We start from the raw sequence: 57,671 nt of genomic DNA, 5'->3' as shown, positions 1-57,671 counted from the left end.
AGCGGCAAACCATCACACGTAGCAAAGGAGAAACTTAATTTGAAAAACTATACACCGAGCTTTATGATCTTATCGAGCGCAGCCCTTGCCTTTGGACTTGGCTTCAAATCGATCGTGCCTTATGCAATGTTGATCGGCATCGGTCTGCATACGATTTTCCTTCTGTGCGCTGCCTACTCGTTAGGCAAATATCGGGCCCACGCCTCACAACTCGACTCATAACGCCATGACCCTTGCTGTCACGGCGTTTTTTCTTGTCATGCAAGTCCTTATGTTGGATGATGCTCTTTTAGAAGGGCGCTTGAATCAATCCGTTTAATCATTCCTCCATCTAGCGCACCGGAAATTCGTCTGCGATGTCCCGTAAGCCTTTTAGAAAGCGCTCAACGTTCAACACGGACGTCTCAAACTCGAACCTCAACTCTTCTGCGTCGTCCCCGAGCGGATGCTCCAGATGGCCTCGTACGTTCACTTCGTCACCATCCCCGTCCCTTCTCGTCAACGTCAAACTGACGAACGGTTCCGTCGGCTCGAACTCGACTTCCTGCACGTCACCCGCTACGAACGACTCAAATACTGGTATGTAGTGCGCGACGAGCAAACTATCAAGCATGATGTCATCGAACGTGATGCGGTGCTCCGGTGCGTGAAACCCGATCCAATTGCGGTGCCACGCCGCGTCATGGACGTTGTCGGCGTCAGGATAAGCGTACGCATAGCTCTCAATCGTCACATCAATCGTTTCGTCGCGCGACATCAGTTTTGTGATCGCCATTACTTTTCTTCCTTCCGCAACGAATAGCCGTCAATCTCTAAGAGGCGCATCCGCTTCTGGTCGATTGCCGCATGGACGATGACGATCACCCCAGGATTCAGTTCCATCATCTTTTTGATTTTCGTCAAGTCGTCCCCTTTGATCTCGACCGGTAAGACGAACTCGCCTTCCTTCAAATGAATGAATTTGATCTTGCCTTGGTCATCATAGCCTGTCACTTCGTATGTCGCATATTCGCGTTTCATCAACATCTCCCCCTCTTTTGAGTCGAGCTCGATCCCCATCTCGCGAATCGCTCGTTCCCGCTTGATGCGGTCATCGCGCCGAAACACGCCTTTGATTCCGAAGACGAGCAAAAAACAAGATAAGAAGACAACGGCAACGTCCCGATACACCACACCGTACAACATCCCAAAGATGAACCCGTTGAGCGTCCACATGAAAAGCGCTGTCGTCCAACGGTCTTCGGCGCGTTCTTCGTCTGTTCGATAGTCCAACGCCATCGTCGCTCCTCCTCCCTACTTCATACGTTCCCCCCTTGAATAAGTTCCACACAAAAACAGCCAATCCCCGTAGCGGCAGGGACTGGCTGTTTTGTTGGTTACGCTTCGACGCTGTCGGCGTGACCTGCTTTATGCTGTTCGATGACGCCGGCGTACCATTTCGCACTATCTTTCCAGACGCGCTCTTGCGTCTCGAAGTCGATGTAGAGAATGCCGAAGCGCTTCTCGTAACCGAAGCTCCATTCGAAGTTATCCATGAGCGACCAGAGATAGTATCCGGCGATGTTCATGCCTTCGTCGTTCAAGTCAGATACGGCTGTGAGGTGCTTTTTGACGTAGTCGATGCGTTTATCGTCATGGACTTCGCCGTTCTCAAGCACGTCGTCATACGCTGCGCCGTTCTCTGTGATGATGATTGGAAGATCTGTGTACTCGTTACGTAAGCGACGGATCAGGTCTTTGAATTCGTTCGGGGCGATATCCCAGCCCATGCCCGTCTTGTCGTAATCGGAGTAAGCGGCGACTGTCATGAAGTCGTTCGCTGCGCTGAACTCGACGAGTCCGCGACTGTAGAAGTTGATGCCAAAGAAATCGCACTCTGTCGAGATTGTCTCCATGTCACCTGGTTTGATGAAGTCGTACGAGTGAACGTATTTCGAGAACAAGTTCATCATGTCGACCGGATACTGGCCTTTGAAGACCGGATCGAGGAACCAACGATTCGAGTACCCGTCCGAGTTGTTCTGAGCGAGTTTGTCGTTCGCCGAGTCCGTCTTCGCGTACACCGGTGATAAGTTGAGCGTGATGCCGATCGGTGTCGTCGACTTCATGTCGTTCTTGAGCAATTCAACGGCTTTACCGTGTGACAGCAACATGTGGTGCACGGCGCGGACCGCTTCGTTCATGTCACGATGTCCCGGTGCGTGAACACCGACATGGTAGCCGAGGAAGCCGGCACACCATGGTTCGTTGTGCGTGATCCATGAGTCGACGATACCGTCGAGCTCATCGAAACACACTTTCGCGTACTCGAGGAACCAGTCGACCGAGTCGCGGTTCACCCAGCCGCCTGCTTCATGGGCCCACATCGGGAGGTCCCAATGGTAGAGCGTGACGGCTGGCTTGATGCCTTCTTCACGGAGACGCGTCGCGAGCGTCTTGTAGAATTCCATACCGGCCGGGTTGAACTCACCTTTGGCCGGGAAGATGCGTGGCCAGGCAATCGAGAAGCGATATGTGTCAACGCCGAGCTTTTTAATGTGCTGAATGTCTTCTTCATAACGGTGGTAATGGTCGCAAGCGACGTCACCGTTATGCTTTTCGAACACACGTCCGTCGATGTCACAGAACATGTCCCAGATCGACGGCGTACGCCCGCCTTCGTTGTGGGCGCCTTCGATTTGATAAGACGAAGTTGCCGTTCCGAAGACAAAGTCTTTGTTAAACTGCATAGTCAATTCCTCTTTTCTGTCTAGTTATTCTTTGACCGCACCAGCCGAGATACTGCTGACGATGTATTTCGACAAGAACAAGAAGGCGATCATGATCGGCACGACTGAAATCGCGATACCGAGGTAAAGGGCGCCGAGGTTTTCGGCGACTTGCGAACCTTTCAAGAAGCCCATGAGTACCGGCAACGTGTACTTCTCTGGTGAGAACAAGAGCACGAGCGGCATCAAGTAGTTGTTCCACGAGCCGATGAACGTGAAGATCGACATCGTCGCAACAGCTGGCATCATCATCGGAAGCGCGATCGTATGGAAGATGCGAAGCTCGCTCGCTCCATCGATCCGCGCTGCTTCGATCATACTGATGTGCAGCGTCGCTTGCGTGTACTGGCGGATGAAGAAGACGACGAACGGACTCGCGATCGACGGGATGATGAGCGGGATGAACGAATCGAGAATCCCGAGCGTCTTGCTGATCTCGTAGAAACCGATAAGTCCGAGTTGTCCCGGGACCATCATCATGACGAGCATGAAGATGAACATCACATTTTTTCCTTTGAATTCATAGAACGAAAATCCGAACGCAGTCATAGCCGAGAAGTAACCCGAGAGTAACGTCACGAGCACTGCAACAATCAAACTGTTTTTAAATCCGGTCCAAATGTTGATGTAGTCGCTCAAGATCGCATAGTTATCGAGTAGTGATGTCCCTGGGATGAGCGAGAAACCGGTCATGATTTCTCCGTTCGTCCGTGTCGCGTTGACGAGCATCATGAGGAACGGGATGAAACAGATAATCGTCAAGATGACCAAGCCTGTATAGATCAAGCCACGGCTAAACCGTTTCTTTTTGACCTTGTTTTTTGGCGGCTCCACGCGGAGAGGTTTCTCCTCGCGCGGCGGCTGTACTTCGCTGTCGGCGAGCATACGCCGTGATTCTGCATTTTGTTCCATTGGTTATGCTCCCTTCTGCGCAGCGCGCTCTTTACGGAACATGCCTTTGAAGACGACCGCCGAGAAGACGAGCGTGATCAAGAACAAGCCGTAAGCAACCGCTGATGCATAGCCGTAGTTGTTATACTTGAATGCTTGGTTGTACAAGTAAAGCACCATCGTGTTCAGTGATCCATCTGGCGCACCGACTCCGTCTGTCAAGAGAAGCGGAAGGTCGAACAATTGAAGGCCACCGATGAGCGATGTGATCATGATATACAAGAGAATCGGTTTAAGCAGTGGCACCGTGACGTTCGTGAACATCTGCCAACGGTTCGCGCCATCGATATGGGCAGCTTCGAAGAAGTCTTGCGAAATCCCCGACACACCGGCCATGACGATGATGAACGAGTGACCGAACCACATCCATGTCAAAATGAGTGAGACGGACAGTTGTGCCGTCACCGGTTGCGATAACCAATTGATTGGGTCTGAGATAATGCCGAGTTTCAAGAGCATCATGTTGAGTGATCCATGCTGCCAGTCGAGCAAGATTCCAAACAAGAGTGCGACCGAACTGATCGTGATCAAGTTAGGAAGATAGAAGAATGAACGGAAGAACGCGAGGCCCTTCAATTTCAAACGAAGATCTGAGAACAAGAGCGCGAGAGCCAGTGCGAGACCGATTTGCAAGACAAAGTTTATTCCCCAAATCTTAATCGTATTGACGAACGCCTCGATGAAGTATGTGTCTGTCAACAAACGCGCGTAGTTCGCGAAACCGACGACCTCTTCACCCGGACTGCCGGTATAGTTGGTGAAACTGTAGTACAGGGTCAAGAAGACCGGGTAGATACTGAATGTCAAAAAGACGACCCAAAATGGGGCAATAAACGCATAGCCGTAACGGTCAAGTTTTTTCACGTCGTGTTACTCCTTCCATAGCAACCCTTAAGGGGGGAAATCCCCCCACGGGTTAGCTTGCTTCAGTCAACTGTAATGTCTGGGTAAGCGTTCTTCGCTTGTTTTTTGAACTCTGCGATTGCTTCGTCTTTCGACTTCTTGCCTTCAACGTATTGGAGGACAGACGCGCCGTAGAGTGTGTCGAGCTGTTGGTCGTATTTCGTTACGATCCCTGGTGTGATTTCATCAGCTTGGTCGAGGAAGAACTCGTAGTTGTTCTGTCCGCCGAGGAACTCGTCGCTGAAATCGTCTTTGATCTTATCTGTGACCGGTTTGTAAGAAAGAACGTCACCAGTCTCTTCAGCCCAACCTGTCAAGAACTCTTCGTCTTGCGTCATGAGTTTAACGAAGTCGTATGCTGCTTCTTTGTTTTTTGATCCTTCGTAAACTCCGAGCCATGTGCCGCCCCAGAAGTACGGGCTTGGACCGTTCGTGACTGCCCAGTCACCAGCTGTATCTTTCGCGCTGTCTTTCAAGACGCTGTGGAGACCCCATGTTGGGAGGACGTATGAGAAGACTTGTGTTTCGACTTCTTTGCCGCCTTCTTTAACTTTGATCGGTTTAGACATACCTTCGAACCAAGATGGTGACCATTCTGGAGCGAGTGCCGTGTATTGTTTCTCACGAAGCTCTTTCGCGTAGTCCATGTAGTCGATCTTGTCTTGTGTCAAGACGAGTTCGTTCTTGTCGTTTACCCATGCTTCAGGGTTTGCGCCTTGTGAGAACCAACGGATTGCGCCTTCATCTGGGAACATACGATAGCCTTTTTGCTTCATCTTCTCAGCAACTTCGAAGACGCCGTCCATCGAGCTCATCATGTTTCCGATTTCAGTCGGATCATCCGTGCCGAGCACTTCTTTCGCTAGGCTACGTTTGTAGTAGACACCACCTGGAGTCGTTTGCCATGAAAGGGCGCGCACGTTGCCTTCTTTATCTTTCCCGAGGTCAAAGACGTATGGGATGTAGTCGTCCGCGATTTCATTGACGTTGTATGGCTCGTCTGAAAGGTTTTCCCAGTATCCTGCGTCAACCCATTGCTTAAGGAACGCGATTTCCCCAGTGAATACGTCTGGTGCCCCAACGCCGCTTTCAAGTGCTGGCTTGAGTTTTGTCGGATAGTCGGCGATTGGAACGATTGTCAATTCTACTTTGACGCCGTTGCGCTCTTCGTACGTTTTGATTGGTTCTTTGAGCTCATCTGTGAACGACCAAACTTTTAGAACGTCGTCTTTAGAAGCTGTTTCAGAACCTGAAGTTTCTTCGTCGTTTGAGCACGCGCCCAAGACGCCGACTGATAGTGCTCCGATTGAAAGTAAGCTGACTAATTTTTTACGCATGTGTGAACCCATCCTTTTAATGTTTTTTAGAAAGCGTTTGCAAGAAGAGGTAATAATTTGTCGAAAGCGCTTTCGAAAATGTCGAAATAAAATATCGAAAGCGATTTCGATTTTTTGGGAATGACTTTCGAAATCGCGCTCTTCCCTCTATCCGGTTAAAGGGGAGAGAGCGACTTCGAAATATCATCGGGACTACTTTACTTTTTGACCGGTGCGCATGACAAGCGTTCGATCAATTTGACCGGAATGACGCGACGTTCTGTGAGTCGTTCTTTAGCGGTCATCTGTTCAATCAACAACTCGGCCGCTGCTTCGCCGATCTCGTCTGTATCTTGACGAATCGTCGTCAGCTTCGGCGTGATGTACTTGATCATGTCGATGTCATCGTAACCGATGATCGAGATGTCTTCCGGTACCCGGAGACCGTGCTCATGGACGGCTTCAATCGCACCAATCGCCATCTGGTCACCCGCGACGAATACTGCGGTCGGAGGGGCTTCGAGCTGGAGAAGCTTCTCCATCGCTTGTTTACCTTCTTCGACTGAAAAGAATCCGGCGTTGATCAAATAACCTGGTTCAATTGGAAGATCGAGTGCCTGCATGGCGAGCTCGTACCCTTTGATTCGGGTCGCACCGGCGTCAATCGTTCTGTCACCGGCGATATGTGCGATCTTGCGATGACCGAGCTCGTACAAGTGGTTCACGGCTAGACGTGCACCCGCGATATTGTCCGAATAGACGACGCTACAATCCGCGCTGTCCATATCGACGACGACGATCGGGATGTCGCTTTGCATGAGTTCTTGAACTTGCTCATCCATCCGGTCCGAGCAGATGACGACGATGCCGTCAACGGCGCGGTGTTTGAAGTGTTCGAGATAACTCATGTCACGGTTGCGGAGGTTCCTTGAGGCAAACATCAAATCGTAGCCTTGTTCCTCTGTCGCGTGACGGAAACTCTCAATGATTCCGTTGAAGAACGGGTGTTTCATCCCGACTTCGTTCGCTTCCGAGAACATGACTCCGATCGCCCACGACTTCTTCGTCGATAACGACTGGGCGTGCGCGTTCGGCAGATAGTCCATCTCGGCGGCAGCTTTTAAAATTTTGGCTCTCGTCTTTTCGTTTACGTCCTTGTAGTTGTTCAACGCTTTAGAGACGGTCGTGATCGAAAAGCCGGTTTTCTTTGCTAAATCATAGATCGTACCCATGTCAGTCTCCTCTTCCCGAAAGCGCTTTCGGTAACTTGATTGTAGCGCATGAATTTGTAGGAATCAATTCTTTTTCGTGGAATATTTTGAGATTTATTTTTGTGACGTCTTTCTTCTATATAACAGCAACAAGAAAGTTTTTGTCGTCAATGTGTCCGTGTATACAACCAGACAAGGTTCGTAAATTTTTGTACCTCGGTCTCGCCGGTCACACCTTTGAACAAACGTTGGAACGGCTTGAGCAATTGCTCGATGACAATTTTCCGAAGCCGCTCTTGATGCAGTTCATACGTGATCGCCTCAAATAAATCCCCTTGTTCTTCCGTCATCAGCACATGCTTTTGGATCCGCTCTGCCATTTTGAGCAACTCTTCTTTCGTGACCAAGTTTTTATCCGTCGTCCCCCGCATTTGATCGACCGTGACCGGGTTCAAAATATGTTCGCCCGTCTCGACCATCCGTGCCGCCATCAGCTCGACGTACGCATACAGGTTGCGGACGAGCTGTTGGATCGAGTAGGCCGTGTTGGTGATGCGAAGTGTGAATAGCACGTGTTGCAACATCCCGTTGAATAGAATCGTCAATTCGATCGAATACGGACGAATCGCTTCGCCGATAATTTCTGTCAGGCGCATGGCGAGCCACTCGATCTCATAGACGCGGTGCTGCAAGACGAGTTTCTTCAGTTCGGGTTCGTTCGCCGACATGATCGACTCGAACAAGGCGTACAGATTACGTTCCTCATTCAACTGAATGAGAATCGAGATCTGCTCAATGAAGACGTCTTTATCGCGCTTGTCCCGCCCCATCTGCATCTCAATGCGACGCTGGCCGGCGTCATAGCGCAAGTTCTCAAGGATGTTGGCGACACAGTCCGTTTTCGAGGCGAAATAATTATAAAACGTCCCTTTCGAGATGTTGGCTCGCTCGATGATTTCTTGGACCGACGTCTGCTGTACCCCATTCTCGATGAACAACGTCATGGCGACGTCCGCGACTTTTCGTTTCTTATCTTTCATATACTGATTACTCCGTTCTGTTTGGTTTGTATCCTAAGTATAGCATTTTAAACTCGTGGTACAAAATTGTTGATTTATTTGTACAACGGGTATAAAATCATGTCATCGACACTTACTAGCATATAACTATTTAGAAAATAAAGGAGCAGTCCAGATGAAACCAGAATTCCAAAAGAAACCGCCGTATCTCATGCTCGCGGTCTTGTTCGTCGGGGCATTCATCGCCTTCTTGAACAACTCATTACTTAACGTCGCGCTCCCATCGATCATGGTCGATTTGGACATCGCCGACTACTCGACCGTCCAATGGCTTGCGACCGGCTTCATGCTCGTGACGGGTGTCCTCGTCCCGGCATCGGCCTACTTGATCACCCGCTTTTCGAACCGAGCGCTCTTCATCACCTCGATGGCGATTTTCGCCCTCGGGACGGCGATTGCCGCCTTTTCTCCGACGTTTGGCTGGTTACTCAGTGGCCGGATGATCCAAGCGGTCGGGGCTTCGACGATGGGACCACTGCTCATGAACGTCATGCTCGTCAGTTTCCCGCGTGAGAAACGCGGAACGGCGATGGGCATCTTCGGACTCGTCATGATCACGGCACCGGCGATCGGCCCGACACTGTCAGGCTATATCGTCGAGTACTACGACTGGCGCGTCTTGTTTGAGATGATTCTCCCGCTCGCCATCATCGGACTCGGACTCGCGATTTGGAAAGCCGAGAACGTCATGGTTCAAAACAAAGACCAATCGCTCGACTACTTGTCGCTCGTCTTATCGACGCTCGGCTTCGGCGGTATTTTATACGGCGTCAGTTCGGCCAGTTCGGACGGTTGGGACAACCCGATCGTCTTGACGACGATGATCGTCGGCCTCGTCACTTTGATTGCGTTCGTCGTCCGCCAGCTCAACATGGAAAAACCGCTCCTCGACTTGCGGGCGTATAAATATCCGATGTTCGCCCTCGCGTCGGTCATCGCGATGGTCAACGCGGTCGCCATGTTCTCAGGCATGATCTTGACGCCAGCCTACGTCCAAAGCGTCCGCGGCATCTCACCGCTCGACTCAGGACTGATGCTGTTGCCAGGTGCCATCATCATGGGGATCATGTCACCAATCACGGGGAAACTGTTCGATAAATTTGGGCCGAAGCTCCTCTCGATCACCGGTCTCACGATCACGGCGATCTCGACGTATATGCTCGCCAACGTCCAGCTCGACTCGACGTATACGTATATCGTGACGACGTACACGCTTCGTATGTTCGGGATGTCGATGGTGATGATGCCTATTTTAACAAACGGTCTCAACCAATTGCCGACGAGCCTTAACCCGCACGGTACGGCCATCAACAACACGGCTCAACAAGTATCCGGCGCGATCGGGACGGCTGTCTTGGTGACGATTATGAACTCGGTGACGCGGACTGAAGCCGAGTCACTTATGACCGGCGTCGACCCGTCGACACTGACCGAGAGCGCAATGGGTGTGATGACGCAGCAAGCGCTGCTGTCAGGGATTCAAGTGTCGTTTTATGTTGCGTTAGTCATGAACATTTTGGCGCTCATCTTGGCGTTCTTTGTGAAACGGGTTGATGTTCGAAACCTTGATTTCAAACAAGAAGATATAAACAAAGAATTGAAACGCGCAAACTAAACAAACATGAAATTAATTTACAGGCAAATGGACGAATCTCTGAGGAGGTTCGTCCATTTGCCTGTAAAGACGATGTAAGTCACTTAGAAATGTCAATGCTTATGATACTGATTATGCCTTTTCAATCCACGCACCTACACGAGGTGCGACCTTATCCTCGCGTTCTTCGTGAAACGGGTCGATGTATTTCAATCCACGCACTCACGTAGAGTGCGATCTCGGAATCAGGACGTGCCTTATAGACATAGCGATTTCAATCCACGCACTCACATGGAGTGCGATTTGCGCGAAGTGACCTTGACCCGCCCGGCAACAATTTCAATCCACGCACTCACATGGAGTGCGATACGACGAGGTGGGCGGTGCGTTCAACCTTGCGTGATTTCAATCCACGCACTCACATGGAGTGCGATATAAAGTGATTCGTCATTTCACCACAGGTTACGAAATTTCAATCCACGCACTCACATGGAGTGCGATAATGCCTTGCTCCTCACATTCAGCTTTCATTAGCTTATTTCAATCCACGCACTCACATGGAGTGCGATTCGTGTGCAAAGTTGTCAAACGTAATGTACTGCATTTCAATCCACGCACTCACATGGAGTGCGATCCGGTGTGTTTCACGCGCTGATACATCATCTGGGATTTCAATCCACGCACTCACATGGAGTGCGATCGCTCGCAGATGCCCGGAATGTGACGCTATTGGAGATTTCAATCCACGCACTCACATGGAGTGTGATAGTTTCTCATAAATGTTAATATCTGAGGTCCCTTATTTCAATCCACGCACTCACATGGAGTGCGATGAGGTTCGCGAGCAACGTTCCGAGTTTCGCTTCTATTTCAATCCACGCACTCACATGGAGTGCGATTAACGGTGTGCCGTCCAATCGTTCCCCTTTGTCGTATTTCAATCCACGCACTCACATGGAGTGCGATAAAAAGCCGTTACTTCGCCGAACAAACTCAACTATTTCAATCCACGCACTCACATGGAGTGCGATGATTTATCGACGATAGGCGAAGTATTTCAATCCACGCACTCACATGGAGTGCGATACTATGGCGAAATTATCGGTCAGAGAACGGTTATTATTTCAATCCACGCACTCACATGGAGTGCGATCCCACACATTCCCTATCACACTTATCGCCTTGGAATTTCAATCCACGCACTCACATGGAGTGCGATCTGGCGCCGAATACATTGTCGAACGGATTCGGTATTTCAATCCACGCACTCACATGGAGTGCGATCGGAAGCAAATCGAACACCGGGAATTCTTCGAACATTTCAATCCACGCACTCACATGGAGTGCGATACCGGGCGAGGAACAAACCCCGTGGCAGGCGTTATTTCAATCCACGCACTCACATGGAGTGCGATCGAGCTCACGGGCATCGAGGACACCTTCGCAACATTTCAATCCACGCACTCACATGGAGTGCGATATCGAACGCGAGGACAAGGTCGAGCACCTGTACGGATTTCAATCCACGCACTCACATGGAGTGCGATGACATAGATTATTTACCCCGTATATAAGGAAGGATTTCAATCCACGCACTCACATGGAGTGCGATATGTCCCCTTTGGAGAAGCATTGCCAACCAAGGCATTTCAATCCACGCACTCACATGGAGTGCGATGTGGGACCCAGGTCGCGATTCAAGGTACGGCGCAAATTTCAATCCACGCACTCACATGGAGTGCGATTACCTCTGTCGCGTCCTTTGCCACCATCGTTACCTATTTCAATCCACGCACTCACATGGAGTGCGATTGCCATTATGATTCACTCCTTTTAAGATAGAGGATTTCAATCCACGCACTCACATGGAGTGCGATGTGATATTAATATCGAAAACTCTTACTTCGAAGCATTTCAATCCACGCACTCACATGGAGTGCGATGGCAAAGCGATCCACGACTTTAATAAAGGGTTTATTTCAATCCACGCACTCACATGGAGTGCGATAGGCGAAATCAGATGAAGCAGTATGACGAGTACATTTCAATCCACGCACTCACATGGAGTGCGATGAAGACCCGCGAGGTTCGCGTTTTGCACGTCTTATTTCAATCCACGCACTCACATGGAGTGCGATGATATGCAAAAACCCGTCGCCGAGGTCGCCGGAAATTATTTCAATCCACGCACTCACATGGAGTGCGATCATCATGACCCGCGATGGCGAGTGGACATCCAAATTTCAATCCACGCACTCACATGGAGTGCGATTCGAGCACGATGTCGCCGGGATTCGACCACGAAAATTTCAATCCACGCACTCACATGGAGTGCGATTAAAGAGACATACAAGTGGTGGTCATTCAAGCCATTTCAATCCACGCACTCACATGGAGTGCGATGAAGTCGGCACTACCGGAAGCGACGATTGACCCATTTCAATCCACGCACTCACATGGAGTGCGATTGTTAGGGAATGATATCGTTGCCAGCGCAGATTTATTTCAATCCACGCACTCACATGGAGTGCGATTTGTATACGGAGGGATTCGACAATGAACTTTAAATTTCAATCCACGCACTCACATGGAGTGCGATGACGTGTACAGCCATGCGACGGCGACGATGCAGATTTCAATCCACGCACTCACATGGAGTGCGATGCGCGAGTTTCAAAACCTCGTCACCGTGCGTCAAATTTCAATCCACGCACTCACATGGAGTGCGATTCGGCACACGGTGGCAACATACGGGCGCGCGGAAATTTCAATCCACGCACTCACATGGAGTGCGATGCTCCGCTCCTACTACACGCTACCGATGACCATTATTTCAATCCACGCACTCACATGGAGTGCGATACAAATGATAAATTTTATAGGAGGTTATAGAAATATTTCAATCCACGCACTCACATGGAGTGCGATAACCGTAAACATAAATACTTATATTGCGGTAATATTTCAATCCACGCACTCACATGGAGTGCGATACTTTATTCGGACGACGATCCTTCCAATTGCGAAATTTCAATCCACGCACTCACATGGAGTGCGATCTGCACAGTTACGGCATGAAGGTGCGCGGGGCGAAATTTCAATCCACGCACTCACATGGAGTGCGATAGGTGGACGATTACGAGTCGCTGATGATCGAGACATTTCAATCCACGCACTCACATGGAGTGCGATAGCCGATTTAAGCTAAAAAAACCGACTAAAATAAATGTGATAAACAATATTACCTATTTCTGTATTCCGAAGACTAGATTCGTTGATCTTTCATTCAAAAACTTTATAAAAACCAGGTGCGAACCTCTCTAGAAAATGATGTGCACTTCAAGTTCGCACTCACTGAAAACACCTTCATCTTTAAAAAATGAGAGGGCCTTCCAAATCTAAAGATTCTTTCACTCCATAATGCTCTACTTTAGATGCATGTTGGTTCCCAAGTCTATAAAAACGAAGACTGTCACGGTCTACGTCTACAATCTCTTGTAACCGCAATTTCAAGGTCGTAAATTCTGTCTGATCAACGATACATTCAAACACACTATTCTGAACTCGCTGACCGTACTGCTGACAAACTTTTGCTACTTGTCTAAGCCGTTTCGTGCCTCCGGGTGAGATAGTATTCACATCATATGTCACTAAAACGAGCACATGCATCCCTCACTTATACAAGAAAGTTGGATATTCCTCTAAATCTCCACGCAAATGTCTAGCCAATAGTAAGGCTTGCGCGTAAGGTACGAGTCCCCACATCATTTTTTCTTTTAAATAAGGATGGTGAATCATCTCCTGTTTTCTCTTCTGCCATGCTGAGAGGAAGACTTTGCGCCCTTCTTCAGTCATGAGTACAGCACCATTTTCTTTTTGAACGAAATGTTTCGCTTGAATTACTTTCATATTTATTAGTGAAAGTACGAACCGATCCGCATAAATCCCTCTCAACTCTTCCATCAAGTCAAGAGCCAGCGAAATCCGTCCTGGACGTTCCCGGTGCAAAAATCCGACGTACGCATCGAGACCAACTGCTTCGAGTGCAGCGCCAGTATCGCGTGCCAACAAGCTATAGGCGAATGACAACATCGCATTCACGCGATCAAGTGGTGGTCTTCTCGAACGTCCTTTGAACACGAACTCTTCTTTCTGCTGAAGAATCATGTCATCAAAAAGTTGATTATAATGAACCGCCACTTTCCCTTCAAGACCTCGTAATCTTTCCAGATCTCCGCACTCACGAATTTCTATTAGCTTTTTCGAGAAGTATTGCGATGTTTCCTTGAAGCGTGTAACGTCAACCCGCATCGGATAGTCGCGAGTCGTCCGTTCAAGCATCCATTTTTGATTGTATACTTTTCCGAGAATAAAATTCCGAGCGAGTTTTACCGATTGAAGTTCACAGTCAGATTGTCGATACTGCGTTTTGCGTAATACGACATTACCTTTACTTTCTCCGATGACACGTGCTAAAAACCGACCGTTCTTTGTCATAAATGTCAGAGGCACATCGTTCTCGGCGCAATACCCCATCAATGCAGGACTAGCCCCGGTATATCCGAACGTAACGATTCCTTCAAGGTTATGGAGAGGCACTCGCCCTAAAACTTCGTCATCTTTCTTTACTACTACATTCCCGCCATCAAGAGCAAGGTATGCATCCGATTGGTTCACGAATAGCGTATTCAACATCTTTTTCAATCCCGAAGTCTCCTCTCCATATACTCACTGAAACTCTCTCGAACCATCAATTCTGGCAAGCAGATATTTTGGAGAGAACAACTTTTACAACGTGGTCCCATTTTTACTTTTGGAGTATGTCGCCGCCTATAGTAGTCGTTCATTTTCTCAACGATCTCCCTAACTTCATGTTTCAAACTTTCCGATAGCAGTACCTGATGACGATGCTTCGTTTCGTTATAGTAAAGATAACCTTCTGTGATTTGACATAAAAACATCTCTTCCAGACAGATGGCTTGTGCAGCCAACTGAAGCTCATCTTCTTTCCCGACTTTCGGTTTCCCACGCTTATACTCGACGGGGATCGGACGATACGTATCAGGGTTTCCATACAAAGAGACCCCTGCTGGATCTTGGACAAATTCAACGACATCACACTGGCCGCTAACGTTTAACACTTCTGACTTAATTGCCATCCCTCGCACAATTAGTTTGTCTTTCCGTTTTTCACGCGCGAACGGATCGTCCGCTTTTTTGTGCAGGTGTTGCCCTTCAACGGTTCGAGAATTCTCTTCCCACTGCTGTTCGATGTGGATGAGCGCCCACTGCCTCGGACAAAATTGAAAGTGTTGAATGCCCGACAACAGCAAATAGGAATCGTCTTGTTTATAATCCATCCAACACTTCAGGCTCTAAGCCATCAAGTGGAGCAACATGAATTTCATAATCCGAAAAGTCTTTTGGCTCTTCTGTCGTCGGTTTTACCGAGATGGAACGGTGCACTTTCGCAGATGAATATTGTCCTAATTTCGAACTATGTTCCCACCAATACACTTTATGAACCTCCATACTTCCTTCGGGACGCGCGGATGAAGCATCATTTTCAAACAGTGTAACAAGAACCTGTTTTAATTTTTCTGCATCTTCTTTCGTAAAATTCGTCTTTTCAGCAAGTTGAGTATTAATGCTTCCATTCAACACATATACTCCGTGATCGACGCGGTGTTTCATTCCCATTGTGTCAGAGCCACGTTCTTTTCCACTCTCAGAGTTCACACTTTTTGTAATCTGCATACTCGTAATATCGATTGGTGCAACGCTCGTTGCTGTATGGATAGAGACAGGTCCTCGCACACCGATAGACACTCCAGATTTTTCACCTTTGAATGCGAACACTTGTCCAAATGAACGCACGTCCATCCAAGTCGCACATGCTTCTTGAGCGAACTGGTCACCCATCCCTTTTCCTTTCATCAATTTCTTCAGCTCTTCATTTCCTTCTGCGCGATCGCGTAGACTCTCGTAACTATCCGAACGACGGTCATTCGATTGTACAAAAATTGTCTCTCCCATATCCTGTAGACGGTTTCGAATTTTACGTTTGATGGCAACATCTGAAATCTCGCCGTAGCCATCATAATTTTGACGTGGACGATTTCCATTGAGTGGGTCTCCGTTCGGATTCGCTTTCGAAACAGATAACACAACAGTAAAATCGATTTTGTGGTCTAGTACGTTCATGCTTCAACACTCTCCTCTTTGGATGTTTGCGTTTCTTCACGCTTCTGATACAAGTCATGTCGCTGACTGTAGAAACCTAATAAGTATTTACCTGATAACGGCTTATTCGTAAAATCACTCGGATCGATTTGTGCCCCAACCTCGTCAATTAAACGATTGATGTACGTTAATTTTGTTCCGAGCTTAGCCTGATACGGCTGAAGTGCACTTTGAATCGTCATCCACGTCCGAGCCGGATTTTGAGAAAATGCATTCATATAACGGATTGCATTTGTGGCACGTTTTTCATTCCCTAGCGCCCGACGTTCCAAATAATCAGCAAGTGCCAATAGCCGTCCAAACAAATAATCTCGATCTGTCATGTCTTGATTTAATGCCATGTTCATCCCTTCTTTCTTGTTAATCATCCCGCAGGCAATTTGTAGCGTTTTCTCCCATTCCCAGTTTTCCATACCAATCGGATTCGATGCTCGCTGAGTCAAACTACGTCGAATATCGTCCGGTACGCCACGTCCATCTACCACACAAGGAATCAACCGCTCGACAGTTGCTTTGATTAATTTTTCATTAGCACGCGGTCCATAGGCCATTGTTGCAATATCGTTCAAAGCAGGTGCACCAATGAATACTCGTCGTTTCTTCTCGCTATCAAAGTAGGTGTACTCCCATGGATGTTCCGTATGCCATGCTTCAAGTCGACTAAAGTAGTGCTCTTGGTCAAATGAACGGTAATAAAGGATCGCCAAACGACCTGTCGTTGCCGCATCTAGTATTAAAATATTCACGGTTTGTCGAGGTAACTTTCTTTTATAACCGATTAGTGCGTCAGAAAATGCTCGTGCACCGCCCTGGTTCGTATCGAATACTTCTTTCTCCTCCACATCGTCAAACAATGCAGCAAGTGAGAAAGTCGAATCAACTGCACTTGGCATCTCGGTCGCTTGACTCCCCCAAACCAGAAAGACACGTTGATCAATCATTCTTCCTTGTCTTTGAATGAGCCATTTCAAAGCGTTATGCGCTTTTTGTGATACCTCGTAACTAATCGAGGCAGCTTCAGAAGATTTATCGAATCGACCTCGAAAAGTGAATCCGCTACTATCATTTGCAGAAATGAGTTTAGCTTTGTCTCCAGCATTCCGAATCTTATTCGCGTGTTTCGTCGACCCAACTTTTTGTTGTCCAGTAACGAAACATAAGGTGGATTCACCTGCCTGCTCGGCATAATAATCAATAAAGGATTGGTAAAACTCAGGATCTCGCCATGGATCTTGGTTCAATTGTTCAGACGAATGGACATGAAAACGGATAAATGCCCCTTCAAGCCCCCCTGTCACAACAGAGTAAATCAAAGGTTTCTCCTCTTTCTCTTTCCACGTCCATTTCAACGTCCCATCAGTCTCTGCAAAAAGCACCTTCTCGTCCACTAAATCTTCAATGAGTCGTCCCTTTTGCAAATACGAATAGATGCTCTTCAACCGATCAAATCCATAAGAGGATTCAGACCATTTTTTCAAGTTATCAATATAAACCAGATGCGCATTATCTTTTTTATACACCCCGCCAAATGCTTCATAGTCTCCAGCCACATAAGGCAATTTGTCATGTAACGGATACGGTGCGACGACACTCCCTGCTCGACTAGATGAATCTTCGGTACTTGGAATCAATGTGTTTCCGTTACCCTTCTCGATCACTTCAGCCGAGTGGAATTCGCCACTTGGCGTTATGTTGACAGTTATGTGCGCTGTTTGCGTCGTATGAGAAATCGGGAGTAACGTGAACGTCTTGCCTTCCCAACGACTTTCTGGCTTACCTACTTCATCAAGATGTTGATTATACGTCTCGTATAGTTGTTGCCACACGCTCATACATTCACCCTCCTATAGTTGTTCATACAACAACTCAGCTGACTCAATATCCTCTTCTATAAATGTTTTCGCCTGCATTTTTTTAATTGGTTGGACGAGTGAACAGTCTTCTGGTCTTGTGAATGTGATCACCCCGTCTTTCATCACTGGTTGCCACAAGCGAACGGCAAGTTCATCGACACCCGTCTCATCTGGATAATTGAAGCCATGCACCATTGTCCCAAAGTGAAGATCAACTCCGTCATAGAAGCCTTCTCCTTCATCAAACTCGATGGGTTCCACGTAGGCTTGACACTCTCTCGCCCCGAGGAAGATGTCTCTACGACCCCCGGCTTCAAGCGAGCGTTTTAAAATGGCATAGTGTTTTCCTTCATTTCGATCAAACGCCAAGTCCGGGCGATGTGAATTAAACTCAAAATGAGCTCGAACGTGATAGCACACATCGCGCAAGTACGTGTAGTGTGCTAAAGAGTTCCCACCGCCGTACTCAATTGGACGCATCCCTTTCGATTCCATCTTGATCGGATTCATGATTCGAATCGCATCGACGACCATGACAATTGTCGGTTTCCAATAAATCGATTCGACAATTCCTTTGATAGCTTGATACGTCGGAATTTGATACGACATTTTCTCTCCGCCCAGTTTAGTCAGTGGATCCGTAAACAAGGCATAATTTCCGTAAACTTTAAACTCAATCGAATTTCGCATAATACTCTCCTTTCATCACATAAATAGACCTTGCATCTCAGAATCTTGCGAAAGATTTAAACCGTACTGTTCATCGTATGCCGATGGTTGGAGCACGAGCAATCTTCCTTCAAGTAGAGAAACAAGTCCTCCACTCCGTTCAAGTATTTGTCTTTCATGGTTATAAATGCTGATTGTGTATTGTTGAGACTCTTTTAACCACTTCCGCGCATCATCCCAGTTGACGTCACCATTCAACAGTGCAATCAACTCTTTTCCTTTGTCTCCATAAGGTACGAGTACGTCATCTGTCAGTTGCTCAATCACGTGAAAGTTGTCAGCCACGGTTCGATGACGAGCGACCAATAGTAGTGGCGTGTCACTCACTTGATGTTGATTCGCATTTCCTTTGAATAGCATAGGCGCAAGCGTTTCAGCCGAACCTTTTACTGGGTAATCTAAATCAACTTCACGGAGCTGATAAAATTCTTGAAAATATCGCTTCATCGCAAGCGGGGATAGTAACTCTCCACCATAAGCGTTTGGATCTCGCTCTAGATCGACAACAAGCCGCTTTACAATTTCCTGTCCTTTTGCGATATCCGTTAATTTAGAGACATTTTCCTCAATGTGATTGATCAAGTAGACCGTTTGCCTTTCTACTTCACCATGTCGATTACAACGTCCGGCCGCCTGCGCGATTGAATCAAGTCCTGCGAACGAACGAATGACACACTGAAAACTAACGTCAACTCCTGCTTCAATCAGCTGGGTGCTAATACAAATCACTCGCTTGCCCTGATCGAGTCGGCCATTGATTTCTTTCAAAATGCACTTTCGGTGAGCGGCACACATCGATGTGCTCAAGTGATACACTTCGTCTTCAGAAAACGATTGTTTCAATGACTCATAAAGCTTACGGACAACCGTTTTTGTATTTAAAATGATGAGAACGCTTTGATTGGCGGCGGCCTTGTCTTGCACGAATGAACCGAGCCGATCCGTATCAAAGTCGTCTGAAACAACTTCAATCTCTGTTCGTTTGAACGCTTCAATCACCGTCGGCAAATCATGAATCATTTCTCCATCACTTGTTAACCGATGTTTCACAAAATCCAGTGCCGGTTGCGTTGCCGTACATAAAATCACACTCGAACTTAGTCCATTTTTCAAGAAGTTCAGCGATTCATTAAATAGCGATACGCATTTGGTCGGAACTTTTTGCACTTCATCGAAAATCACGATTGCTTCACTTAAATGATGAAGACGACGCGTGTTACGATTTCCTTTGGCGTAAAACGTGTTCAAGTATTGAACCATTGTCGTAAAGATAATCGGGGCGTCCCAGTTGTCTTTTGCTAAATTCAATTTCGCCTGTAGATTCATCTCATCTTCCGAAGCGTCATCTAACTGAACGACGTTCGAGTGGTGCTCGACGATTTCTTCAGTTTTTAAAACCGATCGCGCGACCTGAGCGTTCTGTTCGATAATTGTCGTGAACGGGACGACGTAAATAACTCGTCGTTTATGATAATGAACAGCATGGTGAAGGGCATACCGAAGACTCGCTAGCGTTTTCCCTCCCCCTGTCGGAATCGAGAGCGTATAAATCCCACTTGGTTGCTTAGCATGTTGCATTACTTGCTCTGACATTTTCTGTCGCAACGCGTTAATCGGAGAAACTTTTGACGAGGTACTCAATCCTGTTATATGTTGCTCTAAGCGCTCTTTGTAGAGAAACAGATTATCTATGAGGCCCGAATCGATTTTATTTTCCTCGAACTGTCTTGTATTCGTTCGATCGGCGTCAATCAAAATACTAAAGACTAATTTTGTAAGAAATGAGGAATTTGGTACTGTAGCACCGATCCGTTTCAAATAGTTCCATAATTGTTGATTGGCAACTTCAACGTAGTCATTGAAGTCAGTTTCTGAGATAACTTCGTCAAAGAATCGATGTTTACAAACCTCATACTCTTCGAGTGTTTTCACTTCTACTCGTTGAAGAAAAGGCGAGTCCTCACCCTGGACGTAATCATGAAGATTTCCGTGATGAGAGATGATCGCATTGCTTACAATCTCACCTAATAGTTGATTTGGTGACTTCCCTTTTAACTTGTCGAATAATAAGCGACCACCGGCCGTAGCATGGTCTACTTCTCCACGCCTCACCTTCTCACCCGACACAGCTCGGCGTATGTAATCTTGAAATGTGTCGCTGTATTTCCCCATATCATGAAGTAACGCCGCAAGACCACACACTTTCGAGAGTCCAAGTGGATCTCCCCATTGCTCAGCTAAACATTTTGCATCGAGCAAATGCTGACGAACTGACTGAATCTCTCCATCTTCTATACGAACATGAGCAATAAACTCCATAACCTCATCCTTTCTTCAGCACTAAAAATATTCCATAAAGCCGGTATACGCACCTTCATTTTATTACATTATTTTACTTTAGGTGGTTACTTTTTCTTTTAAGGTACAAACAAAAAAAGCGACTTTCGCCGCTTTAAATCATTTCACTCGCTTCACCGTCACATACTCTTTCAACAAAAAGTTGATGCGATCGACTTCATACGGCTCAACTTCTTTTCCTAACTCAATCATTTCTTCATGTTGCGGATGGTTCGGATCATTTAAAATCTCTTGCAGGTGTATGTTTCCAGCCATGCCACCGATATCCTCGAACGGCGTCTCGCCCTCCCACTCCGTCACCATCGGATGCGGGTGCGGATAATCGGCGATGACTTTCTCCAGAATCAGTTCATGTTGCCAATCGTCCCCATAGTCGTACGTGTAGTAGAGTGTTTGATGGGACTCGATGATACTCGGGAGCTTCACGTTTTTCATGTCCCGGACCGTTACTTGCTTGAACCGTTCCAATAGGTTCGTTTCAAATTCGCTCAGCTTTGACTGAGCCTTTAAATACGCGAGACGATCTTTGTGTTCATACACTTCTTCAGGATTTAACACGAAGCGGAACGTCGGGTTACGTAAATCGTCCTCGAATTTTGCCAAATGTGAATCTTCCCACCACATGACGAGTTGAATCGCGTCATGAAGCCGTTTGAAATTCGTCTCCGCCGGGATGATGAACCGGCGCCATACAGGGGTCGGACTCCCCAGCAATTTAATCTGGAATTGATATGCTGTAAACATGTGGTACCGCCTCTCTAAATCGATTGTTCTCGAACATCTGCCCGTCTCGGTTGCTCCGGGTCAAGCAACCGAATTTGTTGCTCATAATACCACTGCACCACATACTGACCTGCGACTGCAACTATAAAAAATAAGCCTAGGAGTGGGCGACCTAATAGAACCATGACAAATAAAATCAAACTTGGTAACACCATGAACAAAAATGTCCATATGTACTGACGACCAATCAATCGCTTGACGTTCACCTCAGGCGCCATACTCCGCGCGAACTGACTCTCCTTATAATGGAGCCCTCCCGTCACAACGATAGACAAGATAACCCCAATTCCGAGCCCGATATAAAACTGTCCGATTTGATATGCGAGTATAAACGTCAAAACGAGTAATAGAGCGAGACTAATTTGAGAACGATTTCGTTTCTGTTGATGCCGTTTTAGCGCTATGGCACATGCTTGTTTATCCATTCCCCTCACCTCAATTCTAATCTACGACGCAAATTTGGATTATGTTCCCTTTTTAGCTAAAATTAATGATTGTGACTCTGAATAATATGGTATTATCTGTATAGTTTATTCAATCGAATCGGAGGATGTCTTGATGAAAAAAGTGCTCGCTTTTGGCTTAGCTATGATCTTGATTTTAACTTCATGCTTCACCTTCGAAACATCGGCCGAAGCCGCGCCAAAGAAAGAGAATCGTGCTATTATGGGAGCATCGACTTTAACTCCTCAACAGATGGCAGACTACGTGAAAGCGAAAAATCCTAGAACCGTCCGCCTTCATGGCGTGACAGTCGAAGAGCTCGCCAAACTGTTCGTCATCATCGGCGCAAAAGAAGGCGTCCGCGGGGACGTCGCCTTTGCCCAAGCATTGAAAGAGACAGGTTACTTCCGCTACGGCGGGGATGTCCTCCCGAAGCAGCACAATTACTCAGGGATCGGTACAGTCGGCAAAGGGGTCAAAGGCCATTACTTCCGCTCCCCGCACCAAGGCGTGACGGCACAGATTCAACATTTGAAAGCATATGCTTCTAAAGAAGCGTTAAACTCGACCCGCGTCGACCCGCGCTTCCATTATGTGAAGCGAGGCTCTGCGACGACATGGCCGGCCTTGCATCGCAAATGGGCGATGCAGCCAAAAGGCAACTACGGCACCGAGATTCTCTCTATCTATAAAGAGATGGGACGGACCCAAATCCGGGTCGCCAAAAAATGAACGAATGATCATGACTTATAGGGGTGAACGATAGTGACTTGCAATCAAGTACGGTTATTCAGCGGACTCACGCTTCTCGTAACGGGCGTCGTCTTGCTACTTAAACGCTAACAAGCATTCAGAGCATCTGCTCGGATGCTTTTTTTGTTCATCGAGTAAAATGAAGAGACGAGATCGCATGCCGGCTCGACCGTCGATAAGGAGGAACATCACATGTCAACTTGGGATCAACGTTTTGATACAGATGAGTATGTCTATGGAGAAGAACCAAATGAGTTCGTGAAGCAACAAGCGCACTTGTTCAAAAAAGGAATGACCGTTCTCGCGATCGCCGAAGGAGAAGGCAGAAATGCCGTTTGGCTCGCGGAGCAAGGACTCCACGTCGAAATGTGGGACTATTCGCAAGTCGGGTTAGACAAAGCCACACGGTTGGCCGAACGTCGCGGCGTGACGCTGCAGACCCGTCTCGTCGATTTGGCTGAAGCGAACTGGCCTGAACAGGCTTACGATGCCGTTTTATGTATATACGGTCATTTCCCGAAAGAAGTGAAAACGGCCGTCTTTACCGGGATCACGCGGGCATTGAAGCCAGGAGGCTACTTCGTGACAGAAGTGTATAGTGAAGAGCAACTCGCTTATGGGACGGGCGGACCTAAACAGAAGGAACTGCTGTATACTTCAACCGATTTCGCCGTACTAACGGATTCAGTTGAGACGGTTTTCTTGTTCGAAGGGACCGTCGAGCGCAATGAAGGGATGCTTCATAACGGCCAATCCGCCGTAATCCAATACGTCGGCAAAAACATGGCTCATTCGTCAGACACATCCATATCTATATAAACCGTTTCAAATCAACAGATAAGTGCTAAATACATCACTAGACACCAAGATTCCTATGAGGCTGTTCGGATTGCACATTCACCCTAAGCTCTATGCAGGGAATCAGCACTCCGACGGCAAAGTACTTAACAACTAACGGCTTTTGAAAAAAATAGATGTTGGAAGGAAGGCGACACGGTATATGAACAACGTGAACAAGTCTGTGATTGTGATCGGGGGAGGACTTGGCGGCTTGTCAGCGGCCATTTCTCTCGCTCAACAAGGGTATGAGGTTTCCTTATATGAAAAGAACGGCCATATCGGCGGCAAAGTGAACCGGCTCGAGCAAAACGGGTTCGGCTTCGACCTCGGTCCGTCGATTTTAACGATGCCGTACATCTTCGAAAAATTGTTCGCGGGCAGCGGCAAGCGGATGGCAGACTATGTGCCGATCAAACGTCTCGACCTCGAGTGGCGCTCGTTCTTCCCGGACGGCACGGTATTGGATCTATATCACGACCTCGACGTGATGGAGCGCGCCAATCCGACGCTGTCACATAAAGACATGGAAGAGTATCGGGCACTATTGGACTATGCCGAGCGCATCTACCATACGACCGAGAAGAGTTACTTGAAGGAAGGGTTTGAATCGCCGCTAGAAGCGGTGGCAAAGACCGGCCTGTTTTCGACGTTGTTCGGATTTGACTTGACGTCGACGATGTACGACGGGATCTCGAAACGGATCAGCAACCCGCATTTACGGACGATGCTCTCCTACTACGTCAAATACGTCGGTTCGTCTCCTTACAGTGCCCCGGCCGTGCTCAACATGATGATTTATATGCAGTACGCGCAAGGCTGCTGGTACGTCGAAGGCGGTACGCACAAATTGGCCGAAGGATTGACGAAACTCGCCGAGGAGACCGGCGTCCAAATCCATACGGGGCAAGGTGTCGTCCGTGCCCATACGATCAACGAGAAAATCACCGCCATCGAACTCGAGGACGGCCGACTCCGGTCAGCCGATTACTTCGTCTCCAACATGGAAGTCATCCCGTTCTATCAAAAGATGGTCGATGCGGATGAAGACTATGTCGACAAGCTCGTGAAAAAGTATGAACCGGCGAGTTCTGGCTTCGTGATTCATCTCGGCGTCAAAAAAGAGTATCCGGCCTTAGGCCACCACAACTTCTTCTTCTCCGAGAACTTGCACGAACAGATGGATAAGATCTTCGAGAAACACGAGCTACCTGACGACCCGACCATCTACTTGGTGAACGTCAACAAGACCGACCCGACACAAGCGCCGGCAGGACATGAGAACATTAAAATCCTGCCGCACATCCCGTACATCCAAGACGAACCGTTCACACCAGAAGAGTATGCGGCGTTTGAGGAACGCGTCCTCGATAAGCTCGAACGCATGGGCTTGGACGGGTTACGAGACAATACGGTGACGCGCGACGTCTGGACGCCTCATGACATCGAACGCACGTATGGATCGGACCGGGGCGCGATTTACGGCACCGTCGCGGATAAAAAACGGAACGGCGGCTTCAAGCATAAGAAGCAAAGCGAGCTGTACAACAACCTGTATTTCGTCGGCGGCACCGTGAACCCTGGCGGTGGCATGCCGATGGTGACACTGAGCGGTCAACAAGTGAGCGACAAGATCGCGAAGCGTGACGGCGTTAAAAACTGATCATAAAAAGGATTCGAGCCCACGCTCGAATCCTTTTTTAGTGCCCACGATACTTCCCGAGCGCCCGCATATTCAATAAATAAAGCACGCCTGCGTAAACGATCAAACCGAGCACATACCCCCAGACCCCGGCAAAACCGCTCCCGTACACCATCACTTCTTTGATCGCCGTCGCCCCGTAGAAGATCGGCATGGCGTAGCTCAAATTGCCGAGCCCGTACGGAATCAAGTCGAGCGGGATCAATCCTGAGAAGAACACTTGCGGGATGATCGTGAACGGGATCATTTGGACGACTTGGAGCTCCGAACGGGCGAACACCGAAATCGTCGCCCCGAACAAAACGGCCGTCCCGGCCATTAAAATCATCACAAGAAATACCCAACCGATGTTCCCGAGCGACGTCAGCCCGAGCACGTAAATCGTGTAGAGCACGATGAGGACGGACTGCACGACCGCGAAGACGCCATAGCCGAGCGTATACCCTAAAATGACTTGCCCGCGTTTGATCGGTGTCATGAGCAGCCGTTCGAGCGTGCCCCCGCTCCGCTCTTTGACGAGTGCCATCGCCGACAGGATGAAGACGAAGAAGAATGAGAACAGTGACAAGAACACGTAGCCGAACGAATCAAACGTCGACTGTCCTTCTTCTCCGTATACGTAATTCATCTCGATGTCGGCCGCAGGATTGAGCGCCGACAACGCCGCTTGGATCTCGCGCACCGCTTTCGACGATTTCGTCGACGGTTCGCGCAACGTGATCACGGTACCCGCTTGTCCCGCTTCGAAGACGGCATCGACGTCTTTATTGTCTTCCAAGTAAGCAACCGGCTCCTCGACCGTATCGAGTCGCACGTCGAGCGTCTCGGCTTCGAACGCGTCGACGAGCTGCTGCTGGGCGGCCTCGTCGAGCACGACGACCGGCACGTAATCCGAGTCGCCGAGCAAGAAGTAGACGAGTGTGAGGATGAGGAGCGGGGCAATCAAAATCAAGGCGACGCTCCGCTTGTCGTTCAACGTCTGAAAGATGACCCGTTTCGCCAAGTTACGCATCGTGCTTCGCCTCCTCTCGTCCGGCAATGAGGAACAGTTCCTCGACGCGTCCGTTCTCGGTCTGCTCGAGCAAGTGCGTCACCGTGTCATAGGCGATCAAGCGCCCGTTGTAGATGAGCGCGGCCCGGTCACACTCGAGCACCTCGTCCATGACGTGGGTCGAGACGATGATCGTCGTCCCACCGGCTCGAATCGTTTGAAACTGATCCCAAATCTGGCGGCGCAAAATCGGGTCGATTCCGACCGTCGGCTCGTCTAAAAACAAGACGTCCGGTTGATGGAGGATGGCGATGGCGAGCGACAACCGCTTCTTCATCCCGCCCGAATAGTTACGGACGAGCTTTCTCCGGTCAGCCGACAAGTCGACGAGGGCGAGCACGTCGTCGATGCGCTGTTTGAGCGCCGCCTTGCCGAGCTTATAGATCGAGCCGAAAAACTCGAGGTTCGCCTCACCCGACAAATCGTCGTACAGTCCATCGTTTTGCGGCATGAACCCGATCTTATGAAGCATGTTCATGTTCGGCATCACCGTCTCGCCGACTCGAATCGATCCTTTGTCTGCCGCCAATGCGCCGATCATCAAACGGATGAGCGTCGTCTTCCCCGACCCAGACGGTCCTAAGAGACAACAAATGTCTCCCGAGTTGATCGTGAAGCCGATATGATCGATGGCCAGTTGGTCACCGAACGATTTACTGACGTCGTTCAGTTGAATATTCATATTGGACTCCCTCCCGATGTCTGCCTCGTGTACACTGGACTAAAAGACACCGTGTTGGTTTATACGTTCAGTATAGTCCGCGCTCGAACGGCCAACAATCATCAATCTCGGTCACAGTGTCGTTTTTCCGACAGACGGCGACAATGTGTTGGATAAAGGAGAAAAAAATATGGAACAGACAGACTTACGGGTCGTCCGGACGAAGCAGTTGATCAAACAGGCGTTGCTCGAATTGATTGAAGAACAAGGATTTGAAGCGGTCACGGTGAAGGCACTCACGGAACGCGCCGGCATCAATCGTGGGACGTTTTACAGCCACTATGTGGATAAGTACGACCTCATGGAGAAATCGATTGAAACGATCTTTCATGAGGCCGAAACAAAACTCATCAAAAATTTTCCGAACGTCTTTGGCAATCAGCAAGGCTCCGCTCCCCATCAGTTGCTCGTCCCGTTCATCCGGTTCATCGAGCAAAATAAGATTTTGATGAAACCGCTCCTTGGTCCGAACGGCGATCCGCAGTTTCAGGCGAGACTCCGCGCCTACATGTACACGGCGCTGTTCCACCGTTCCCCGACCGTATTGTTCGACGAGACGCAGTCGCTCGTCCCGCCCGATTATTTAGTCTCCTATATCTCATCGGCACATATGGGCGTCATTTATGAGTGGCTCTATAATGACCGAACTGAAACGGTAGAAGACATCGCACGCATCATTTATACGATCACGTTTGAAGGACCGCTCGTGGCGGGCGGGTTGAAGCCGGACAGACAAAAAGACAGGTAGCAGCTACCTGTCTTTTTGATCGGGAAGCGTCACACGCACCGTCGTCCCTGACTTCAATTCGCTCGTGACGTCTACATGACCACCGTGTAACGTGACGATTTTTTGGACGATCGCCATACCGAGTCCTGACCCGCCTTGATGTCTCGAAGGGTCGGCCTGATAGAATCGCTCGTACATACGGCTCACTTGTTCCGGGGTCATGCCCTCCCCGTCATCCGTGATCTCGCAAACAATCGATTCCGCCGTTTGCATGAGCTTGATGCGGATCGTGCCGCCGTCATAAGAGTGGGTCATCGCATTTTGGATCAGGTTGATCCACACTTGGTGCAGCAGTCCGGCATCGCCGACCATCTCGACTTCATCAAGCTCAGCGATCAGGTTCAACCGTTTGCGACTCGACTCTCGTTCAAACGATAAGATACTTTCCCGCATCTGTTCACTGAGCGAGAAACGGCTGACGTCTAATCCGACGACCGAGTGATCCAACTTGGCAAGGCGCAGCAAGTCACGTGACAACCGCGACAGCCGCTTGCCTTCCTGTTCGATCATTGTCGCATAGTTGACTCGTTTTTCCGTCGGTACGTCAGCCCGTTTCAATAGCGTCGCGTAGCCGAGGATCGAGGCGACCGGCGTCTTGAATTCATGCGCCATGATCGCCGTCAATTCCTCGTTTTTAGACTCGTTCGTCGCCAACGTCTCGGTCATCTGATTGAACTGACTCGCCAACTTGCCGATCTCATCGTCCCCGCCGTCATGTACCCGTACCGTCAAATCACCAGAAGCGACTTTACTTGCCGCCTCGGTCACCCGGTCGATCCGTCTCGTCATGAGCCGGACCGCGAACAAGACAAGCACGCTCGAGACGAGCGCCGTGAGCAACAACGTCTGAAACGATAGATCGCGGAAAATCGTGACCGGGTTCTCGTCCGCGTTCGGGGACAACGTCACGACAGTCCGATCGATTAAAAGCGTGACGGCAGGCAATCGCTCGTCGCTTACGGTCAGCACGTCGCCTCGTTCAAGACGCGCGCGCTCCGCGACCGACCAACTTGCGGCCGCGTAGCGGTCCGTCTCGACAATAAGCGTCCGTTCGGAAAACAAGTCGATGACCTCATCGGCTCCTAATTCATAACGCTCAGAAGCCGTCAGCATGCTCTCGGCCCGTTCGACGAGCATCGTCTCGACTTGCGACGTCAACGCATTCATTTGGAACGTCAAGAAAAGCGTCAGCGTCAGTAAGATGGGGATGAGCAACAGCCCGAAGAAGATGGTCAGGAAACGTCCGTAAATCGAGCTGAAGAAGGACTTCATGACTTCAACTCCAAGCGGTACCCAAGTCCCCAGACGGTACTGATTTGAAATGCGTCGACATGCTTCAAGCGGCTCCGGAGCCGGTTAACATGGACATCGATCGTACGGACGTCACTTTCCGTTTCATAGCCCCATATGCGATCGAGCAACTGTTGTCGCGTGAACACTTGATTGAGATGCGTCGCCAAATGATACAGCAACTCAAACTCTTTCTTCGGCACCTCGATTGTCTCGACCGGGGTGATCACCGTCAGTGACGTTTCGTCTAACACGCAATCGTGCAGTTGAATCTGGTGGTCCCGATATATGTTGGCTCGTCGTAGCATCGCCTCGATGCGGAGCTCGAGTTCTTCTAGATCGACCGGCTTGACGAGATAGTCGTCGGCCCCGGCCCGGAATCCTTTCTTCTTATCAGGCAACGTCTCAAGCGCGGTCAACATGAGAATCGGGAGCGTGTAACCGGCGTCCCGCAGTTGCTCGGTCAACGCTCGACCATCGAGACGCGGCATCATAATGTCGGTCACGATGACGTCGATCGGTTGCTGATCGAGCAGATCGAGCGCCTCCTCTCCGTCAACGGCCCACAGCACGCGGTAGCCCGCTGTCGTCAAATATTCAAACAGAAGACCTCCGAGTGCCGGATCATCTTCGACAAGCAATAGCGTGACCATACGAGATTCCTTCTTTCTTTATGCGTTTCGTAACGCTTCAATCGGCTGCAAGGCGGACGCCTTACGGGCCGGGATATATCCAAAGATGACACCGATCACGACTGAAAACCCTAGTGCCAAGCCGACGGTCGAACTAGCCAACGTGAACGGTACACCCATGACGACGGTCAAACCGAAGGCAAGGAGCGCGCCGACCACTACACCGACCAACCCACCGAGGACGGACAAGAGCACCGATTCAAACAAGAACTGTTGGCGAATTTTCGCCGGTGTCGCGCCCAACGCTTTTCGTAAGCCGATCTCACTCGTCCGCTCCGTCACCGAGACGAGCATCATGTTCATGATGCCGATACCGCCAACGAGTAGCGAGATGGACGCGATGCCGATGAGCAGCATGCTGAGCAAGGCGTTGATTTGGTCGATGGACGCGAGGGCGTCTTCAAAGCTCGTGACGGTAAACGCGTCCCGACCGTTAAATGCGGTCGTCAACTGCTGCGTCAATTCATCACTTACTGTCTCAGATTGTCCTGATTCCGTGTACAGGTCAAACGTCGAAATCGTATTCACATGAAACTGGTGAAGCGCGGTCGTCACCGGAATGACGATCGTCTCGTCCGTCGACATCGAAAACTCTGAAGACGGGGCGAGCGTGCCGACGACGATGTAACGGATCCCGCCAATCGTGATCGTCTCACCGATTGGCGACGTGGTCGGGAACGATTCCTTCACGATCGTATCGCCGATTACGGCGACGCGCGTCCGCTCCGAGACGTCCACTGGCGTGATGCCTCGCCCGGAAGCGAGTGTCGAATCTGAGAAGAACGCGTCACTCTTCCCAAGGACGCTCTGTTCGGTCGTTTGACCGCCCAAATAGACGTCCGCTTGATGACTTGTCGTCGGTGATAACGACTCGACACCGTCAATCGCTTCGAGACGTTCCACTTCGGTTACGCTGATGCCATTCTTCGTCGCATCTTCGATTTGGACACTCATTCGGTCCGCCCCGAACGTCGCGACTTCTTCATTGATCGAGGACGTGACACCTGAGATGACCGTCATGAGTGTGATGATGGACGCCGTCCCGATGACAATTCCAAGAATCGTCAAGAAAGAGCGCATCTTATGACTGATCACCGTCAGCCAAGCCATACGTATATTTTCTCGAATCATCGTCGTTCCTCCTTCTCGATACGGCCATCCCGAACGTAGACGATGCGCGTCGCTTCTTTGGCGATGTCGAGGTCATGTGTGATCATGATGATCGTCTTCCCTTCCGCATGCAATTCATGAAACAAGTTCAGAATTTGACGTCCGTTCGTCTGGTCGAGCGCCCCGGTCGGCTCATCGGCGAGCAGTAGAGACGGATTTGTCACGAGCGCCCGAGCGATGGCGACACGTTGTTGTTGCCCACCCGACAGTTGATTCGGGTAATGGTTCTGTTTATCGCCGAGCCCGACACGCGTCAACATCTGGTGCGTCCGGTCTTTTCGTTCCGACTTCGACAGCCGTTGATAGATGAGTGGTAACTCGACGTTTTCGCTTGCCGTCAATCGCGGCAGTAAGTTGAACTGTTGAAAGATGAACCCGATCTGCTGATTGCGGAACGCCGACAATTCGGTCTCGGATAACCCGGTCACGTCACGGTCGCCAAAGCTGTAGCGACCGCTCGTGTATCCGTCCAGACAACCGAGAATGTTCATGAGCGTTGATTTCCCCGAACCAGACGGCCCGAGGATGGCGACGAACTCGCCGTCGTGAACCGTCAAATCGATACCGTTCAACACGATCTGTTCGTTTTCACCCGACCCGTACGCTTTCGTCAAATCGGTGACTTCAATGAGTGCGCTCATTGTCCGCCTCCGATCTGTGGTGGCATGATGCCTCCAGCTGTCGCCTCATCCATTAAGAGGACGCTATCTTCGTCTAATCCGTCTTTAATCTCAACGCGGCTGCCGTCGCTGATGCCGAGCTCGACTTGCCGTTTCACCGGACCATCCGTGCCCTCGACGTACACGTAGGCGTCGCCTTCTTCAAACGTGATGCTGTCGAGTGATAGCGTCTCTGCTTCTTCGACACGTTCGACGACAATCGAGCCTTCGAGCGTCATCCCGTTTCGTAATCCGTCCGTTTCAGGCAACGTGACGTTCATCGCATAACGTGCTGACGAGCCCGGAGTCGTCAATGCTTCCGCTTCATCCGCAATCGATTCGACCGTTCCTTCGAGTTCAGTGTCCAATGCGTTCGCATAGATCGTCAGCGCATCACCTTCCTCGACTCTCCCTAAATCCCGCTCGTCGATCAACAGTCGTCCGGTCGCATCTTCTCCGACAGTCGTCACCTGACCGGCAAACGTATAGACGTTCTCAATCGTCTCCGTCGCCACTTGCTCTGACTTATATTCGACCGATTGCGGCATCAAGAAAATGCCCGCTCCTAACGCGATGGCAAGGGCGCCACCACCTAATCCCCACTTCAGTTTTTTATTCATCTGTCGATTCCTCCTTTTGGTTGTACCTCAAGGATAAACAGAAGTTATAAACAAAGTATGAACGGATAAATTTACAAATAATTGAAACTATCATGCTAGTAAATGCGTATATCGAATTAATCCACATCAACCTCGGAGGTATATATGCATCAAATCACGAGTTATTTCTTTCTGTACGCAAAAATCGTCCTTACGGATAAAGTTCCATTTCTTTTAACGATGGGACTCCCGCTCGGTGTCGCCCTCCTGTACAGTCCACCAAATATCGGTACGATGACGTCTGCCGAGTATGCCACGTACTTGTCGTACTTTTGGGTGTACATCATCTTGGCGACTTATTTGAACGGGATTGCGCTCGAACTCGCACGAATGCGCGAATACGGTCTCATGAAGACGTACGTCATGATCTCCGGCAACAAATATACATACATGTTGGCCATCTTATTGGCCCAGCTCTTGTTTGCCGCAATCAGTCTCCTACTCTTCACAGTTGTCGTCACGCTCGTCCACGGTCATTTCACTTTCGGTTTGCTCGCGAGCCCAATCCTGCTATTACTCGCCAGCTTCCCGTTCGCGCTCGGAAGTGTCGTCTTGACGCTTCTGCCGGTGAAAGTATCGAGCTTGATGAAATTTGCGAACATTCTCACCTATCCGCTGTTCCTTTTAGCCGTCAAACAGCCAGATGTCTGGTTCGGTTATGCCAATCCGTTTTATGCCCTACTTCAACTATCGCTTGCCGTCGTTCATGGTGTCACGCAAGTCGACGTCTCGTTTAACCTGATTACGACAATTCTCTCTCTTGTCGGTTACGTCATCGTTGGCCTGTTCGCGATGAATCGCTTCAACCTCGTCTCATCCGTCACACGCTAGGAGGAAATGATGAACATTCAAAACTTGACCTACTCTTATCCGAAAGCAACACGTCCCGTGCTCGACGACGTCTCATTCACGCTACATCCGAATAAACTGAACGTCTTGATTGGCCTGAACGGGGCCGGGAAGACGACGTTGTTTGATTGTATGACAAGGACGCTCCCAGTCGACCGGGCCTCGCTACAGTTCGTGCCATCGTCTGACATGCTGTATTTAACGCAACAGATTTTGTATCACAACGAATTAACGGGAAAAGATCTCACGTACTTCATCGGACGGCTCACAAAGCGGCCTGACTTCAAGCGACTAGCGACTTATGTCAACGGACTCACGACCGCCCGGGAACAAGAGCTGTTCGAGCATCTGTGGAAGATGAAGCTCGGCAAAATGTCGGTCGGAGAACGCAAGTGGCTATTCGTGACATTGCTCGCCTCGGTCAAACGATCGCTCTACTTGTTCGACGAACCGACGAGCGGCGTCGATCCGGCGTCACGCATCAACATCATGCGCCATTTACAGCGACTCGTAAAAGACGGTCGGACGTGCCTCATCTCGACGCATCAACTGCATGACTTATCCCAGCTGGAGTCCCATGTCATCTTCCTCCATGAAGGTCGTGTCCTGTATGAAGGCGATTTCCAAGACTGGTTGCGCGCGTCCGGGACGACCGACCCAGACGAGGCGTTCGTGAAGATGGTCGAAGGCATTCAAGATGATGTGGCGGTGACAACGTGAATGACTCGTTTTGGGAAAGACACCGCTTCAAGTTTTATACAGCTGGTATGGTCATCTGTGGCTGTTTAGTCGGTATGTTTTCATAAGAAAACCCAGCCTCTGACGAATCAGAAGCTGGGTTTTAGTCTTCCATCCAGCGATAGACAACCATAAAACCAATCCACGTTGCACAAAACGTCAGAACGATGTTAATCAGTTGCCACATTCCATCTGTGAGGTGCATTTATTTATCTCCTTCTAGTTAAACCGATTCTTCGACGCATCGCGATGCGCCGTCCGCAACTCATGGTTCGTCACATGCTCCGGGTCAATCAGTTCAAGCTTCCGGTTCACCCAGACCGATAAGAAAATGAACGGGATGAACAAGGCAAGAAGCATTCCCGCGAAGACGAGGAGCGAGCCTTCAATCGACCAGGCGATGGCGATAAAGATACCCAGCAAGATGACATTGGCGAGCACGATCCCGAATTCGAGACGGACGAACTTTTGATAGCGCGCCTCGTCGTTAAAGGTGAGCAGTAAGTTCATCCGGTGCCAGGCCCGATATAAACTCGGCAACTGGGTCGCCATGATGATGACGGCGAACGTCGCCACTTTAATGTTTTGCGTGAAAATGAAGTAAAAGGCGATCCCTAAAATTGCGAACGTGAGCAAAAGCGCCGTCCGGTTCACGTTGCGGTCGTTCTCGACCATTCGTTTCAGTCGTTCTTGTTTTTCTACCATAGCCACGGCCTCCATCAAACGTTCTTTCATTTTTTGCGCTCACGTTGCACCTTGCTGAGTTCAATTCCTGTCACATGTTGCGGGTCAATCGTTTTCAACTCGCGATCGATGCGGACACCTAACACCACGAACGTGATGAGTCCGACAATAATGACGATGATAAATGTAAGCAATGTGATCCACCCGAGCATCGAACTCGTAATCAATAGCAGGAGAAACACGAGATTCCCGACGGCCAAACCAAATTCGGACCGTACTTTTTGTTGATAACGGACATCGTCGTTGAAAGTAAGCAACAACTTCATGCGGTGCCAGCTTTTATAGAGCATCGGGAACTGTCCGACCAAGATGATCGGCAACAGCAACAAAACCTCCGTTGTCATGAAATAAACGATGAACAGTGCAATGAACCCGAATGTCGGATACAGCGTCTGTTTTTGTCGCTTCTGGTCATTTTCAATCATTCGTTCAAGTCTTACCGTATGGTCAACCATCAAATCCCCCTCATTAAATCTCATTACCTTTTTTTACGAAAGAGAACAGCAAATAGTTTCACTCGACTCAAATATCGTTGTCGAGAATGTACATCGTCTCTTCGTAACGTTGTTTACTATAGGCGTCGTCTTGCCTGTGGAGCGTCTCAAAAAATGCTTCGAACAGTTGTTGATTTAAAGGCTTCCGTCGAATGATGACTTCTTGAATGACGCTTGTCGCCGTATCTCGTAACAGCTCGTGATCCATCCATGTTAACAGTTCACGAACGAGTTCGTTCGCTCCGAGCGAGTCCACTTCATTGAACCAAACAACCGCACCGTGCAGTTTCTCTTTCGGTTCTTCGCTATAAAGCAGACGTCGTGCATCGTCCAAGAGTGACTGCCTCTGCTTCACTTCAGCGACCGGTTCTGGAATCATTTCTGCATGTACTCCCATGTCGACCGTCGTGAGCGCTTCGCTAAATTGACTGAACGAGTCGAACAAGACATCAATCTCTTCCGTATCCGTATCGATATAGGCAATCTTTGGCGTCGCTCCTTCACGGTAATCGAACACGAGGAAGAAATGTCCATCGCCTGCGAAGGCGATTAACTGGTCATCCTCGACACCCCATTCCGTCAACAAGGCTCTCGATTCGATTAACCCTTTGTGACTCCCGACCCCAGAAATTGAATCGACGAGGGCGATGTCATCTTGTCCATTCCATACAATCGGCAAATCGCGCTGTTCGACATATCCCCCGTTTTGGATACGAATCGCCTGGAGATAATCGTCCGGCAGTTTCACCCCAAGGCGCCCTTCCACTTCAATCAATACGTCGTCCGTTAATACGGGCAACCGGTTCGGGTCGTCCGGTATATCGTTCCAAATGATCATTGTTCTCCTGCTTTCTTCATTCGTCTGTATTGGCGAATGTCTTGATTCGTCACATGCTCTGGGTCAATCTTTTTGAGTCGCTCATTCACCCACCATTCAAAATATAGGAATGGTAAAACGATTAGCGTACCAAGCAATGAATACGTTACGTTTTGAAAGTTTTGAATGACTGTGCCCCAAACAAATATAGCGAGCCCGATTACCGTCATGAAGATGAATAAAAAGTTGATTCGAACATATCGGCGATACAGCTTATCCGAACTAAAGCGGAGCAATAGCTTCATCCGCGACCAGCCCCATAAGACCAGTGCTGCGTAAATGACTACAAAGGCCGCGAACACTTGAACGTTCGTCAACGTATACCGACTATGAAGATAGAATGAGCTTAAGATGATGACGGCGACTAGCAGACCAAACAAACGAATCGATACTTGTTCAAGTCGCATCAATTGAAGCAAGCGATTTGTATGCTCGACCATCACTTCTCGTCCCATTTCCGTTTCATCTGCTCCCGCTTCGTCAGCCCGAACAGACTGTCGACGACGTGCTCGTCATCGATGCGGAGCAAGCGATAATCGAGCCACGTCTCAACCACTAACATACCTGCAATCAACATCGCCGACAGTCCACTGAACACTGATAATGCGAAGAAACCGGATACGTGTCCAAACATCAGACCGAGCACGCCCCACAACATCGCAATCGCGATGATGCCTTTCGCCCGGATTAATCGTTGATACGAACGATTTTCATTGAATGTCACTGATACGCGCGTCTTCTGCCACGATACGTGACTGAGCGGGACAGCCGTCATCATACAAAAGGACAACATCGCAAGCATTGGCAACGATGCATTGATATATATCCACCAACCAAGTCCTAGTCCAGCGGCGGCGGCCCACAACAATTTAAATGCACCTTTTTTCGGACGCACCTTCAATTGTTCGACTCTTTCTTCTCGTGTCACCATAATTTATTCCTCCTTGAAACCAAATCCATCCATGACGCGTATATACAACTAGCATACCAATTATTAGGAGGGATTTCGATGGATATCCTCATTTTAGCCGTCTTGCTCGGCGTCGTCGGTTTTATTGTGACTCGTTCCTATACTTTATATCCGTCATCGTTCGAGGAACGCTCACTCATTCAACCGAACGCCTCGCACACGACAAAATGCCCGCATTGCCAAAGCGTCGTGAGACGGCAGGAACACGGGCAAACTTGTACAAATTGCCGTAAATCATTCTGAAGATCAACCTACTTGTTTTACCTGCTGGCGCGCGGTCATTTTCTTCCCACTCAACTGGAACAACAGCACCCCGCCGACGATCAAGACGATGCCGAGCGCCGTCTTCCACGTGAACGGGATCGCCTCAAGTCCGAACCAACCGAGCGTATCCCACAGCAAGGCGAACAAGATTTGCGACACCATGACAATCGAGATGGCGTAACTCGGACCGAGCTGCTGGACGCTTTGCGTCACGCTCATGACGACACCGACACCGATGATGCCGCTGAACCAGTACCACGTCTCCATGTCACGTAAATCAAACAAACCGCCGCCTTCACTGATCAATCCGATGAAGAGAGAGGCGAGAAAACCAAGTGCGAGGACGAGCGTCGTCGTCGCCCAGGCCCCGACCCGTTGTTTCACGTTGGCGTTGAACGTATTCTGTACACAGACGAGCATGCCGCCCATGACCGCGAGCATCATTCCAAGTGCCATTGTCCTTCCCCCTCACTCATAAATACTCTCCCCTGCGACAGCGATCAACCCGGCGCGATTGATGATTGCGATCGACCGACGATCCCGTTCGATCAATCCTTGCTCGACGAAGCGTTTGAGCGTCCGATTGACGTGGCGATAACTCGTCCCGATCAAGTCGGCGATATCGGTCAACTCATCGACCGTCGACCCGAGCGCACGCTCGTCCGGCGTCATCGACAGCAAGTAGCTCGCGAGCCGGACGTCGACCGGATAGAACAAGTTGAAACTCATCGACTGCGACTTCAACTCGAACTTTCTCGTGATCTCTTCTAACAGATAATGGAGCCACGCCACATCGTCCGCCGCGTGCCGGGCCAAATCGTCGAACCGGATGACGAGCATCTCGACCGACGTGACCGCCTCAACCGTATTTAAGTACGGAGTCCGGCGCACGTATTCGATGTCACCGATCAAATCGAACGGACGTTTGAACGACAGTACGAGGCGTTTACCCGTTGCCGACGTATGCGCCACGCGAATCTTGCCTTTGACGAGAAAATGAAGGTGGTGCGCGTCGTCACCTTGGGCGCAAATCGTCGCGCCCGGCTCGTAACGGACGAGCGTGAAGTGTTCGTGTGTTGCTTTTGGCAAGACTTGTAACTCTTGTTGCGTCAAATAGTGTTCTAGCATCCGGTCCCCTCCTACCATTTCAACAAGATGATGCCGGCGACCATCATCGCAACACCAAGCAATTGTGACACGTTCAACTCACGCCGCACCATCCCGAACCAGCCGCGCCAATCGATGACGAGCGCGAGGGCGAGCTGCGCAATCAGAAACAAGGAGATTGTCAACGTGACGCCGAGCTGATGGACGGCCGTCATGTTGCTGAACAAGATGAGGGCTGCGAACGCGCCACCCGACAAATAGAGCGGGTGCACGTGTCGCATCTGTTTATACGTCCGGTCACGCACAGCCAGCATGACGAGCAGCGCCACGATGAAGCCGGTCATCTGCGTCAATGTCGCGGCCTGCCACGTGCCGATCTGTGAACTGATTCGTGCGTTGACGACGCTTTGCAACGTTAAAAAGAACCCGCCGCTGATGGCGAACAAGACTCCGCGCATCGTATCCCCTCCTTATATGTTATGACAAGCGGATCATCATGATGCCGAGCACCATGACGAGCAAACTGACGAGTTGAATCCCGGTCACTGGATTTTTGGCCGCACCGAACCAACCGAACCGGTCAATCAGCAAACTACCGCATAATAAGCCGACAATGACGATGACGACGGCGATGCCGGTCCCGACCATCGGGACGATCAAGACGTTCCCGCCGATGAAGAGCGCGCCGATGATCCCACCAAGCCAAATCCACCACGGTTGTCCCGATAGCCCGCGCCATTCGACGCTCGGCCGTAGGATGAGTAAGACGAGGAGAAGTGTGACGATTCCGACGACGAACGAGACGAGCGCGCCTTTTAGCGCAGACTCGAGCACAGTCCCTAAATAGCCGTTGATGGCGGTCTGCATCGCACTCATCATCCCGGTCCCGATTCCGAGTAAACGCCAGACGTTCAAGTTACCGGTCTCCACCCGGTTCGCGATGACAAATTTCCCACGTCGGCGATTGATCCAGTCTGTGAGTGCGACCGTCCCGACGACCCCTAGTAAAACAAGCAAGGCCCCAAACACGCGCCACGGTGTGAGGACGCTCACGGTCGAATTGAACCAACCGAAGTGATCGATTAACAGCCCCATCACGATCTGTCCAAAGATTGGCATGATGACCGTCTGGACGCTGCCGAGCCGTGGGAACAAGAGGATGTTCCCCGTTAAAAAGATGACCCCTAACAAGCCGCCCGACCATATCCAGATCGGCTGTTGCTGAAAGATTGACGAGTCGAACCCGAATCCTTGTCCAGAGACAAGAAGGATGAGCGATAAAAAGGTCGTCCCGACCGCGAATGATAGGAACGAAGCGACAAACGGTGACCCGACGATCGAACGCAGACGCGAGTTCACGCTCGTCTGTATCGGTAGTAAGATGCCGATCACGAGTCCAATAATAATGGCTAACATATTTCATTTCCTCGATTCTATGATGTAGTGCAAGTGATTATCTCAATGTACATCTCACTCATCTAAAGTATAAAGGACCGATGTCCTGAGTATAAAAAAAGAACCTTACATGGCGTAAGGTTCACTTCATCCCAGATATATTGTACCCTTCGATGATGTACTTTTGGAAAATCATGAAGATGATGATGATCGGCACGACCATGAATGTGGCCCCGGCCATCTGTAACGCATAGTTCCCACCGTGCTGCCCTTGGAGGAGCGCAAGTCCGACAGACAGCGTGTAAAGCGCTTCGTCGTTAGCGATAATAAGCGGCCATAAGAAGCTGTTCCAGGCCCCGATGAACGTTAAGATCCCTTGTACAGCCAAAATCGGTTTTGACATCGGCAAGACGATTGAGAAGAAAATCCGAAACTCACTCGCTCCATCCAAGCGGGCCGCTTCTAACATTTCTTCTGGAATCGTCGTCATGAACTGCCGGAACAAGAAGACCCCGAACGCCCCGACGAGACCGGGGAGGACAATCCCCGTCATCGTGTTCGTAAGACCCATTTGATTGAGCATCAAATAAACTGGAATCATCGTAACCTGACCCGGGATCATCATTGTCGCCAAGACACCGATGAACAGGACGTTACTTCCCTTAAATTTATGCTTCGCAAACGCATAACCGGCCATTGCTGTGAGCAATAAACCGAAAAATGATGCAAGCACGATCAACAACGTATTCTTCAAATACGTCAAAAAGTTTAAATTTACGAATAAATCGATGTAATGCTCGAACGTCACGTTTTCCGGTAAGATTGTCAACGGTAGCGACAAGATTTCCGCATCCGTTTTAAAGGACGAGATCACCATCCAGAAGAACGGCAACATGAAGGCGATGCCAAGGACGGTCAAAACAAGCGCGACGAACAACTGCGACAGCTTGGCTTTTCGTTTATGGTTTAAGTCGGGAAGTGGCGAGAATTTCTCCCGCTTCACATTCACGGCAACCGGTTTTTCGTTTGGAATCATGAATGTCCCTCCTTAATAGTTATTCTCGCTCTTTTGAAGACGGAACTGAATGAGTGTCACCGTGATGATCAAAATGAACAGTACGACGGACCCGGCAGCCGCATAACCGAAGTTACTAAGCTGGAAACCGTTGTTGTAAATAAAGAGTGCGAGCGACGTCGTCGAATTGAGCGGTCCACCCTCGGTCATGATGAGCGGTTCTTCGAAAAACTGGATCCAGCCGATCAGCGTCGTGACCGTCACGAAGAAAATCGCGTAACGGAGCAACGGGATTGTGATCTTGAACATTTGCTGGAACGTACTCGCTCCATCTAACGCTGCCGCTTCATAGTACGTGCGTGGAATCCCTTGAAGCGCCGCTAGGAAAATAATCATGTTGATTCCGACTGCACGCCATACAGCGAGCATGATCAACGATAACTTAGCGACAAATGGGTCTTGGAGCCAAGGTACGTCTGGAAGGCCGACTGTGTTTAATAGGAAGTTGAAGAGGCCGTACTGCGGATTAAACAAGAAGCCCCAGACGACGGCGACCGCAACGACGTTCGTGATCGACGGCATATAAAAGACGACACGGAACCATTCGAAGACTTTGCCAGTCCCGAAATTGATCGACATCGCAATCGCGAGCGAGAGACCGATGACAATCGGTACCCCAATGACGACATAAACGACCGTATTCAATAGCGCTTGAATGAACACTTCATCTTTGAAGATTTCGATGTAGTTGGTGAGCCCGATCCATTCGATGTTTGCCCAGTTCGCAATCCCCGCCAAATCCATGTCTGTAAAACTCATGAAAAACGCGATGAATAACGGCATGATCGAGAACATGAGTAACAAGAGAACGGTCGGAGCGACGAGCAAATATGGCGCTCGATCATTAAGAAATTGTTTCATAAGGTTCTCCTTTAATAAAACGAGAGGGGGTGTACCCCTCCGTTTATTTTAAAATCGACTTCGCTTTTTCTTGGAACACCTTAGCTTCATCTTCTACAGTAGCCGCACCGCGATACATCTTCTCAAAACTCTGCAAGTACGTTTGCGCTACTTTTTCCCACGTTGTCATCATCGGCATCGGCTCTGCTGCTTCCATTTGCTCACCGAACGTTTTGAGTTTCTCATCGTTTTTGAGCGTCTCATTCTCTGCCCATGTCGCTTTCGTCGATGGAAGTGACTTCGTCATCTCCATCCACTCTGTCTGTGTTTCTGGTTTACTCATATAGGCGATGAATTTCGCAGCTTCGTCTTTCTTCTCACTGCTCTCAAAAATACTCAAGTTCGATCCACCAAGGAACGAGATATTGTTTTCTTTCGCTGGAAGGACGGCTGTACCCCACTTATCTTCAATGTCAGGCATTTGGTCATTGATGATGTTGATCATCCACGGTCCACTGATGAACATCGGCACGTTCGGTTCCTCGACCCCAAACGCTTGAACGACATCAAGCCCTAAATCGATTGGCGCATATCCTTCTGTGAAGTAATTAGTTAAGTACTCTGCGCTTTCAATGAATTCCGGTTGATCAAAGAGCGGTTCTTGATCTTCTGTCAACAGCTCTGAACCGTTTTGACGAGCGAACATGAACGATAGCATTTGGTCGTTCGTGTCCAACGTGATCCCGTACATGTCTTCCCCGTCACGAGCCGCTAGTTTTTTCGAAGCGTCTTCTAATTCATCCCACGTTTTCGGTGCTTCCGGGTAACCTACTTTTTCAAGCGCGTCTTTCCGGTAATAAAGAACGCGTGTGTCGACATACCACGGTGCTCCGTAAAGGCCGTCCTCGAATTGAACCGTTTCAACCGATCCTTCATAGAAGTTCGATGGATCGAGCTCCGGGTAATCTTTTACAAGATCTTTCATATCTGCGAGTGCTCCCGCTTCTACGAATTCAGGCATCCAAGACGTTCCCATTTGAACGACATCCGGACCATTTTTCGAAGCGACCGCAGTCAACAGTTTATCGTGCGCCGTGTCCCAAGGGATCGCCTGTACTTTGACGTTGACATCTTCATTCTCTTTTTCATACTGTTCTGCTAGTTTCGGTAAAGCTTTTCCTTCTTCGCCCATCGCCCAGACCGTGATTGTATTCGCGTCATCGCCGCTCGATCCAGAAGAACATCCCGCCAACACACCTGAAATGATTACCGTGCCCGCTACCGCTGCTAACCCTAATTTCTTCATCTGAATTCCTCCGTTTCTCGATAATCGAAACGTTTCGATTATCATGTAAAAAAATAATGTTTATACAAAGGTTTACTGCAAAATCAACAGGTTAAACGTTTCTATAAACATTATAGTTCACAATGTATCCGCTTACAATACGTATTTTATTTTTTATTATTTTTTTTTCGGATTGAAGCGTCTTTAATGAATTTTGAAGGGATTGTCTGTTTTGAATTTTCCTTCGCTTCAATCAAATGGAGCAACGCACGAGCCGCCTTCTTGCCCCAGTCCGGCTTCGAATAGCTGACACTCGCGATTCGAGGTTGAGTATAGTTGGTGATTTCAAGTTTATCAAAGCCAACGAGCGAGATATCTTCCCCGATCCGGAGAGAAAAGTTTTGCAAGACGTCATAAACCCCGAGTGCCATATCGTCGTTCAAACAAATAATGGCGTCGCCTTCTTGAATCACTTCAAGCAATTCACTCGCTGCCCGGATACCTGAACGTTTCGTAAACTCGCCGTTCCATTCTCGAACAGCGACTCCGGCTGCGCTTGCGCGATCAACGACGACTTTCCGTCGTTCGACAGCATCATGGTTGCCGACCGGACCGTTCACAAGATGAATCTGATTAGGGTTCGTTTCCAAGATGGCGTCCATCTCTTGATTCATTCCGATTTGATTATCGAGTAGCACACAACTGATGTTCGGATGTTCAATCTCACGGTCGAGCATCGTCAGCGGATGGCCTCGATCCGCGAACTCTAAAATTTGTTCTTGGGTGAAGCGATGCCCTAAGATGAGCGCCCCGTCTACCATGCGCTCAGTCATCAGACGATGTGATTCGGGACCGTTACAAACGATCAACTCATAGCCGGTATCAGCCAGCTCTTGGTTGATCCCTTTTAGTAACTCCCCGTAGAACGATCCGGAGTAGTCCCCGAGAAACGCTCCGATGATATGCGTTTTTCTTGTCTTTAGCGTACGCGCCGCGGCGTTTGGCACGTAGTTCAACTCTTCGGCGATTTTAATGATGCGTTGCCTCGTTTTTTCTGTCACTTTCGGACTACCGTTTAGCGCATACGAAACGGTCGATATCGAAACGCCCGCCTCTTTTGCGATGTCTTTGATTCCTGCCATTTCCTCACTTCCTTCTGTCAAAAATTATAACATATGAACGCTTCATACGGCCGTAGCATTGGTGACTCGACCTGCTCTGTGGCAATCAATCGGTCCCCGCATTCAACCGGTATCGGTACCGTGTCCGGAGACAGATTCACGACGACAAGGAGTGGTGTCTCCTCCGCGAGGAAGCGGCGATACACGTACAGATGATCTTCGGTCGGAACGAGTTCATACGCCCCGTCACGTAGCACTCGATTCGTCCGACGCAGTGCAATCAGTTCTCGGTACAAGTGAAGCAGACTCGTTTCATCCAAGCGCATCGTCGAGACGTCCCTACCTTCGTCGTGGTGAAGCGACCGAAGCCACGGTGTTCCCGTGCTGAACGTGTCCGCTCCTTCCCCCCATGCCATCGGAAGCCGGGCGTGATCACGTCCTTTCATTCGAACGGCATCAAGCGTTCCACCCGTCCCTAAATAATTTAGCGTCTCGACGTCTTGATAATCCTCTGGCGCGATCATACCGTTCGTCATACCGACCTCTTCTCCTTGATAGAGGAATGGGATTCCTTTCAACCCGTATAGGAGGACCGCGAGCATTTTCGCTGCTCGCTCGTCACCGTCATACCATCTTGAAATGGCGCGAGGCTGGTCATGGTTGTTCCAGAACAGGCTATTGCGTCCCTCGGCCGCAAACGCCCGTTGCCACGTGTCGAGCGTGGCTTTCAGCCGCGACGGCTCGAACGAGGCGAGCTTCCATTTGCCTTGCCCCACTTGTTCGTCAAGGGCACAGACTTCAAAATTAAAGACGACGTCTAATGAACCGTCCCGTTGCAAAGCTAGAATTTCGTCCCGGGTCAATCCGCCCGCTTCACCGACAAGAAGCATAGAAGAGGCATCGACTTGCGCCACTAAATCTTTTAAGTAGCGGCGCATCAACGGAAAGTCGAGCCATCGTTTGCGGTCGACATCTTTCCCGATCAAATCGATGACGTCAAAACGAAAACCCGTCACCCCGCGCTCGGCCCAAAACGCCAAGACGCCCGCCATCTCCGTCCGTACTTGCTCATTCCCCCAATTCAAATCCGGTTGCTCCGGGGCGAACGCATGGAAATAGTACTGGCCCCGGACCGGTGAATACGTCCACGTCCCGCCCCCGAAGAACGAGCTCCATTCGTTCGGCGTATCGCGCCAAATGTAGAAGTCGCCGTATGCTCCTTCCGGGTCACGCTCGGACTGGAGGAACCAATCATGCTGATGCGACGTGTGGTTGGCGACGATGTCCATCATGATGCCGATCCCTCTATCTTTCGCTTTTCGGATCAACTCGTCCATATCTTCCATCGACCCAAACATCGGGTCGATCCGCGCATAGTCCGCGACGTCATAACCGTTATCGTAACCGGGCGAGACGTATACCGGATTCAGCCACACCATGTCAATCCCAAGCCATTCCAGATAGTCGAGACGCCCGATGATGCCTCTTAAATCACCGACCCCATCACCGTCGCTGTCTTGAAAGCTCTTCGGATACACTTGATAGACCGTGTTCACTTGTTTTGCGTCCATATGATCCTCCTATTAAGAAAAGGGTGACGAATTCGTCACCCTTTCACCGTAATCACTAACTCATTCTTTTCCTTGGCGTAGCGTAAAAATTCATCTTTTTCGATGCGTTGTCCTGCCTCTCGGTAAGGATTCGACAGAGCATGACCAGTCAACTTCTGACCGTTCAGCGTCACGCTCGGGTCACCCTTGCGGAACTGAATCGTCGTATCCGCACCAAAGAGGCGGAGCTGGACATGCATATCGGCATCCACGATCGGATCGAGCTCGACATGGTTTGTCCCGAGACGAATCCCGAGGTAGTTCGAAACGAGCTGGTTGAACCAGATTCCCGGTCCACTCGAATAGATGCGCCATCCCGCTTTCACGGGTACTGTCCCATCTTTCAAGCGGTCGAATTGCGACTCCGCTGCGTAGCGGTCAGCGAAGTCCCCGTCCGAGCTACTGAAGTAGGCGTTCCGTTGCCGTGGTGCGGCATTTTTCACTTCGTCCATCCGGACCGGGTTGATCATGTTGAAGGCCGGGCGAATCTTCTCACGATGTCCTGCTTTCGCGAGCGCCTCGATGTAACGGATATGGGCGTGCACGTATTGCAGTCCGATCTCCCGACCGAAGTTTGCCGCCTGCTCGGCCCGCATAAAGTGACGGCTGACGCCGCCGCGGTATTCAGCCGGCCGGTTCATGAGACGAACCCCGTCCGGGAACGTCAAATGCGTGGCGATCAAATCAAAATTACGTGTCATCTGGTCTTGATCGACAAGTTCCGCGATGACACTGCGCGTCATCGGCAACAAGCGGTAGCGCATCGGCAACGTTTCATCAGACGGGTGGAGCATCGCCTCAAACCGTCCATCGACTTCTTTCAAGAACCCTGCGATCACACCGTCACGGATCATCTCGTCGGTGAACTGTTTGCGGATGATTTGGCTCAACTCGCCTAGACGTTCTGCCAAAGCAGACGTTGGCAACTGTTCATGCAACTGACGGAACGCTTGGTACGTCAAGGTGACCGTCCATGAACTGATCAAGTGACGTTTCAACTCTTCGTCGGCCGGTTGCAGCGTATCGTCCCAATCGCCCCCACCATAAGCGGAGAAGACCGAGCCGTCGACGAAATGCTCTTCAATGAATCCGAGCGCGCGTTCGACGTGTGCATAAAGTGTAGCGTTCGCCTCCGCTTTACCGTCCCGGTCGCGGAACGGAATCGTTTCATCGAGGCACGTCACGTCCTCAGTCCGGCTCAAATAATCCGAGAGCGCCTTGAGAGGCCAGACGATGACGTCACCATGGCTATCTTCTTGTTGGATGCCCGCATATTCATCGAACATGAACCATTGCGGCCAGTCCCCATCTTTGAATTGATGGCTGAAAATCACGAGGAGAAGTTTACGCGCCTCGTCAAAGTGACCGGTCGAAAGCAAGAACTCCATCGGTCCTTGCGACACGTCCCGCGTCCCCCAAGCGGCTCCGCCATATTGCTCAAGACCGTGCGGTGACTGGTAGTGGACCCGCATGTTTTGGACGTACCATAGCGCCTGAATATTCAACGCCTCGATGTCCGGTGTCTCACCTTCAAGTGTGAGCCCGTTCATATAGCTGTCCATCCATGTACGGTAAGCGTGTAGCTCCTGCTTTTCATCTAGCTCGAACGGAGTGTGCGTCGCCAGACCAAGGTGCATCGTCACACGCTCACTCGGCTCGTAAGCCATCCAGACGAGATCGTCCTCGAACGGTTGATCGAACCAATCCGATGTTTTGAGGAGTTGGAACGGCTGATCGCTCTCGATTGCATACGTCAGATCAGGTCGTATCCCGGCGCTGTCTGACGTCTCATCCGCCTTGAATACGAGCCGGTTGTCCGTCTGCTCCATGTGGAACGGGGCGACGTACTCTTGCGTGTTCATCGCGATCTGGTTACTCATGACGAAGCGTCGCGGTTGCGACGATTCGACGGTCGTCTTGATGACTGGAGCATCCGAAGCGATGAACGTACGGACGACGATCGTCTCCCCGTCTAGCTCGTAGCGCCACACTGCCTCGTTCAGCCGCATCTCGAACAGGCTCGGCATCGTCAACAAACGGTATGCCCCGTCCATCTCGACATAGATGCGCTGCCCTGAAGTTTTCGGGACGTTGAGCGGGTTGCGGACGTTGGTCGTCCACTTGTTGAAGTTTGTGTTGCCGTAAACGATGTGCGAGTTGAAGACGCCGTTCATGAACACGGTCGTCGCAAGCTTCGACTCGTCCGGCATCAGGCTGCCGGCGTTCAATAAGATGTTGCCGTGACTCCGTTCAACGAGGTGCTCTTTCGCCGCCAACACGACGTGCGCGCCCTCTTCTGTGAAGAAGGACAAGAGCTGTCCGTCTTCCGTCTCCTCGAGTCGGCGCACCGGATAGAGGCGCTCGACTTCGGTCATCGTGAGCCCGGCTCCGCTGATTGGTTGGAACGGTTGGCGAAGACGCGGACGCGGACGTACTGTTTGTTCGACAGGCGCTCCCGCTTCGACCGTTACGAAACGCTCGATCGATTGCTCGGTCAGCGCCTCTGGATGATCTTGAACGAATGACAATTCGAACGCGATTTCTCGGTCCGTCCCCATGTCCAACGTTTCGGTCCGAAGCGTCGGCAAGGCGAACTCATATTGATACACGCGGGAAGGCAATGCCCCGTCTAGCCCCGCGGCCCGTCCAGTCAATTTATACGATGTCCCATACACGTCAAATCCGTCCGTCGCATATTCTGCGATGGCTCGGGACGACGTCATCCGAATCGCCGGGAACCCGGTCGACTGCTTTTGGTTTTGGCGGGCCATCAGCGCCGCACCCGTCTTCACATAGTCGATATACTGGGCCATGTACGCCTCGTTCGTGCGGACACCGCCTTCATCAGCGAGCCCGAGATCTTGGACGTATGTGACGTCGAATCGACCTGTCCCTTCGAATGTCGCATCAAAGCGAACGCCAGTGTCACTGAGCGTCCCCCGTACTTCATAAGCGAACTCAGGGTATCGCCCGGACCAAACGATTTCCTGGCCTGAGGCCACGAAATCACTAGGTGAATGAAGCCCAAGCAACGGACGGGCAACCCCTTTCTCATATCGGACGTAGAGGTTGGCCATTGAGCCATCAAATGGATGGTGGATCAACTGGTTGACCATGATCGGTCCGGTTTTTAATTGACGGATATCTCCCATCGGAGTGAGCGAGAGGCTCACGTCTCCAGCTGTCAGCGTCGTCTGTTCGGTTAATACATTCACGTCGTACACCTCGTTTTTGTTTTTAGTTCAAAAGATTTTGCCAATACGTCACGGCTGTTCGGGCCCACAAAGAGCGTAAACGTTCCAGGGTCGGCGTCAAACGTACCGTTCGGCTGAAGATAGCGGAGCATGTCTGCTTCAACAGTGAACGTTACCGTCACAGACTCACCTGCTTCGAGCGTCACTTTGTCGTACCCTTTCAATTGCTTGACGGGCCGCGAGACTTTGGCCACTTTGTCTTGGATATACCATTGGACGATCTCGTCTGCCGTCGTCGTCCCATCATTCCGAATGACAACCGTCGCCTCGACGATGCCGTCCGTTACTTCTTTGACGATGAAGTCGTTGTAACTAAACGTCGTGTATGTCATGCCATATCCGAACGGGAAGAGCGGCTCGTTCGGCGCGTCGAGATATTTGCTCGTGTAGCGTGGGTCGGCGTGTTCGATGTCTGACGGACGCCCTGTCCGTAGCGCATCATAGCGGATCGGCACTTGTCCGACGTTGTAAGGAAACGACATCGTCAACTTCCCGGACGGACTGACTTGCCCATACAACAAGTTCACGAGTGCCGAACCGGCCTCGGTCCCCGGATACCAGGCTTCAAGCACTGCATCCGAATGCTCGACAACGTCGCGAAGGTCGAGCGGACGGCCGTTGAACAAGATCGTCACGACCGGCTTCCCGAGCGCCTTCAGGCGTTTAAGCCCTTCGCGTTGCGTCTTCGGAAGACGAATGTCCGTCCGACTGCCGGCTTCTCCACTCATCCATGATGCTTCACCGAGCGCCAAGACGATCACGTCCGCTTGCTCCGCGATACGGCATGCTTCCGTCCAATCAATCTCTGCTTCGACGGTCGCCCCGCCCGTAAACGTATATGGAAGTTCGGCCCGGTCGAACGCTTGTCGCAACGTCACGGCCTCTTCTTTTTTCCCGTAGCCCGCCCATGGACCGAGCACGTCGTTCGAGTCGGCGAACGGTCCGATGAGCGCGACACGTTGCTTTTGTAACGGGAGGACACCATCATTTTTCAAGAGGACCGCACTCTTTTCGGCCAGACGCCGCGCTTGATCACGGTGCTCATCTGACAGATGGAGCGCTGTCTCTTTCGTCTGATCGATCCCTCGGTAAGGGTTGTCGAATAAACCTAACTCTTCTTTTAGCGTCAAAATCCGTAAGACCGCCTCATCGAGTAACGCCTCATCGATCCCTGCTTCAAGCATCGCTTCGATATAGTTAGAATATGCGCCCGACATCATGTCGATATCAACGCCAGCTCGTAGCGCGAGTTCGCCCGCATCCTTCAACGTTTCGGCGACACCGTGGTGAATGAGTTCTTTGATCGCCGTCCAATCCGAGATCAGTACGCCTTCAAACCCCCACTCGCTTCGGAGGATGTCCCGCATGAGATATTCGCTCGCAGTGGCCGGAACACCATGGACGACGTTGAAACTCGTCATCACCATTTTCGCCCCTTCTTCAAGGGCCCGTTTGTAGGCTGGTAGATGGTACTCACGCAGTTCGCGATCGGACACATCGACCGTATTGTAGTCGCGTCCGCCTTCCGGTGCACCATAGGCCGCGAAGTGTTTGACGCAGGCTGCTAGCGCATCTTCTCTCGTCAAATCGTTCGTCTGATAGCCACGGACGAACGCCGCCGCCATCTCCCCGTTCAGCCAAACGTCTTCTCCGGTCGATTCCATGACGCGTCCCCAACGTGGATCGCGTGACAAGTCAGCCATCGGAGAGAACGTGACGTGTAGACCGGAGGCCGTCGCTTCGATAGAAGAAGTGCGTGCCATTTGTTCGAGTCCGTCGAGATCCCAAGAACAGGCCATCGCGAGCGGGACCGGAAAAATTGTCCGGTGCCCGTGGATGATGTCCGCCATGAACAGGAGCGGGATGCCGAGTCGATTATGTCGCAAATAACTTTCCTGCAGTTTTCGCGCTTGCTTCGCGTTGCTGATCCCGATGACCGATCCCATGTTCCACCGATTCTCGTCGGTGATGCCGTCTTCCTTAAGCAGCTCCGCGATCGGTCCGGTGATCACATCTTGCTCGTCATCCGAAAAAATGGATGGCAGTGTCTGAACAAGCTGTCCCACTTTTTCGGCTACCGTCATTTGCTGCACTAATTGTGTCGCTCTCATTCCATCCCGCCTTTATCTCTAATTTGTAAATCGAAACGTTTCACCTGTGTATATCAAAAGTATAAGCGCTTACAAAATGAGATGCAATGGTTTATCGAAACGTTTCTATAAAAAATATAATTTATGGATAAATCTTATCTTTAGGTCAATGACCTTGTTACCTATGCCCTCGGTATTCTCCAACTCTCACAAAGTGGATCCTTATGTGAACTAGCGTCTTTACGAAGCTTATCGATTCATAATTCGAGATTGCTTAATGAAAAAAAACGAACCATGACATGTGTCATTGACTCGTTTTGTGCTCGGTATTCCGTTGTTCTTTTGCTTTGCTCAACACTTTCGCGGTGACATGGTCGTCATCGAACATCAAGATGAATCGATCGAGCCAGCGTGGGGTGAGGATACTGAAAACAATCAAACTGACAATGAGTGCCAGCAGAACTTGAATCGAAACAACACCTGCATGATAGAAAGCGAACAGGCTCAAAATCGCGACGAATCCGATCCATTCGAACACGAAGCCCATGTAGACCCAGCGTGTGTAGCGACGGCTTTCGTTGAACGTGAGCAGGAGCTTCGTCTTACGCCACTCCAGGCATAAATACGGGAAATAGGAGATGGCCAAGACAAACGGGAGCCACGTCGGTGCCATATAGCCGACGACGACCGTGGCGACGAGCCCGGCCATCCAAATCCACCACCGTACAAACCAATGGGTATCGTCTTGTACGAGTAGCTGATTAATGCGTTCTTTTCTCGTCAGGCTAGTCATAGGACACCTCTCGCCGTAGCTAATTCTGAACGAAGCGGTTGCTCGGGGTCTTTGCTGACGGATTTGTTGAATCGGTTATAAAAGAGCGTCAGCACGAGGGCAACACCAACAAACAGTATCCACACCTGCCATGGGGCCACGATTTTATAGCTGACGACACTACCGACTGTGAAGGCGAGCCAACCGATGAGAATCCAGTAGACGTTCCGTGTCGCCCGTTGCACCTCAGGTTTGTCAGACAAACGAGCAAACACATCGGCTTCCTTCCACAAAGATACTATCAGTCCGGCTACTAACAATGCCATCAACCCTGTCCATAACCACCAAATCTCTTCAGCGAGTAGAGAAAAAAAGAAGAATGCAGGGAACGGGGCGAATAACGTCTCCCGCCGTTTCTTCCACTGACTGCGATATGTATCCATTCGGTCTATCCGTTCTTGTTTCGTCATACCGTTTCATTCCTTTTCTAATCATTGATTCCGTCAAGCCAACGCTTCAGTTGCTCACGACTGGCTTTCGCTAGCATACTGGAAGTAACATGTTCCGGATCAAGTTGCAACAGTTTCCGATCAATCCAAAACGGCAACAAGATGGAAGGTGGTGCCCCGATCACCATTGCCCACATGAATCCGTCACGGTTCATGTGGCCCGTCAAAAACAAGGCGACCAGACCGAACAGTAAAAAGAAAGTAAAGCATAGTGAGAAAAAATTCACTTTGATTAAACGACGATACGCCCAGTCGTCATTGAATTGCAGGTAGACAATCGTCTTCTTCCATTCGAAAAATAACGTCGGCACGAGGCCAACAACCGCGATCATGCCGGAGTAAGTCGTCTGCATCATAAAGTAGAGCGCACCCACGAAAAGGAGTACACTGCTCCCAAGCATAAAGCGTCGATACGTTTTGTCGACTTGTAACAGCGCTTGGAATCGAGTTTCCTGGTCCATCAGTCTCCTCCTTAATCTTTGACGTTACCAAGTTTGATGTCGCGACGTCTCGGGTGTTCTGGATCTTCACGCATCAATCGATCTTCGAGCTTTCGTTGAATGCGGTAAAATCCGATTATGACACCGATTACTAAAACAGGTCCCAACCACATTACCCCGAGTCGTCCGGTCAAAAGATAGATGAAAATAAGTAGTGGAACGACAGCAAAATCGTACACATATTGCCTCATGATGATTTGTTTCGCATTATGCTTTCTCGTCAAACTCTTCACAAAACGGCTTTCATAACTGATCACGACACTAATCAACATGAGACTACTAGCTACGCCAACGATGTACCATCCGCTTCCCTGTTCGAATCTTTGAATCGAGAAAACACAAAACATCATCACAATAACCAAGACACTGCGAGCCCACATTAACTTTTGATTCATTTTATAAATGGCGTTGATGCGCTCTTGTTTTGTCATCTAATCCCCTCCTCAAAAACTTTCTCGTTTGACGTCTCGACGCGTCGGTTGCTCGGGATCGATTCGTTTTACCTTCTCATCAAGCAGACGCTCGACAAGCACCAAGGCTAAAGCCGTAAGCGAAAACACTAAAAACGGGACCCAGATGATTGTTTCTAGCTTCATGAGCAACGGGAAAGCGAAACCGATAAAGCCGATCATCACATAATCAAATGCATACTGGATGTGAATGACACGCTTGGCCCGGACCCGCTCGGTAAAACTGCTCATGAACTGACTTTTTCGAACAACAGTAAATCCATACGCCAGCAATGTCGCAATCATCAAACTGCCATATACCAACGCTTGCGTCTCGGTTTGTAAAAATAAGAAGATAAGCACAGCAAGCGGAATCGCAAAACCGAGCCGTACGAGAAGCCATTTCCGATTTCCTTTAATCATTTCATTTAAGCGCTCTTGTTTGGTCATATCGTTCACCTCTTCTATAATTATACGTTTCTCCGCCTCAAAAAGTTCCGTTTTTTTACATTTTTCTCGTCGGTCCGATTTGCTTGACCAGATTCAAATCTCGCTTTATAGTTTAGTTAACTTAACTTTATTTAAAAATGAGGTCTTCTTATGAACTTGCTACACAATTCCCGTTTCATTTTCACTTGGCTGTCCGGCATGACGCTGACGCTCGGTTTTTCGATCTTCTTTTTGAGCATGTCGTGGCTCACGATTGATGTGTTGAGACAACCGGCCCTGCTCGGCATCATCATGACGGCCGTCTCGTTGCCGCGCGTGATCATGATGATGTTCGGCGGTGTTTTCGCCGACCGTTATCAAAAGAGTCGTCTCTTATTTTTGACGAACCTCGGGCAAGGTGTCTTGATGCTCGTCGTCGTCGCGTTGCACTTGGCCGACGCTTATTCCGTGATCGCCTTAATCCTTATCTCGATTGCGTTCGGACTATTGGACGGCATGTCGTATCCGGCACTGTCTTCACTCATCCCGTCACTCGTCAAAAAACATGAGCTCCAACGCGCCAACTCGTTATTCCAAGGGTCGCTCGAGCTCATGTTCGTGATCGGTCCATTTTTAGCTGGTCTTCTGTTGACATGGGGCGGCTTCGGTCTTAGCTTTAGTACGGCGGCCACGCTCATCTTTATCTCTGCTTTCTTGATGATGCCACGGCTGATTCGAGACCATATCCCAGCGGCACAGACGATGTCGCTCAAACACGTCGTCTTTGATTTGAAAGAAGGAATCCGCTACGTCTCGAAGACACCAATCCTACGGAGCGGTACGTTCTCGATTGCGATCGTCAACTTGTTCATCATGGGACCGCTCATCATGAGCATCCCGATCCTCGTCGGTGAACGCGGCGGAACGGCGTTTGATTTGAGTCTAATTGAAGGCGGGCTTGCTGTCGGGACGTTCGTCGCGAGTTTCCTCGTCCTGTTGTTGCGGTCGGTCCACCGCGGCCGCTTCGTTTTCCGCGCCTTGTTTTTGACGATTGTCGCGTTTCTCTTCTACACGCAGGCCGAGTCCGTCCCGATGCTCGCTTTCGCGGCGGCCATGAGCGGCTTCATGCTGATGCTCGTCTATTTACCGGCCGTCACGCTCATGCAAGAGCATAGCGACCAAGATAAGATCGGTCGCGTCATGAGCATCATGGCGCTCGCCGCGTCCGGCCTAGAGCCGATCGCGTTCGCCGTGCTATCAATCCTTGTCGCGTTATCCGTTCCGATTCAAACGCTCCTCATCACGTTTGGTATAATCGGACTAGCATTTAGTATCGTCCTGTATGTGCGGAGCCAGACGTTCCGTGATACACGTTAAGGAATGAAAGGAGAACGGGTTTTGAAAGAGACACGCAAACAACAAGTCATTGAGATGTATCGTCAAGTCGACGAGCTCGACTTGTTGTTCACCAAATACTTTACCGACTTGAACGAGTTTGAACTCAGTTACCAGCAAGAACAGATGTTGCTGCTCTTCAAACGAAAAGACACGTGGACGACGACCGAGATTGCGACGAAGATGAACATCTCAAAAAGTGCGGTCAGCCAAGTGTTGAAAGTGCTCGAGCAACGCCAGTTCGTCCAAAAAGAGAAAAACCCGGACAACTTGCGCGAGAGTTTCATCCGGCTCGGTCCGGTCGGCCTTGACTACTCGAAACAAGTCGACCGAATCGAAGAACAGCTCGCCGAAGAGATGTTCTCTGTGCTCGAGGATGACGAGATGAAGATGATCAATCGCGCACTCGCGTTGATGATTCAGAAGTTCAAATAAAAATGCGTATCGTCCCGACTTGGGAGGATACGCATTTTTGGTTAGAGTTGCTCGACGACCCGGATTGCAGAACGAAGCGCCCCTTCGATATGACCGCCGAACATGGAATCCGTCTCGGTCCCAGCAAGTGAGAGCTTGTCTCCCCAAGAGATGTCGAGCGTAATCGGTCCGTAAACAGGGAAGTCGGTCAACGGTTGGGCATCTTGCGAACTTGCCGTGTCGCGGTCACTCGACCAATCCACGTACAAGACGCCACGCGGCTCGCGCGCCTCTTCCCCGAACAGTCGAACGAGTTGCTCGACGACGAGACGATTGAGCTCGTCCCGGTCAAGCGCGGCCCGCTCAGCAGGCGACAACCGGAAGAAACCGAACAGTGCCCCGTACCCTCCCGGCGCTGACGCGTCATGAATCTCCTGCAACACCCCGGACCAACTCATACCGAGACCCGATAAGCCGGCGTCTCGCCAAAATGGACGATCGTAGACGGCGACCACTTTCGCTTGTCCAGCCATCCACGTCGGTGTAGCCGACAGCTTCGCCTTTGTCGCTTCAGACAGTTCCGGTTGAAACGAGATGCGTGAGACGAGCCGAGGTGGGGTGGCTAACATGACGTGATGGAACGTTTTTGTCCACCCTGCTTCGACTGCGACCGATACCCCGTCTTCTGTCTGGTGAATCGACGTGACGGTCGTCTCGAGTTCGATTGTCCCTTCTGGAAGTCTGGCAGCGAGCGCTGTAGTCAGTGTCGTCATACCGCCTTCAAGTCGCATCGATAGAACGGTCTGTTCGGGTGGCAACGTGTGGCGCTCGATCACGCCAGCTTGCCGCTCGAGCATCAAGTCGCCGGTCGCGTATTGCGGGAACGCCGGAAGTCCGAGCCGGTCGACGAGTTGCGTGATCGTCTTCTCGGTATCCGGCCAATACCACGTCGGACCGAGGTCGAAGCCGTTTTGGCTCAACACCCGTCCCCCGATGCGATCGCGTGCTTCAAACACGGTGACGTCATAGCCTTTTTCGATGAGGAGCGAGGCGGCGTACAGGCCGCTGACGCCCGCCCCGATGATGGCGATTGATTTGCTCATGTAAATACTCCTTCTCTATACGTGGTGCTCCCATTATACTGAAAAAGATACTTCTACATGACTTGAGCGAATCGCTCGAGAAAGGACGTCACGACGTGAAACGAATTTTATATTATCTTTTATTCCCGTATATTTTATTGATGCGTGGGTTGTATCCGTTTATCAAAACAGAAGGTGGGATGACGTATGCTCTCATGCTGTTCTTTATCCCTGGATGGATTCTCGTAATCGAAGATTTACTCCCAGTGCCATTATTACTAGAAACCTTTATCTCACTTTATCTTTCGACAAGTTTGTTCACCCCACTGTATTACTTCGAATCGGATGTCAGACGCAGACGGACAAAACCCGGTTACGTTCCACGCAATGAGCGATGACATCCAAGAAAGGATTTACCAACATGCCTAATTCATTCAAGACGTTCCTTTATCCGTTCCTCGTAGGCATCCGCCTGTTTTCTCGATTTCGCAGAGGAAAGGTTTTCATGTATCTCCTCGCCTATCTATTCGTGTTCTCGTTTGAAGGGCTACTGTTTTTCCAAATCCTCTACGTGCCCGATTTAGTTCGAACCCTCATAATCATGTATCTCATCCTCGGGCTGATTTTCGTCGAGTTTCATTTCGATGATGCAGACCAAAATGAGACGCCCTTGAAAAAATAGACCGTGACAAAAAGTTGGACAAACGTCACATCCATGACTCCCTTCCATTTTGTATGAATTTGGAAGTATACTTATTTAGGATTACTTCGGTAAGGAGGGAACAGAATGGATTTCTTGCTCATGTCACTATTTAGTTTATTGGCGATGATTGTCCCACTCGCGTTAATCATCAC

At 50.0% G+C, this 57,671-nt stretch carries 58 protein-coding genes and 1 CRISPR repeat array (1 of these 59 running past the window's edge); of the genes, 12 read left to right on the top strand and 46 right to left on the bottom strand.

Features of this window, described 5'->3' with window-relative positions:
* The first annotated feature begins 39 nt into the window (after positions 1-39).
* Positions 40-222, top strand: a complete 183-nt coding sequence (locus BJU60_RS11990; protein ID WP_070329084.1) for a hypothetical protein — start codon at positions 40-42, stop codon at positions 220-222.
* 109 nt (positions 223-331) lie between these two features.
* On the opposite strand, the gene BJU60_RS11985 is transcribed toward BJU60_RS11990, so the two are convergent.
* From BJU60_RS11985 to BJU60_RS11950, 8 genes are all read right to left on the bottom strand, one after another.
* Positions 332-775 (bottom strand): WapI family immunity protein, encoded by a 444-nt coding sequence (locus tag BJU60_RS11985; protein ID WP_070329083.1) that lies wholly within the window; start codon positions 773-775, stop codon positions 332-334.
* Positions 775-1,278 (bottom strand): hypothetical protein, encoded by a 504-nt coding sequence (locus tag BJU60_RS11980; protein WP_070329082.1) that lies wholly within the window; start codon positions 1,276-1,278, stop codon positions 775-777. The genes BJU60_RS11985 and BJU60_RS11980 overlap by 1 nt, the downstream gene beginning before the upstream one ends.
* Before the next feature lie 98 nt (positions 1,279-1,376).
* Positions 1,377-2,729 (bottom strand): GH1 family beta-glucosidase, encoded by a 1,353-nt coding sequence (locus BJU60_RS11975; protein ID WP_070329081.1) that lies wholly within the window; start codon positions 2,727-2,729, stop codon positions 1,377-1,379.
* 24 nt (positions 2,730-2,753) lie between these two features.
* A complete protein-coding gene (locus BJU60_RS11970; protein ID WP_174545519.1) occupies positions 2,754-3,680 on the bottom strand; it encodes a carbohydrate ABC transporter permease in 927 nt (308 codons plus the stop codon).
* Positions 3,681-3,683: 3 nt separating this feature from the next.
* On the bottom strand, positions 3,684-4,583 hold the full coding sequence (locus tag BJU60_RS11965; protein ID WP_016510553.1) for a carbohydrate ABC transporter permease: 900 nt from the start codon (positions 4,581-4,583) through the stop codon (positions 3,684-3,686).
* 62 nt (positions 4,584-4,645) lie between these two features.
* Positions 4,646-5,959 carry an ABC transporter substrate-binding protein gene (locus tag BJU60_RS11960; RefSeq protein ID WP_070329080.1) on the bottom strand — a complete coding sequence of 438 codons (1,314 nt, stop codon included), beginning with the start codon at positions 5,957-5,959 and terminating at the stop codon, positions 4,646-4,648.
* Positions 5,960-6,156: 197 nt separating this feature from the next.
* Positions 6,157-7,170 (bottom strand): LacI family DNA-binding transcriptional regulator, encoded by a 1,014-nt coding sequence (locus tag BJU60_RS11955; protein ID WP_070329079.1) that lies wholly within the window; start codon positions 7,168-7,170, stop codon positions 6,157-6,159.
* A 146-nt stretch (positions 7,171-7,316) separates the two neighbouring features.
* Positions 7,317-8,189 carry a TetR/AcrR family transcriptional regulator gene (locus BJU60_RS11950; protein ID WP_070329078.1) on the bottom strand — a complete coding sequence of 291 codons (873 nt, stop codon included), beginning with the start codon at positions 8,187-8,189 and terminating at the stop codon, positions 7,317-7,319.
* Between the two features lie 154 nt (positions 8,190-8,343).
* Between BJU60_RS11950 and BJU60_RS11945 the strand changes: the two genes are divergently transcribed.
* Positions 8,344-9,843, top strand: a complete 1,500-nt coding sequence (locus tag BJU60_RS11945) for a DHA2 family efflux MFS transporter permease subunit (protein WP_070329077.1) — start codon at positions 8,344-8,346, stop codon at positions 9,841-9,843.
* Between the two features lie 185 nt (positions 9,844-10,028).
* Positions 10,029-13,014: a CRISPR direct-repeat array (repeat unit 32 nt; unit sequence ATTTCAATCCACGCACTCACATGGAGTGCGAT).
* A gap of 180 nt (positions 13,015-13,194) precedes the next feature.
* Here the strand turns inward: BJU60_RS11945 and cas2 are convergent.
* From cas2 to BJU60_RS11905, 9 genes are all read right to left on the bottom strand, one after another.
* Positions 13,195-13,485: a CRISPR-associated endonuclease Cas2 gene (cas2, locus tag BJU60_RS15050; RefSeq protein WP_083274139.1), complete on the bottom strand. Its 291-nt coding sequence runs from the start codon at positions 13,483-13,485 to the stop codon at positions 13,195-13,197.
* A gap of 9 nt (positions 13,486-13,494) precedes the next feature.
* Positions 13,495-14,526 carry a type I-C CRISPR-associated endonuclease Cas1c gene (cas1c, locus tag BJU60_RS11940; protein ID WP_070329076.1) on the bottom strand — a complete coding sequence of 344 codons (1,032 nt, stop codon included), beginning with the start codon at positions 14,524-14,526 and terminating at the stop codon, positions 13,495-13,497.
* Positions 14,523-15,182 carry a CRISPR-associated protein Cas4 gene (gene cas4, locus BJU60_RS11935; protein WP_070329075.1) on the bottom strand — a complete coding sequence of 220 codons (660 nt, stop codon included), beginning with the start codon at positions 15,180-15,182 and terminating at the stop codon, positions 14,523-14,525. Before cas4 ends, cas1c begins: the two co-directional genes overlap by 4 nt.
* The gene (gene cas7c / locus BJU60_RS11930) at positions 15,172-16,026 is read right to left on the bottom strand and encodes a type I-C CRISPR-associated protein Cas7/Csd2 (protein WP_070329074.1); all 855 of its coding nucleotides are present in this window, start codon (positions 16,024-16,026) and stop codon (positions 15,172-15,174) included. The genes cas4 and cas7c overlap by 11 nt, the downstream gene beginning before the upstream one ends.
* Positions 16,023-17,897 carry a type I-C CRISPR-associated protein Cas8c/Csd1 gene (gene cas8c, locus BJU60_RS11925; RefSeq protein WP_070329073.1) on the bottom strand — a complete coding sequence of 625 codons (1,875 nt, stop codon included), beginning with the start codon at positions 17,895-17,897 and terminating at the stop codon, positions 16,023-16,025. The genes cas7c and cas8c overlap by 4 nt, the downstream gene beginning before the upstream one ends.
* Positions 17,898-17,909: 12 nt before the next feature.
* Entirely contained in the window at positions 17,910-18,608 is a 699-nt protein-coding gene (gene cas5c / locus BJU60_RS11920) for a type I-C CRISPR-associated protein Cas5c (protein WP_070329072.1), read from the bottom strand.
* 15 nt (positions 18,609-18,623) lie between these two features.
* On the bottom strand, positions 18,624-20,966 hold the full coding sequence (locus BJU60_RS11915) for a CRISPR-associated helicase/endonuclease Cas3 (RefSeq protein ID WP_070329071.1): 2,343 nt from the start codon (positions 20,964-20,966) through the stop codon (positions 18,624-18,626).
* 138 nt (positions 20,967-21,104) lie between these two features.
* Positions 21,105-21,749, bottom strand: coding sequence for a plasmid pRiA4b ORF-3 family protein (locus BJU60_RS11910; RefSeq protein WP_070329070.1), 645 nt, complete (start codon positions 21,747-21,749; stop codon positions 21,105-21,107).
* 14 nt (positions 21,750-21,763) lie between these two features.
* Positions 21,764-22,213 (bottom strand): hypothetical protein, encoded by a 450-nt coding sequence (locus tag BJU60_RS11905; protein ID WP_070329069.1) that lies wholly within the window; start codon positions 22,211-22,213, stop codon positions 21,764-21,766.
* Between the two features lie 241 nt (positions 22,214-22,454).
* Between BJU60_RS11905 and BJU60_RS11900 the strand changes: the two genes are divergently transcribed.
* The 3 genes from BJU60_RS11900 to BJU60_RS11890 all read left to right on the top strand — a co-directional run bounded on the left by BJU60_RS11900 (position 22,455) and on the right by BJU60_RS11890 (position 25,485).
* Positions 22,455-22,964 (top strand): glucosaminidase domain-containing protein, encoded by a 510-nt coding sequence (locus tag BJU60_RS11900; RefSeq protein WP_254281698.1) that lies wholly within the window; start codon positions 22,455-22,457, stop codon positions 22,962-22,964.
* Between the two features lie 213 nt (positions 22,965-23,177).
* Positions 23,178-23,804, top strand: a complete 627-nt coding sequence (locus tag BJU60_RS11895) for an SAM-dependent methyltransferase (RefSeq protein WP_070329067.1) — start codon at positions 23,178-23,180, stop codon at positions 23,802-23,804.
* A gap of 181 nt (positions 23,805-23,985) precedes the next feature.
* The gene (locus tag BJU60_RS11890; RefSeq protein ID WP_070329066.1) at positions 23,986-25,485 is read left to right on the top strand and encodes a phytoene desaturase family protein; all 1,500 of its coding nucleotides are present in this window, start codon (positions 23,986-23,988) and stop codon (positions 25,483-25,485) included.
* A gap of 37 nt (positions 25,486-25,522) precedes the next feature.
* Here the strand turns inward: BJU60_RS11890 and BJU60_RS11885 are convergent, their stop codons facing one another.
* Positions 25,523-26,536, bottom strand: coding sequence for an ABC transporter permease (locus BJU60_RS11885; RefSeq protein WP_070329065.1), 1,014 nt, complete (start codon positions 26,534-26,536; stop codon positions 25,523-25,525).
* Positions 26,529-27,257: an ABC transporter ATP-binding protein gene (locus BJU60_RS11880; RefSeq protein ID WP_070329064.1), complete on the bottom strand. Its 729-nt coding sequence runs from the start codon at positions 27,255-27,257 to the stop codon at positions 26,529-26,531. Before BJU60_RS11880 ends, BJU60_RS11885 begins: the two co-directional genes overlap by 8 nt.
* Before the next feature lie 169 nt (positions 27,258-27,426).
* Between BJU60_RS11880 and BJU60_RS11875 the strand changes: the two genes are divergently transcribed.
* Positions 27,427-28,044 (top strand): TetR/AcrR family transcriptional regulator, encoded by a 618-nt coding sequence (locus tag BJU60_RS11875; RefSeq protein ID WP_070329063.1) that lies wholly within the window; start codon positions 27,427-27,429, stop codon positions 28,042-28,044.
* Positions 28,045-28,047: 3 nt separating this feature from the next.
* Here BJU60_RS11875 and BJU60_RS11870 read toward each other — a convergent pair whose 3' ends face one another.
* From BJU60_RS11870 to BJU60_RS11850, 5 genes are read right to left on the bottom strand one after another with little or no spacing between them, the layout of a single operon-like run.
* Complete coding sequence (locus BJU60_RS11870) at positions 28,048-29,355, bottom strand: HAMP domain-containing sensor histidine kinase (RefSeq protein ID WP_070329062.1); 1,308 nt, start codon at positions 29,353-29,355, stop codon at positions 28,048-28,050.
* Positions 29,352-30,026 carry a response regulator transcription factor gene (locus BJU60_RS11865; RefSeq protein ID WP_070329061.1) on the bottom strand — a complete coding sequence of 225 codons (675 nt, stop codon included), beginning with the start codon at positions 30,024-30,026 and terminating at the stop codon, positions 29,352-29,354. The genes BJU60_RS11870 and BJU60_RS11865 overlap by 4 nt, the downstream gene beginning before the upstream one ends.
* A gap of 18 nt (positions 30,027-30,044) precedes the next feature.
* Entirely contained in the window at positions 30,045-31,196 is a 1,152-nt protein-coding gene (locus tag BJU60_RS11860; protein WP_070329060.1) for an ABC transporter permease, read from the bottom strand.
* Complete coding sequence (locus tag BJU60_RS11855; RefSeq protein ID WP_070329059.1) at positions 31,193-31,876, bottom strand: ABC transporter ATP-binding protein; 684 nt, start codon at positions 31,874-31,876, stop codon at positions 31,193-31,195. Before BJU60_RS11855 ends, BJU60_RS11860 begins: the two co-directional genes overlap by 4 nt.
* Complete coding sequence (locus tag BJU60_RS11850; protein WP_070329058.1) at positions 31,873-32,514, bottom strand: efflux RND transporter periplasmic adaptor subunit; 642 nt, start codon at positions 32,512-32,514, stop codon at positions 31,873-31,875. The genes BJU60_RS11855 and BJU60_RS11850 overlap by 4 nt, the downstream gene beginning before the upstream one ends.
* A 144-nt stretch (positions 32,515-32,658) precedes the next feature.
* Here BJU60_RS11850 and BJU60_RS11845 point away from each other — a divergent pair, with 144 nt between their 5' ends.
* Both BJU60_RS11845 and BJU60_RS11840 read left to right on the top strand, forming a co-directional pair.
* The gene (locus BJU60_RS11845) at positions 32,659-33,384 is read left to right on the top strand and encodes a hypothetical protein (protein ID WP_070329057.1); all 726 of its coding nucleotides are present in this window, start codon (positions 32,659-32,661) and stop codon (positions 33,382-33,384) included.
* Positions 33,385-33,393: 9 nt separating this feature from the next.
* Positions 33,394-34,122: an ATP-binding cassette domain-containing protein gene (locus BJU60_RS11840; RefSeq protein ID WP_083274134.1), complete on the top strand. Its 729-nt coding sequence runs from the start codon at positions 33,394-33,396 to the stop codon at positions 34,120-34,122.
* Positions 34,123-34,359: 237 nt separating this feature from the next.
* On the opposite strand, the gene BJU60_RS11835 is transcribed toward BJU60_RS11840, so the two are convergent.
* Genes BJU60_RS11835 through BJU60_RS11815 form a run of 5 tightly spaced genes read right to left on the bottom strand, consistent with a single transcriptional unit; the run spans position 34,360 to position 37,186 of the window.
* Complete coding sequence (locus tag BJU60_RS11835; protein ID WP_070329055.1) at positions 34,360-34,845, bottom strand: hypothetical protein; 486 nt, start codon at positions 34,843-34,845, stop codon at positions 34,360-34,362.
* A gap of 26 nt (positions 34,846-34,871) precedes the next feature.
* The gene (locus BJU60_RS11830) at positions 34,872-35,363 is read right to left on the bottom strand and encodes a hypothetical protein (protein WP_254281697.1); all 492 of its coding nucleotides are present in this window, start codon (positions 35,361-35,363) and stop codon (positions 34,872-34,874) included.
* Positions 35,364-35,406: 43 nt separating this feature from the next.
* Positions 35,407-36,216 carry an SMI1/KNR4 family protein gene (locus tag BJU60_RS11825; protein ID WP_070329053.1) on the bottom strand — a complete coding sequence of 270 codons (810 nt, stop codon included), beginning with the start codon at positions 36,214-36,216 and terminating at the stop codon, positions 35,407-35,409.
* Positions 36,213-36,710 carry a hypothetical protein gene (locus tag BJU60_RS11820; protein ID WP_131505177.1) on the bottom strand — a complete coding sequence of 166 codons (498 nt, stop codon included), beginning with the start codon at positions 36,708-36,710 and terminating at the stop codon, positions 36,213-36,215. Before BJU60_RS11820 ends, BJU60_RS11825 begins: the two co-directional genes overlap by 4 nt.
* Entirely contained in the window at positions 36,695-37,186 is a 492-nt protein-coding gene (locus tag BJU60_RS11815) for a hypothetical protein (protein WP_070329051.1), read from the bottom strand. The genes BJU60_RS11820 and BJU60_RS11815 overlap by 16 nt, the downstream gene beginning before the upstream one ends.
* 78 nt (positions 37,187-37,264) lie before the next feature.
* On the opposite strand from BJU60_RS11815, the gene BJU60_RS11810 reads away from it, so the two are divergent.
* On the top strand, positions 37,265-37,468 hold the full coding sequence (locus tag BJU60_RS11810) for a hypothetical protein (RefSeq protein ID WP_070329050.1): 204 nt from the start codon (positions 37,265-37,267) through the stop codon (positions 37,466-37,468).
* Between the two features lie 3 nt (positions 37,469-37,471).
* Here BJU60_RS11810 and BJU60_RS11805 read toward each other — a convergent pair whose 3' ends face one another.
* From BJU60_RS11805 to BJU60_RS11730, 16 genes are all read right to left on the bottom strand, one after another.
* Entirely contained in the window at positions 37,472-37,945 is a 474-nt protein-coding gene (locus BJU60_RS11805) for a DMT family transporter (protein WP_070329049.1), read from the bottom strand.
* A gap of 12 nt (positions 37,946-37,957) precedes the next feature.
* The gene (locus BJU60_RS11800) at positions 37,958-38,617 is read right to left on the bottom strand and encodes a Crp/Fnr family transcriptional regulator (RefSeq protein ID WP_083274133.1); all 660 of its coding nucleotides are present in this window, start codon (positions 38,615-38,617) and stop codon (positions 37,958-37,960) included.
* A gap of 11 nt (positions 38,618-38,628) precedes the next feature.
* A complete protein-coding gene (locus tag BJU60_RS11795; protein WP_070329047.1) occupies positions 38,629-39,054 on the bottom strand; it encodes a DMT family transporter in 426 nt (141 codons plus the stop codon).
* Positions 39,055-39,073: 19 nt separating this feature from the next.
* Complete coding sequence (locus BJU60_RS11790) at positions 39,074-40,012, bottom strand: DMT family transporter (RefSeq protein ID WP_070329046.1); 939 nt, start codon at positions 40,010-40,012, stop codon at positions 39,074-39,076.
* 121 nt (positions 40,013-40,133) lie between these two features.
* Positions 40,134-41,027: a carbohydrate ABC transporter permease gene (locus tag BJU60_RS11785; RefSeq protein WP_131466293.1), complete on the bottom strand. Its 894-nt coding sequence runs from the start codon at positions 41,025-41,027 to the stop codon at positions 40,134-40,136.
* A gap of 12 nt (positions 41,028-41,039) precedes the next feature.
* Positions 41,040-41,927 (bottom strand): carbohydrate ABC transporter permease, encoded by an 888-nt coding sequence (locus BJU60_RS11780; protein ID WP_070329045.1) that lies wholly within the window; start codon positions 41,925-41,927, stop codon positions 41,040-41,042.
* A gap of 43 nt (positions 41,928-41,970) precedes the next feature.
* A complete protein-coding gene (locus BJU60_RS11775) occupies positions 41,971-43,212 on the bottom strand; it encodes a sugar ABC transporter substrate-binding protein (protein ID WP_070329044.1) in 1,242 nt (413 codons plus the stop codon).
* Between the two features lie 146 nt (positions 43,213-43,358).
* A complete protein-coding gene (locus BJU60_RS11770) occupies positions 43,359-44,333 on the bottom strand; it encodes a LacI family DNA-binding transcriptional regulator (protein ID WP_070329043.1) in 975 nt (324 codons plus the stop codon).
* A 17-nt stretch (positions 44,334-44,350) separates the two neighbouring features.
* Positions 44,351-45,883 (bottom strand): alpha-glucosidase, encoded by a 1,533-nt coding sequence (locus BJU60_RS11765; RefSeq protein WP_070329042.1) that lies wholly within the window; start codon positions 45,881-45,883, stop codon positions 44,351-44,353.
* 35 nt (positions 45,884-45,918) lie between these two features.
* The gene (locus BJU60_RS11760; RefSeq protein WP_083274132.1) at positions 45,919-49,137 is read right to left on the bottom strand and encodes a GH36-type glycosyl hydrolase domain-containing protein; all 3,219 of its coding nucleotides are present in this window, start codon (positions 49,135-49,137) and stop codon (positions 45,919-45,921) included.
* Positions 49,134-51,287, bottom strand: coding sequence for a glycoside hydrolase family 3 N-terminal domain-containing protein (locus BJU60_RS11755; protein ID WP_070329041.1), 2,154 nt, complete (start codon positions 51,285-51,287; stop codon positions 49,134-49,136). Before BJU60_RS11755 ends, BJU60_RS11760 begins: the two co-directional genes overlap by 4 nt.
* Positions 51,288-51,570: 283 nt before the next feature.
* A complete protein-coding gene (locus BJU60_RS11750) occupies positions 51,571-52,059 on the bottom strand; it encodes a hypothetical protein (protein WP_141737248.1) in 489 nt (162 codons plus the stop codon).
* Entirely contained in the window at positions 52,056-52,508 is a 453-nt protein-coding gene (locus BJU60_RS11745) for a hypothetical protein (RefSeq protein ID WP_070329039.1), read from the bottom strand. The genes BJU60_RS11750 and BJU60_RS11745 overlap by 4 nt, the downstream gene beginning before the upstream one ends.
* Positions 52,509-52,525: 17 nt before the next feature.
* Complete coding sequence (locus BJU60_RS11740; RefSeq protein ID WP_070329038.1) at positions 52,526-53,008, bottom strand: hypothetical protein; 483 nt, start codon at positions 53,006-53,008, stop codon at positions 52,526-52,528.
* Between the two features lie 11 nt (positions 53,009-53,019).
* Positions 53,020-53,478: a hypothetical protein gene (locus BJU60_RS11735; protein WP_070329037.1), complete on the bottom strand. Its 459-nt coding sequence runs from the start codon at positions 53,476-53,478 to the stop codon at positions 53,020-53,022.
* A 12-nt stretch (positions 53,479-53,490) separates the two neighbouring features.
* On the bottom strand, positions 53,491-53,946 hold the full coding sequence (locus tag BJU60_RS11730) for a hypothetical protein (RefSeq protein WP_070329036.1): 456 nt from the start codon (positions 53,944-53,946) through the stop codon (positions 53,491-53,493).
* A gap of 150 nt (positions 53,947-54,096) precedes the next feature.
* Here BJU60_RS11730 and BJU60_RS11725 point away from each other — a divergent pair, with 150 nt between their 5' ends.
* Both BJU60_RS11725 and BJU60_RS11720 read left to right on the top strand, forming a co-directional pair.
* Positions 54,097-55,302, top strand: a complete 1,206-nt coding sequence (locus BJU60_RS11725; RefSeq protein WP_070329035.1) for an MFS transporter — start codon at positions 54,097-54,099, stop codon at positions 55,300-55,302.
* A gap of 21 nt (positions 55,303-55,323) precedes the next feature.
* Positions 55,324-55,755 (top strand): MarR family winged helix-turn-helix transcriptional regulator, encoded by a 432-nt coding sequence (locus BJU60_RS11720; RefSeq protein ID WP_236634146.1) that lies wholly within the window; start codon positions 55,324-55,326, stop codon positions 55,753-55,755.
* 41 nt (positions 55,756-55,796) lie between these two features.
* On the opposite strand, the gene BJU60_RS11715 is transcribed toward BJU60_RS11720, so the two are convergent.
* Positions 55,797-56,837 (bottom strand): flavin monoamine oxidase family protein, encoded by a 1,041-nt coding sequence (locus BJU60_RS11715; protein WP_070329033.1) that lies wholly within the window; start codon positions 56,835-56,837, stop codon positions 55,797-55,799.
* A 766-nt stretch (positions 56,838-57,603) separates the two neighbouring features.
* Here BJU60_RS11715 and BJU60_RS11705 point away from each other — a divergent pair.
* Positions 57,604-57,671, top strand: partial view of a hypothetical protein gene (locus BJU60_RS11705; RefSeq protein ID WP_070329031.1) — the 5' end (the start) only. Its footprint extends 160 nt past the window's final position; only the first 68 of its 228 coding nucleotides appear in the window; its start codon is at positions 57,604-57,606; its stop codon lies beyond the right edge, outside the window.

The organism is Exiguobacterium aurantiacum, assembly GCF_001766415.1.
Taxonomy (GTDB): Bacteria; Bacillota; Bacilli; order Exiguobacteriales; family Exiguobacteriaceae; genus Exiguobacterium; species Exiguobacterium aurantiacum_A.
Note: the sequence above shows the minus strand (reverse complement) of the source record. Positions and strands in the feature narration are given on the sequence as shown.

Bases quoted from the DNA above. Each gene is read 5' to 3' on its own strand.
- BJU60_RS11780 (WP_070329045.1), bottom strand. From the start codon at position 41,927: ATGAAACAATTTCTTAATGATCGAGCGCCATATTTGCTCGTCGCTCCG.
- BJU60_RS11905 (WP_070329069.1), bottom strand. From the start codon at position 22,213: ATGGATAAACAAGCATGTGCCATAGCGCTAAAACGGCATCAACAGAAA.
- cas7c (WP_070329074.1), bottom strand. From the start codon at position 16,026: ATGAACGTACTAGACCACAAAATCGATTTTACTGTTGTGTTATCTGTT.
- BJU60_RS11880 (WP_070329064.1), bottom strand. From the start codon at position 27,257: ATGAATATTCAACTGAACGACGTCAGTAAATCGTTCGGTGACCAACTG.
- BJU60_RS11970 (WP_174545519.1), bottom strand. From the start codon at position 3,680: ATGGAACAAAATGCAGAATCACGGCGTATGCTCGCCGACAGCGAAGTA.
- BJU60_RS11830 (WP_254281697.1), bottom strand. From the start codon at position 35,363: ATGAGATTTAATGAGGGGGATTTGATGGTTGACCATACGGTAAGACTT.
- BJU60_RS11985 (WP_070329083.1), bottom strand. From the start codon at position 775: ATGGCGATCACAAAACTGATGTCGCGCGACGAAACGATTGATGTGACG.
- BJU60_RS11840 (WP_083274134.1), top strand. From the start codon at position 33,394: ATGAACATTCAAAACTTGACCTACTCTTATCCGAAAGCAACACGTCCC.
- BJU60_RS11890 (WP_070329066.1), top strand. From the start codon at position 23,986: ATGAACAACGTGAACAAGTCTGTGATTGTGATCGGGGGAGGACTTGGC.
- BJU60_RS11845 (WP_070329057.1), top strand. From the start codon at position 32,659: ATGCATCAAATCACGAGTTATTTCTTTCTGTACGCAAAAATCGTCCTT.
- BJU60_RS11785 (WP_131466293.1), bottom strand. From the start codon at position 41,027: ATGATTCCAAACGAAAAACCGGTTGCCGTGAATGTGAAGCGGGAGAAA.
- BJU60_RS11980 (WP_070329082.1), bottom strand. From the start codon at position 1,278: ATGGCGTTGGACTATCGAACAGACGAAGAACGCGCCGAAGACCGTTGG.
- BJU60_RS11885 (WP_070329065.1), bottom strand. From the start codon at position 26,536: ATGCGTAACTTGGCGAAACGGGTCATCTTTCAGACGTTGAACGACAAG.
- BJU60_RS11795 (WP_070329047.1), bottom strand. From the start codon at position 39,054: ATGCGCGGAGTCTTGTTCGCCATCAGCGGCGGGTTCTTTTTAACGTTG.
- BJU60_RS11745 (WP_070329039.1), bottom strand. From the start codon at position 52,508: ATGACGAAACAAGAACGGATAGACCGAATGGATACATATCGCAGTCAG.
- BJU60_RS11955 (WP_070329079.1), bottom strand. From the start codon at position 7,170: ATGGGTACGATCTATGATTTAGCAAAGAAAACCGGCTTTTCGATCACG.
- BJU60_RS11960 (WP_070329080.1), bottom strand. From the start codon at position 5,959: ATGCGTAAAAAATTAGTCAGCTTACTTTCAATCGGAGCACTATCAGTC.
- BJU60_RS11735 (WP_070329037.1), bottom strand. From the start codon at position 53,478: ATGACAAAACAAGAGCGCATCAACGCCATTTATAAAATGAATCAAAAG.
- BJU60_RS11775 (WP_070329044.1), bottom strand. From the start codon at position 43,212: ATGAAGAAATTAGGGTTAGCAGCGGTAGCGGGCACGGTAATCATTTCA.
- BJU60_RS11975 (WP_070329081.1), bottom strand. From the start codon at position 2,729: ATGCAGTTTAACAAAGACTTTGTCTTCGGAACGGCAACTTCGTCTTAT.
- BJU60_RS11945 (WP_070329077.1), top strand. From the start codon at position 8,344: ATGAAACCAGAATTCCAAAAGAAACCGCCGTATCTCATGCTCGCGGTC.
- BJU60_RS11850 (WP_070329058.1), bottom strand. From the start codon at position 32,514: ATGAATAAAAAACTGAAGTGGGGATTAGGTGGTGGCGCCCTTGCCATC.
- BJU60_RS11725 (WP_070329035.1), top strand. From the start codon at position 54,097: ATGAACTTGCTACACAATTCCCGTTTCATTTTCACTTGGCTGTCCGGC.
- BJU60_RS11915 (WP_070329071.1), bottom strand. From the start codon at position 20,966: ATGGAGTTTATTGCTCATGTTCGTATAGAAGATGGAGAGATTCAGTCA.
- BJU60_RS11860 (WP_070329060.1), bottom strand. From the start codon at position 31,196: ATGATTCGAGAAAATATACGTATGGCTTGGCTGACGGTGATCAGTCAT.
- BJU60_RS11820 (WP_131505177.1), bottom strand. From the start codon at position 36,710: ATGGGACGAGAAGTGATGGTCGAGCATACAAATCGCTTGCTTCAATTG.
- BJU60_RS11805 (WP_070329049.1), bottom strand. From the start codon at position 37,945: ATGGCACTTGGAATGATGCTCGCGGTCATGGGCGGCATGCTCGTCTGT.
- BJU60_RS11865 (WP_070329061.1), bottom strand. From the start codon at position 30,026: ATGGTCACGCTATTGCTTGTCGAAGATGATCCGGCACTCGGAGGTCTT.
- cas4 (WP_070329075.1), bottom strand. From the start codon at position 15,182: ATGGATTATAAACAAGACGATTCCTATTTGCTGTTGTCGGGCATTCAA.
- BJU60_RS11950 (WP_070329078.1), bottom strand. From the start codon at position 8,189: ATGAAAGATAAGAAACGAAAAGTCGCGGACGTCGCCATGACGTTGTTC.
- BJU60_RS11715 (WP_070329033.1), bottom strand. From the start codon at position 56,837: ATGAGCAAATCAATCGCCATCATCGGGGCGGGCGTCAGCGGCCTGTAC.
- BJU60_RS11730 (WP_070329036.1), bottom strand. From the start codon at position 53,946: ATGACCAAACAAGAGCGCTTAAATGAAATGATTAAAGGAAATCGGAAA.
- BJU60_RS11755 (WP_070329041.1), bottom strand. From the start codon at position 51,287: ATGAGAGCGACACAATTAGTGCAGCAAATGACGGTAGCCGAAAAAGTG.
- BJU60_RS11800 (WP_083274133.1), bottom strand. From the start codon at position 38,617: ATGCTAGAACACTATTTGACGCAACAAGAGTTACAAGTCTTGCCAAAA.
- BJU60_RS11765 (WP_070329042.1), bottom strand. From the start codon at position 45,883: ATGGACGCAAAACAAGTGAACACGGTCTATCAAGTGTATCCGAAGAGC.
- cas8c (WP_070329073.1), bottom strand. From the start codon at position 17,897: ATGAGCGTGTGGCAACAACTATACGAGACGTATAATCAACATCTTGAT.
- BJU60_RS11910 (WP_070329070.1), bottom strand. From the start codon at position 21,749: ATGTTTACAGCATATCAATTCCAGATTAAATTGCTGGGGAGTCCGACC.
- BJU60_RS11740 (WP_070329038.1), bottom strand. From the start codon at position 53,008: ATGGACCAGGAAACTCGATTCCAAGCGCTGTTACAAGTCGACAAAACG.
- BJU60_RS11770 (WP_070329043.1), bottom strand. From the start codon at position 44,333: ATGGCAGGAATCAAAGACATCGCAAAAGAGGCGGGCGTTTCGATATCG.
- BJU60_RS11835 (WP_070329055.1), bottom strand. From the start codon at position 34,845: ATGGTAGAAAAACAAGAACGACTGAAACGAATGGTCGAGAACGACCGC.
- BJU60_RS11895 (WP_070329067.1), top strand. From the start codon at position 23,178: ATGTCAACTTGGGATCAACGTTTTGATACAGATGAGTATGTCTATGGA.
- BJU60_RS11790 (WP_070329046.1), bottom strand. From the start codon at position 40,012: ATGTTAGCCATTATTATTGGACTCGTGATCGGCATCTTACTACCGATA.
- BJU60_RS11875 (WP_070329063.1), top strand. From the start codon at position 27,427: ATGGAACAGACAGACTTACGGGTCGTCCGGACGAAGCAGTTGATCAAA.
- BJU60_RS11810 (WP_070329050.1), top strand. From the start codon at position 37,265: ATGGATATCCTCATTTTAGCCGTCTTGCTCGGCGTCGTCGGTTTTATT.
- BJU60_RS11855 (WP_070329059.1), bottom strand. From the start codon at position 31,876: ATGAGCGCACTCATTGAAGTCACCGATTTGACGAAAGCGTACGGGTCG.
- cas5c (WP_070329072.1), bottom strand. From the start codon at position 18,608: ATGCGAAATTCGATTGAGTTTAAAGTTTACGGAAATTATGCCTTGTTT.
- BJU60_RS11900 (WP_254281698.1), top strand. From the start codon at position 22,455: ATGGGAGCATCGACTTTAACTCCTCAACAGATGGCAGACTACGTGAAA.
- BJU60_RS11870 (WP_070329062.1), bottom strand. From the start codon at position 29,355: ATGAAGTCCTTCTTCAGCTCGATTTACGGACGTTTCCTGACCATCTTC.
- BJU60_RS11815 (WP_070329051.1), bottom strand. From the start codon at position 37,186: ATGGTGACACGAGAAGAAAGAGTCGAACAATTGAAGGTGCGTCCGAAA.
- BJU60_RS11825 (WP_070329053.1), bottom strand. From the start codon at position 36,216: ATGATCATTTGGAACGATATACCGGACGACCCGAACCGGTTGCCCGTA.
- BJU60_RS11750 (WP_141737248.1), bottom strand. From the start codon at position 52,059: ATGACTAGCCTGACGAGAAAAGAACGCATTAATCAGCTACTCGTACAA.